Source organism: Paenibacillus naphthalenovorans (assembly GCF_900099895.1).
Taxonomy (GTDB): domain Bacteria; phylum Bacillota; class Bacilli; order Paenibacillales; family NBRC-103111; genus Paenibacillus_G; species Paenibacillus_G naphthalenovorans.
Map to the genome: position 1 here is coordinate 1 of NZ_FNDY01000024.1, position 57,671 is coordinate 57,671.

A 57,671-nucleotide genomic window follows, 5' to 3' on the forward strand; every position below is an offset into this window, starting at 1 on the left:
TTGAATTGTTTTGGCCAGAGCATTATTTAATGCTTCTTTGGGTTACACCCAGACCAGAACTTTACCAGGTCTTACCACGAACTGCATAGGTCATGTAACGACAAATTCCAAAAACCAGCATGGTAAAGATAAAAGACAGTTAAAGAAAAAAAGCTTAAAAATATCATATAAAGCACAACAAATTTGCGACTAAAGACAATTGGTAAAACAGAATTAATAAACTGCCTCCCAGCTCTTGTGAAGAGACCGAATATAATTGCTATTATAATCCAAAAACCTAATGCAAGTTCCCTGTTATTAAAAACTTCTTGAATTGTACCCACCTGGAACCTCCAATAGTCGAGCGAGGATTTGCAATCATAATATCGAACAAGTCATACAGCGAGTGCAGCGTAATAACCACGCTCAAATGCGGCTAAATGAATTGTTACTTGTATACATCCCCACCGGAGCATGGATGCAAGGAGCTTCCGCACGGTTGAGGTTCAGCCCAGCTTAACGAGCGACACACAGCACTCCACATGCGCGGTATGCGGGAACATATCCACCGGCTGCACCCACTCAAGGCGGTAGCCGCCGCTGAGCAGCACCTGGCAATCCTTGGCCAAGGTGGCAGGGTTGCACGATACGTACACCAGCCGCGCCGGCCGGGCTTGCAAAAGGGCTTGCAGCAGCGGGCGCTCGCAGCCGGTGCGCGGCGGGTCGACGACGACGACGTCGGGTCTGATGCCGCGCTTGACCCACTCGGGCAGCAGCTGCTCGGCGCGGCCCTCGAAGAAGCGCGCGTTCTCGATACCGCTCGCGCGCGCATTGTCCCGTGCGTCCTGCACCGCCTCGGGGATAATCTCGATGCCCCGAACCTCCCGGGCATAGGGGGCCAGCCACAGGCCGATCGTGCCTGTACCGCAGTAGGCATCGACGACCAGCTCCGAACCGCTGAGCGAGGCCGCCTCCTGCACGGCGTTATACAGCTTCACCGTCTGCTCCGGGTTGAGTTGGAAGAACGCGCGCGGGGATAAAGAGAAGCGGACGTCGCCGAGCGTTTCCTCGAGCCGTTCCTGTCCCCAAAGCACGACGGTCTTCTCCCCGAATACTAGCGGCGACTTGCCCTTATGGATATTCTGGGCAATCGTGGTGACCATGGGCAGCGTCTCGCGGATGCGCTGCACAAGCCGCCTGGAATCCGGCAGGCGGTCGGTGGCGGTAATCAGCGTCAGCTGTACATTCCCGGAGGCTTGACCGACCCGGGCGACAACGGTTCGGACCGCCCCCTCGCGAGTACGCTCATCGTAGATAGGGATCTGAAGCTCCGATAAGATCGCCTTCACCTGATCGATGACTTGATTAACCAAAGGGTGGTGTACAGCACACCCGCTGATATCGACCAAGCGGTGCGATCCTGCCGCATAAAGACCCGTAATCATCTTTTCACCTTCACGCCCTGTCTGCAATTGGGCTTTGTTGCGGTAGCCCCACGGGTCGCTCATCCCCAGAATCGGCCGCATCGGCAGCTCGTGAAGACCGGTATAGCGCTGGAACGATTCCCGCACCAGTTCTTCTTTCGCCCTCAGCTGCGCCTCATAGGTCATATGCTGCAGCTGGCAGCCTCCGCAGGTTTCATAAACGGGACAGGGCGGCTTCCGGCGGTCGGGGGACCGTTTCTCCAGTTCGATAATGTCCGCGTTCAGATAACCGGGCTCCACCTTGGTAATTTTCGCCTTGACGACTTCATCGGGCAGAGCTCCCTTGACAAATACGGCCTTGCGTCTGTAATAACCGACACCTTCACCGTTGATTCCAATCCGTTTGATCGTGACAATAATCCGGTCCCCCACTCGCACATCCTCCGCCGAGGAGGGTCCTCCAAATGAACCGGACGGCTTTTGCCCCTTGTTTCCCGGCCGATGGGCCGCTTGCGGTTTACTTCGTTGGGCAGGTTTAGTCTCCACCGTTGGGGCTGCCGTAGTGTAACGCTTGTCCGGCGCGCTGTTTGGCTTACGCTTTCGCTGCTGCGGCTTATTCACATCCTGCATCATGCTGTGTTCGCTCCGTTTCCGCTTTTGTTTCTTCCACTATACCACAGAGGCATCCTTTTCCCAACGGACAACCGGTCGCGATATGCGCAGAAAAAAATGGCACTCCGGAACATGATCATGAAGTTCCAGACTGCCGCGCCGGATTGGACGATCGTTGAACCTGTCTATCTTTATCTTCGCCCGGCTTATGATCCTGCAAAATGAAAGACCTGCGGCGGCAGGTCCGAAGGCAGGCCCTATCAGAATCATTAATAACCAACTTCAACAGAGGCGATAACCACATAGACAAGGTCGTTTTTATCTTCTTTATCTGCAAGAACAACACCGCTGGATGTAAGCATGCCTCCATCGGTCACTTCGAAGGTTACCTCGCCGTAAGGCAGTTCTGCTCTAACGACATCCAGGTTCAGCTTCTCCTTGTCCGCAGGAACAGCCAGTCTTACATTTACCTTCATGTTGTGGATGTCGTGATCCGGAAGCACAGACCGAAGACCGGGCATGGAGTTATGATGGATGGCATTTTGAACGGCCCTGACGGCTGCCTTGGTCACGTTTTGCCCATGCAGATCAATCCCCATACCGATTTCAATAAACATGACTTTATCCATTTCCCTATACACTCCTTTTTACTATGCGGAACTATGCGGCTCGATGCGAAGCCCAAAGCCCGGGTTCGAACCGCATGAAACATGACGCTGCGGTATTCAATTATTATTATACCTCACTGCATGTGGGCTGTCCTAAAGTTTCCGTCATACACGGCAATTGGACCTTGGACAAAAAAACAGAGGTTTACATGCGCATGCCGCTGGACACACGCATCTAAACCTCATCCTGCCAGGAGGCTCCCAAGACTTCAGCCGCCTTCCTTGGATCCCGAGCCTCGCCTTTCACATTTGTTGCAGCAATTTCTCCAGATGCCTCACCGTGGGAGTCAAATTCGCCAAAAAGTAAGCCTCACGCAGTCTTCTGGAGGGGTCGCTGGCCTGTAAGTACGCCGATCCTCCTTGATGCAGCATGTCGGCCTGAACAGCTCTCAAGGTCAAGGAGACCACCTCTAATCGTAATTGCAATAATGGCTTCCATTGTTCCGCTACATTCGGGGATGTGCAGATGCGGTGCAATCGCTCCTTCAATCGATTCAGCTCATCCCTGATTTCTATCGATTGAATGGGCAAATACCGGTTGCAGCCCCCCTGTCTGTCCGCCGCTTTTTCTATAGATTCCGCCGCCGCGGCCGTGACTCCAAATCCTAACGGAATTTGGTAGAGCACAAAGACAGGCCGAATTTGGCTTACATAGTCGTCCGCCTGTTCGGATATTATCCATTCGTCAGGAATGAATACATCATGGAAGGAGCAGGAATAGGTGGCGCTCCCATTCAGGGCCAAATAACCGATTTTCTCTTTCATCGCCAGATTCTCGTTTTGGCAGGGCACAAACGCCATAATCCGCTGACTTTCCCCCACAGAGGCGATGATTGCGAACCAATGGTCCGTCCCCAGGTTCGATACCATCGGCAATTGCCCCGAAACCGAATATCCTCCCGGCACCCGCCTTGCTTTCAAATGCAATTTTTCGAGACCCGCGTAATATTTCATCGGATTCGACAACCCGGTTCCCCCGCGCAAACGGCCATCCTCAAGCAGGGGAAGTACGCTTTCCCTGAGATACGGGTTGCCGCTTCGGCGTAAATAAGTGGCAGCCGCCAGGTGGCACCATAGATTAAACCCGGTTGTCATGCAAGTTTTTGACGTTGCCTCTATGAGACCGGTATCCCGCAATAAGGTTTCGGACTGCGGAAGGCGTGATTGAAATACGCCCGCGTTGCCCAATGCCTTAATAAATTCCAGCGGGTAGAAAGCCTCCGAATCGATCTTTCTTACGACCGGCTTTAGTTTCTCTTGGATGCAGCTTTCAATAACATGTTTCCTTTCCGTCGTCCCCATTCGAGTCAACTTCCTTCCAGGCATGTTCTAATCTTTGGCTTTGGGCAGAATTTCCGTAATACTGTCAACAGGAGCTTTCACGGCCTCTCTTGCCCTCTTTACGGCGTCTTCATCCGGAGCATCATAGAAGCAGAGGCATTTGGTCATATCCTCGCAAACATAAGTTCTGGAAAAAGATACTTCCGGCACTTCCGCATAATGAACCGAGTTGTTTTTCTTACGCTCCAAATACTGATCCATCGTGATTCCTTCGGGAAGATTCCACTCGACCAAATAATTGATGGCATCCGATTTCCGCTTAACGCTCTCCACTTCCTGCCCTACCAGGCGAACGGGCTTGATTAACGTAACGGGGAATCCGAGCTCGCGCAATCCTTCGTTCACTTCTTGCCGGCTCCCGCTTTCAAAAATGAGAAAGGCTCTGGAAAAGTCCCGGGAGACCTGAACTTCAATAAGCCCAATGTTTTTTGGATCCAAGTGCTGCTGAATACCCGTAATCGTTTGCTCAAATTGCTCCTGATCTTTGACCGTTCCATTCAATACCGATTCTACCAAATACAATGCCATATCCATCTTCTCTCCTCAATCTGTGATTTTGCATAGGAATCCATACCCAAGAGGCATTCCAATACCTGATGATATAGATTATAATATTAACTTAGTATCCTTTATTAACCTAGTGAAAACCGTTGAAAAAACGTCTTCCGGAGGAATTGAACCATGAAAGAACGCTACGATTTACCGTGCAATATTGCGCAAACCCTGAATATCATCGGCGACCGCTGGACTCTTCTGATCATTCATGACATCTTGGTGGGACGAACGACATTTAACGAAATCAAGAAGTCGCTGTCCGGCATTTCCTCGAAAATGTTGTCCGAGCGGTTGAAATATCTGGAGGATACCGGGCTTATCGTCTCCAGCCTTTATTCGGATCACCCGCCCCGGTACAAGTACACGCTAACCGATAGCGGAAAGGACTTGGAGCACGTATTTAATTCGTTGATCCTTTGGGGCCGGCAGCACCTTGTGAAATGCTACAAAAAGTTGGTCCATCGAGCCTGCAGCCATGAAATCGAACCGGCCTATTACTGTCCTCATTGTCAAAAGAACGTGGAAGATATCGATGTGGTGGAAATTTAGCGCATCAGGATTCTCTGATGATCCCCCATTGCTTGTCCATCCACCTTTCCAGCAAACGAATGATTCGATCCAGGAGAAGGCCGCAAAGACCTATAAAAATAATTCCCGCTAATACGAAGTCCAGCCGCAGCTGATTTCTGGCGTCCACAATCATGAAACCCAAGCCGGACTGGGCCCCGACCATCTCTCCTGATACCAGAAATATCCACGATGTGCCTACTGCGATATGCAGGCCATTGGCGATAAACGGAAAAATAGCGGGCAATATAATTTTACTGAACAGATGGTACCGGCCGATCTCCAAATTTTGAGCCACTTTCAAATACGTCACATCCATTTTCCTTACGGCTGTCACCGTAGAAAGCAGTACCGGGAAAAAAGCCGCCAGGAAGATGATAACAATAGCCGGTGCGTTCCCGATCCCAAACCAAAGCACGATAAACGGAGACCATGCGATCGGGGAAACCGGTCTGATCACTTGCACGATAGGGTCGACAAACCCCCACAGAACAGGCAGCCTGCCCAGCAGAAGCCCCAGCACGATGGCCGTAATGGAGGCGGAAAAATAACCCGCCGCGAATCGGAGCAAGCTCACTTGCAAATGGGTCCATAACGTTCCATCCAAAAGCAGCTTCAACACCGCTTTTCCTACGGATAAAGGAGCAGGCAGCAGGGAGTCGTTATAGCCTCCAATTAGAACGATAGCCTGCCATATCACGATAAGAAGGACCATGCTGACCAAAACGTTTGTAAGAGTCCTGAAGCTTTTCATACTATCCCTTCACCTGGTCGATGAATGAATTATCTACGAAATCTTGAAAGGATGGCGGGTTATTGGATAGGCCCATTTCGATCATGTATTGTCTTAACTGTTCATAGGCTTCCTCCGTAAGTTTTAGATCCCCGTAGGAAATCCACTGCAGAGACAAATCTAATACGTCTTTTTCTATATTCATGTATTTGCGCAAAATCTGTTTGGCCTCTTCATCCTTAAGCTCCGCTTTCTCCCCCGCTTTCAAATATTCGGTGATAAATTCCCGCGACGCTTCTTTGTGGTTATTAAGAATTTCGCCCCGCATCACCAGAGCGCAGTCCACGGAATCTTTCCAGATTTCTTCAGATTGGAATAAAGCCTTGCCTTTTTTGATCACGACCGACTTCGCGCCGAACGGTTCGGCGACAACGTAACCGGAAATTCTGCCTTCCGCCAGCGCAGCCGGCATTTCCGCCGGGGCCAATTCAACGACATCGACATCACTGTACTGGAGACCGGCTTTTTTCAGCATTTCATAGAGCAAAACATGATGTGTCGAGAATTTGTGGGGAATCGCAAACTTCTTCCCTTTGAGGTCGGCCACTTGATGGATATCGTTGGAGGCCACAATCACATTGCCGTCTTTATGCCCCAACGCAACGGCCTTCAAGTCAATGCCCTGCTCCTTCGCTTTCATGGCCAGTTCAACCAATACGGAAGCGCCGTCGATTCTGCCCGTATTCAAAGCATCCATCAAATCAGGCCAGGACCCGAATTTCACCAGCTCCAATTTAAAATGCTTGAAATGTTGTTTGCCGAGTTCCTCTTCAATGTACAGGGGAGCCGCATGGGTGATAGGCAAATATCCGATTTTAATCGTCTTCAGATCCGAATCTGCGGACGAATGGCCGGAATCCCCCTCCGTTTTCCCGCAAGCTGCAAGATGGATGAGCATGACCACAAGTAAAATTAAAATGACGGCTTTATTGCGGATGTTCATGAATATGCCTCCTGTTTTAAATACTATATTCTTCATTCGCCTGCGGGCCCGTCAATCGGAATTCGTCCAAAATCAACTTCCGGTAGTGCTGAAAATCCGAATGCCCCCTATCCCTCGGCCGGCTGGAATGAATGGGTATTTCCTTGCGAATTTGTCCGGGGCCGGCACTCATAATCAATATCCGGTCCGACAAAAATACCGCTTCATCAATGTCGTGAGTGACTAAAAGGATGGTCGTTTTTTCATTGGCATGAATATTCAAAAGCTCATTTTGCAAGTAATATCTGGTAAAGGTATCCAACGCTGCGAAGGGCTCGTCCATTAAAATAATTTGCGGCCGGATCGCCAATGCGCGCGCCAATGCAGCTCTTTGCTGCATCCCCCCCGACAATTGATGCGGGAAGTGATCGGCCCGGTCCTCCAACCCTACGAGCTTAAGATAAGCAAGCGCTCTGCTCCTTCTTTCGGCTTCCGTTAAATCCAGCAATCCCAGCTCGACATTCTTCAAAACCGACCGCCACGGCAATAAACCATAATTTTGAAAAAGCATCACACAACGCTTAGCAGGTTCTTTCACTTCGATACCCGCGGTATAGATCGTTCCTCTATCGGGCGTGTCAAAACCGGCTATCAGATTGAGAAGCGTGCTTTTCCCGCAGCCGCTTTGGCCAAGAATAGAGATGATTTCCCCTTCTTTAACCTGAAGCGAGATGCCGCTCAATATTTGTTCGTTTTTACCTGCGGCCTTATATGCTTTACTCACCTCGGATACCTCTACCAAAACCCCGGCTCCCAATTTTGGTTTCACCTCCTTGCCTAACCATTGCCTATAATTCCAATTAATATAGTTGGTATTCGTGTAAGGTTATTTTAGTATACTTTGTTTATTTTTACAACCTGCTTTTTAGATAAAACCAAAATGAATAAATCTCATTCCGGCAGTTTACTAATACATGCAGGATAGGCCGGCCGATCAACAATCTATTTACTATTGACAGAATGAAAAATGAAATGATAGAATGCCTAGTAAATATATTGGAATACTGTTCTACCGGACCGCCGGAGACACTCTGTCATTGACCATCATTGACAAGGGTGTCTTTTTTTATGTCCATTGGCAATGAAGGAAGATGGAGGCCAAGAGAATGACGACAACCAGGGGAAAGCATTTCATTCAAAGTTTAAAAGATGGGCGGAGCGTTTGGCTGAATGGTGAGAAAATTGAAGATATAACGACTCATCCCGCATTTACCGGAACGTTACGGACGCTTGAAAAGCTGTTTAATATGCTCGACGAACCCGGTATGCGGGAGAAAATCGGATTTCGCAGTCCCAAGACCGGCGAATATGTGCATAATGCCTTCCTGATTCCAACGGCGCCGGAGCATTTAAAGCAGCGAAAAGAAGCTTTCAAGATATGGGCGGATGCCACCTTTGGCGTGATGAGCAGATTGTCTGAATTCGGACGCACTCTGATTACCAGCTGGCATGCCACAAGCGAGATGTTTCGCCAGTACGACGAGCGGTATCCGGAGAAAATTCGCCGGTTTTACGAGATAGCAAGAGATGAGGATCGCTTCGTAATTCAAGCGTTCGGCAATCCGCAAATCGACCGTTCGAAGGATGCCGCAGGGGCAAGCGATCCTGACGCTCATCTCAGAATTGTGCGCGAGACCAGTGAAGGCATCTATATCAAGGGCGCAAAAACCGTTGCCACTGGCGCGCCTTACGCCCACGATTTGATCATTGCCCCGAACTATCGGGTAAAGGATACGCATCCTGAATATGCTCATGCGCTGATTGTCCCGTTAAATGCTCAGGGCATTCATATCATATGCCGGGAATCGTACGCATCAACCGACATAGATGAACACCCCCTAAGCGCCCAATTCGACGAAATGGACGCCGTCATCGTTTTCGATAATGTATTCATTCCATGGGACAGGGTTTTGCTGCACGGCAATCCGGAGGCCGTTTGGAAGTTCTATAATACGCTGAAAAGCAACGCGCTGACCTTCCATCAAACCGTCGTCCGCCTGGTGTCCAAACTGGAGTTTATTACCGGTCTCGGCATCGCTTTGGCCGAATCGATCGGCGTCGATTCCTTTTTGAACGTGCAGGAAAAATTGGGAGAATTAATTGTCCAGGTCGAAAGCATCAAGGGGCTGCTGCACGCATCGGAAATTGTAACGCAAAAAGATCAATTCGGCATGCTGACCCCCTCTCCCATTCCATTGCAAACCGCGCGAAACCTTGGGATGAGATACTATCCGAGAGCGATTGAAATATTGCAGCAAATCGGAGCCGGAGGCTATACGCAAACCCCTTCGACAACGGTTGAAAACAGCGGGGAGATTAGAGCATATTTGGAAACCTATTATCGGGGAGCCGCCGTTTCCGCATCCCAAAAAATAAAGCTCTTCAAAGTAGCGTGGGATATTGTGGGCAGCCCGCTCGGCTCCCGCCACGAACTGTACGAAAGATTGTATGCCGGGGAAGCTTCGCGAATGTATGCCTTACAATACCTTGCATCCGATAAAACCGCTTTGGAGAAACGGCTGGAGCGGTTTTGGACCATTACGGAAGAAAGGAGAAATGAACCATGAGCTTGGGCAAACAGTATATGGAACGTATAAATGACGGCCGCAAGGTATGGCTGGGAAACCAGGCGGTCGGCAATGTGGCGCATCATCCTGCATTCGCGGCAACCGTGCATAACATCGCCTTACTGCTGGATAAGCAGAATGAACCCGATACGCGCGATCAATTGACTTATCGCGGGGACAAATCCCGTGCCAATATAGCCTTTCTGGTGCCGAGATCGAAAGAAGATCTGCTCCGTCGGCACAGTGCCCTCAAGTTTTATGCGGATGCGACCTTCGGTATGATGGACGGACTTTCACAGTATGCCCGATCCTTGCTTACCGGGCATTACGCCAATCGTCATTATTCCGGCATCGGCCATGCCTATGCGAATAAAATCGAGTCGTATTACAAGTTTATCAAAGAGAATGATCTATTGTGTACCGGAGCTGCGCACGATCCGCTAAGGAACGATTCGCAACCCCCGTCCAGGTTCGATGAAGCTTCCGATCCGGGTTTGCGAATCGTTCGCGAGACGGAGGATGGCATCATCGTCAGCGGAGCAAGAATGGCAGCGGCGAACGCTCCTTATGTCGATGAAATCCTGGTTTCGTTTTATGACCCGCGCTCCCGGGAAGACAAGCGGCATGGTTATATGTTTGCCGTTGCAGCCAATACACCCGGGGTGAATATCGTTTGCCGGGAATCCTTCGCGGCTGATGAACCGGATGATCATCCCGTGAGTGCCCGGTTTGAGGATATGGACACCGTTATTATTTTTGACGATGTGCTGGTCCCTTGGGAGCGCGTGTTCATAAAGAATAATCCGGAGGCTTTGCTGAAAATTCAACGCGACCCCGCAGCCGCAGCTTTAGGACAGCATCAAACCGTTGTCCGGCTGCTCAGCAATCTCGAATTTATCGCTGCCGTGGGCCACGCTCTTACATCCGCGAGCGATAGAAAAGCTTTTTTGCACGTTCAGGAAATCATGGGCGAGCTTATTATTCAGGTGGAAACCATTAAAGGCCTGCTTATCGCCGCAGAGCATCGCTCCTCTCCGGGCAACGACAATATTTGGCTGCCCGAAGAACTGCCTCTGCAGATGGCTCGCAATCTGGGTACCCGTTTTTACCCTCGCGCGATCGAAATCCTGCGGCAAATCGGCGGTGACGCGCTTTTACAGAGTCCCGCAAAGCTGGCGGATTTTGACGGGCCTATCGGTCATTTACTGCGCCAGTATTATCAAGGCACGGATCGCAGCGCCATAGAACGGACGAAACTGATCAAGCTGGCGTGGGACTTGGTCGGCAGCCCGCCGGCAGTGCGACGGGTGCTTTATGAGCAATTCTTTTGGGGCGATCCCGTTCAAGCCTATGCCAATCAATACAAGGATTACCCCAAAAAAACGCTGACGGATCCGGTTTGGAATTTAGTGGATACTCATTCAAAGCAGTATAAGGGGCCAAGTTAAATTAGGAGGAATGACTTGATGGCAGCAACAGATCTAAACTCAGACCCCGGAATACAGCGCCCTGCACCCGAACCGCCAAAACCTGAGGCGAAGATCACTGTCCGCAACGTCGCCAAGGTGTTTGCTTCCGGCAACCGGTTGACGAGCGCTCTCACGGAGACGAACCTTACGGTGCGCGACGGTGAATTCGTAGTGATCGTCGGTCCCAGCGGGTGCGGCAAAACGACATTGCTGCGTATATTAGCCGGACTGGAGTCCCCAAGTTCCGGTGAAGTCAAGATCGCAGCGTCCGATCAGAACCGCCCCTTGCATTCGATGGTCTTTCAGGAACGTTCGATCTTTCCCTGGATGAGTGTCATCGACAACGTGGCCTACGGATTGAAAATACGCGGGGTGGATCGGCGCACCGCATTAGCCAAGGCGGAGGAATTCATCGGCAAGGTTGGACTCGCCAAGTTTGCCCGGGCCTACCCCCATGAACTATCCGGCGGCATGAAGCAGCGCGTAAGCATCGCCCGGGCATTCGCCAATGATCCGGAAGTGCTGTTGATGGATGAGCCGTTCGCCGCTTTGGATGAACAGACCAAACTCCTGATGCAGGAAGAACTGCTGCGCATTTGGGACGAGAATAAAAAAACCGTGGTTTACGTTACACACAGCCTTCAGGAAGCCGTATTGCTCGGTGATCGGATCATCGTCTTCTCTGCGCATCCGGGCCGGATCAAGGCGGAGGTTACCGTTGACTTTCCGCGTCCCAGATCTCACAAATTGGCCACTACCCCGGAATTCAGCAAATTAACCTCCGACCTGTGGGAACTGCTTAAGGACGAGGTGATCAAGGCCAGCCGGATCGAGAGTTGAACGAAAAACAACGTAGGAGAAAAGAGAGATTAGCATGAGTTTGGACAATGTGAACCATGACGAAGCTGTCCGTTTCGGTAACGAAGTGCTGCGGGCGAACCGCAGACGCAAGATTCTGTACCGCATCCTCTCCATCACGATGCCCTTTATCTTGCTGCTGTTCTGGGAGCTGCTTGCGCGTTTGGGATGGATAGACACCCGTTTTTTTGCCATGCCTACGCAAATTGCCATAGTATTTTGGAAGCTTATTGAAAACGGGCAGCTCCTTAATGACGTGACCATAAGCTTATCGCGGCTTCTGATCGGTTTCGCCTTGGGCGGAATCCCCGGGCTTATCGTTGGAATCCTGCTAGGCCAGTCTTCGGTGATTCGCGCCTTGCTCTACCCGATCATCGCGGCCATTTACCCTATTCCCAAAATTGCGGTACTGCCGCTGCTCCTGTTTATTTTTGGACTGGGCGAAGCCTCCAAATACGCGATCATCGCCATAGGCGTTTTCTTTATTCTGGCCGTCAACACGATGACCGGAGCGATGAACGTCCCCGCCATCTATCTGGAAGTAGGGAAGGAATTCGGCGCCAGCCGGCTGACCATATTTCGAACGGTCGTGATTCCGGCCGCACTGCCGGTCATTTTTGCCGGCATTAAGCTGGCTTGGGGAAGCGCCCTTCTATTGATCGTGTCGGCCGAATTTGTTGGCGCCAAATCCGGAATCGGCCATTTGATCTGGAGCTCGTGGCAAGTGTTCTCCGTGGAGCAGATGTACGTCGGATTGATCGTCATTGCCATTCTCGGATTTATCACGCTGCTTCTTCTGGATGAACTGGAAGCGAAATTACTGCCTTGGCGAAAACATGTATAAGAAGGAGCGATCAGTATGAGCAGCAAAGTGCTATACGAGAAGCGAAAGGACGGTGTCGCGTTTGTCACCCTCAACCGGCCGGATTCGCTCAATGCATTGGACGTTGAAGCCAAGCTTCGGCTGGGCGAGATTTGGGATGAGGCGGCGGCAGACCCGGAAGTCCGGGTCATCCTGCTATCCGGGGCGGGGTCGCGCGCTTTTTGCGCCGGGTCCGATATCAAAGAAATGTCGAAGACGGGAAAAACGATATCCACCGAAGACCTTCAACGGGCACTGCCAGGTTTTGTTACACCGCTCAAGAAGCCCGTTATTGCCGCCCTGCAGGGCTTTTGTATCGGTATGGGGTTGACGCTGGCCTGCCACTGCGATATCCGGATTGCCGCAGACCATGCGGTGCTTGGTTTTCCGGAGGTAAAGCACGGCATGCTTTCCGGCATTAGCGCCGTTCGGCTGCCGTTCATCATTCCTGCGGGGTATGCGATGGAACTGCTGCTTACAGGCGAAACGATATCCGCCGCCGAAGCTTTGCGCTACGGGCTGGTCAACCGGATCACAGCCGGTGACGTACTGCAGGAAGCGGAAAAAGTCGCGGTCAAGATAGCCGCCATGCCGACACCGGGAATACAGGCTACCACCCATTTGGCCCGCCTGGCGATTAATGAAGCCGTCAAGGCGCACATTGCCGAGATTGATGCAGCGCGTTTGGGCATCGAAGCTTCCGCCGGATTTGCGGATCGCGCGCGTGCCTTCGCAGAAAGACGCAGCAACTAAGACCACTAAACTTCAATGGATAAAGGAGACTTTACAACGATGAGAAAAAAATGGGGCAAAAAAATACTGTTGGGAGTATCGTTCGCCGGTTTGCTGCTGGCATCAGCCTGCGGATCGGCAACCACAACGACAAATCATAGCAGCAATCCGCCTGAACAAGAAGCTAAACCACCGGTGAAAAGCGAATCGGCCGAGCCTGCCAAGGTGAGAGTCGGAACTTTAAAAGCATTGGCGGACGCCCCCATCTACATTGCTTTGGAGAAAGGTTACTTTAAACAGCAAAACCTCGATGTGGAGGATGTTGCCTTTGAGACCGGAGCCGATATGATCGCTCCTCTCACCGCAGGCCAGCTGGAAGTAGGCGGCGGCGGGGTCAGTGCCGGATTTTATAACGCCCTCAGCCGCGGTTTTGACATTCAGATTGTTGCCGACAAGGGGCATGTCGGAAGCGACAGCAACTACGTGAACTTTTTAGTCCGTAAGGAGCTGATCGATTCCGGCCAAATCAAAACGTTTGAAGACCTGCGCGGCAAGAAAGTCGCCGTCGTTTCAAAGACAGGCTCGAATGCCGTCCATCTTTCCGCCGCTCTGAAGAAAGGCGGGCTCACCCTCAATGACGTCGAGCTGCTGGAAATGACGTTTCCGAACATGGGGACCGCCTTTGGCAACGGCTCCCTGGACGTAGGCATCATTCCGGAACCGTTCGTTTCTCGTTATGTAGCCAACGGTCTGGCGGTCAACTGGAAAGGTGTGCATGATGCCATCCCTAATGCGCAAACCGGCGTACTCTTTTATTCCTCCAAGTTTGCCAAGGATAACCCTGACGTAGCCAATCGCTTTATGACGGCCTATCTGAAAGGTGTCCGGGATTATAACGACGCCTTCTTCAAACAAAAGGGCTACGATGAAGTGGTAAGCATCTTAACGAAACATACGACGGTAAAAGATGCCGCACTGTATAAGCAAATGGCTCCCGCCGGAATCGACCCTTACGGAAAGCTCAATCAGGAATCGCTTCAGTTAGACTATGATTGGTATAAAGCACAAGGTTTAATCAAAACCGATGTTGATCTCAATCAAGTGATCAACACTTCCTTCCTGGAGGCTGCCCAAAAGGAGCTTGGCAACTACTGATTGACAGAAAAAGAAACAGCCTTGGTTCGGAACCTGAACGGTGACCTTCTTGCGGGTCACAGTCCAGCCCTTCCGGACTAAGGCTGTTTTTCTTATGTTTCAACGTTTATTTCATAGCAGTATGTCGCCTTTGACACTTGCGTTTTCGGCAACCAGCAGATGTTTTAGAACTTTGCCGTAATGGGATTTGGGCAGGCTTTCCACCACTTCAATGATTTTAGGCTTCATAAAACTGGCCAGACGTTGACGGCAGTGATCGGCGATCTCTTGATAAGTGACACGAAGGCCCGGCCGAAGGACGATAAAAGCTTTCACGCACTCTCCCCATTCCCGGTCGGGCACCCCGACGACGGCCGCCTCCCGGATGGCGGGATGATTCATCAGCACATGCTCGACCTCTTGAGGCAGGATCGAGCTTCCGCCGCTGCGTATAACCTCTTTCTTTCTCCCTACCACATACAGGTAACCTTCATCATCCAATTGTCCTAAATCACCCGTATGGAACTCACCATTGTACAGAACCGACCGGGTAAGATCCGGGCGATTCCAATATCCCTGCATCACATTCGCGCCCTGAATCACGATCTCGCCGGTCGTATGCGGAGGCAGAACCTGACCGTCTTCATCCTGGATCGTCACGCGATAACCCATCATCTCCCGGCCGGCGCTCCGGATTAAACGATCGGAACGTTCATTGTTCACGACAAATTCTTTAGGTGACAAATAGCACGTCCAGGACGCCTCCGTCAGCCCATACAGCACGCCTAGTTTGGGACCGTAAAGCTCCAGGAACGAGCGGAAGACATCGGGTTGGACGGCGCCCGCACCGATATCGATCGTATGCAGTGAAGCCAGCTCGGTCGGAGCAATGCCTCCATCCAGAAGCCTAACCAGCTGTGTTGGAACCAGGGAGGTGGCATTGGCCCGATGCATGCCGACCAGACGGCCGAAGGTTTCCGCCTCAAAGCGACCTCCCAGCACAATGAGTGCGCCGCCTAATAGATGGAACAATACGTTGATGGCTGCAATAGGCCAGAGCGGACGCACATTAAGGAACACGTCGCCGGCTGCAACGGGCCTGCCCAGAAGTGCGTTGGAAATAATATGATACAGGTTGGCGTGAGTCAGCATCACCGCTTTTGGTTGTCCCGTCGTCCCGCCTGTATAATTAAGACTGGCCAGCGCATCAGGGTTCAGCCGCTCCGGCATGGAGGGGCTTGCCAGGCTGAGAACTTCCTCGTAGTCCAGAACCTCGCCTGCTTTACCGCCGGTAGACAAGATGAGACAATGGTCAAGCTCCCGTTTAACCTCTACCGCCATCTCCGTATGCCGGGAACTGACTATGATGGCCCGGGCGCCGGCGTCCCTCAGTTGGGATACCATTTGCTCTTTGCTCAAACGGGGGTCCAGCGGTACCCGGACATACCCTCCCGCCATCACTCCGTAATCCACTTCGAGATACTGCCGGCTGTCTTCGTGCAATAGACCCACACGGTCGCCTGGGATTAGCCCCAATCCTTTGAGCGCATTACCCACCCGATTGATTCTTGCCACCAGCTGCTCTCTTGTCCAAGTTACGCCATGCTGATCAATAAGTGCCGGTTTTGTAGATGCCTGACGGGCAAACCGGTTTAACATATAGGATAAATGAAGCATACTCACCATCCTTTCATAACAATCCGGCCTGAGACGCTGCGCTGCTCCAATATCGCATGTGCTTCGGCGGCGGATGTAAAGGGAACGATTCGATCAATGATAGGCCTTACCTGCCCCGTATCCAGCAAATGAAGTGAACGCCGGACATCCTGCAGCGTCGGGTTTCCAGACCCTTCTATTCTTAACCGGCGGCCAATGATCAGTCCCGGATCGATTTCGATCTTTCTCATTTCAGTATTGCCCAATACGACGGCGATTCCGTTGGGGGCCAAGCACCGGAGGGATTCCCCGAACGTAGCGCTCACCACGTTTTCAAGAACCGCTTGGACCCCCTGCTTTGCGGTAAGACTCCAAACGTCTCCGGCAAATTTCAGATCGGGACTTACAATCACTTCATCAGCCCCTACCGATCTGATGATGTTCTCTTTGGCGGAGGATGAGGTGATTGCGATGACGTTCGCTCCCCTGCTTTTGGCCACCTGAATTTGATGCAGTCCCAGACCTCCGCTGGCTCCAGTCACCAGCACGGTATCTCCCGGACGAACATCCGCCACAGAGATGACGGCTCTGACACTGGTACCGATCGGACAAACCGCCAAGGCTGCCGCCTCCGGCGAAAGGCCTTGCGGAAGGGGAATGGCATTCCAGCTCGGTACACAGACATACTCGGCGTATCCTCCCGGCCGGTTGGAGCCAAGAATGCCGCCCATTTTGCATAGATCCTGACGTCCTCCAAGACAATACCGGCAGTGTCCGCAAAACATGCGGTGGAAAAGGACGACCTGTTGTCCGATTTGAAGACCCTTCGCTTGTTTGCCCAGCTCAACCACTTCTCCGGACACCTCATGTCCCAAAATGTTCCCGGCCTTCGGGCCATGCAGTTTACCCGATCTGTCCAGCAGATCATGATAACAAATTCCCGCCGCATGCACCTTAATTAAAGCTTCGTCCGGCTTGGGCTCAGGCATCGGCGCCTCCCGCACTTCCAGGCAATCGGCCCCGCCAATATCCTTCATGATTACGCATTTCATCATTTGCTTACTCCTTCTGCATCATGCTGTATCTCCATTCCAAACCATGCCCCGGAGCTGTACCGGACAAAAAATAAAAGCTCTTAAAAATCCCGATGTAAACCAGGGAATTTTAAGAGCTGCCAGTGATCCGGTAAGCCTATTTGAAATGTAATCATATGATTTTAACCTATGAAACAGCGGTTTTGAATAAAAAAAATATATCATTATATCCATCAATCGTCAATGTATGATGCGTTTGCCTGACAATCGTTTCATCAGGCATATGGCGAAAGATTTATATTTATTTCCATGGTAAACATTTTCGTTCCAAAAAGTCCAGGGTGCGGTTAAAAATCAGCCCGATCACGGAAAGCAATACGACGCCAACCATGAGCTTGGTTGTAATCATCAAGTTGCCGTAGTGCAGTATCATCGCTCCGATGCCTTCCTTGGCCGCAATCATCTCCGCCGCTACAAGCAGCAGCAGCGACGTTCCTGCGGCCAGCTTCAATCCGGCAAAAATCACCGGAAGCGAACCCGGCAGGATGACCTTGCGTACGACGTTCAAATGATTCGAGCCAAACGTGACGGCCGCCTTAATCAGGGTCGAATCGACATTCTTGACCCCGGAATACGTATTGATCACCACCGGGAAAAATACGCCTAAAGCAATCATCGTCACTTTGGGCAATTCTCCGATGCCGAGCCATAGAATGATCAGCGGCAAAAGGGCGATTTTCGGAATCGGGTAAAAAGAGAACAAGATGGGAGTCCCCACCGATTCCGCCCATTTGGAAAATCCGAGCAGCAGCCCGACGATGATGCCAATACTGCCTCCCAGAAGATAACCCAGGATAATGCGGTATAGACTGGCCAAAATATTCGGATGAAGCTCTCCCTTCACGATCATTTCCCATGCTGCGGATAGAATACTGGTAGGAGACGGAAGAAACAAGGGAGAAATCAAGCCCGATCGGCCTATGATTTCCCATACCGCTACGATGAAGGTTATGCCTAAAACCGGAGCATATACAGGAACCCTTTGCTCGAGAAAGGCGACTTTGTTGGTTATATATTTTCTTATCGTTTCCGCCACTGCCTTATCCCTCCTTCAGCGCTTCTGCTGCGTCATGGCGGATCAGCTGCCAAATTTGATCGGCATACTCATCGAATTGAAGCCGAAACTGCTCCTGATTCCGGCCTATCTTGGGCATATCGATATGGATGATGCTTTTGATCTGTCCGGGATGACGCGACAATACAATGACCCGGTCAGCCAAATATACCGCTTCGTCTATGTTGTGGGTGACATACAGCGTGCTCAGCCGCGTCTGGTTCCAAATCGTCAGCAGCTCCTCCTGCATCAGCGTGCGTGTCTGCGCATCCAAAGCGGAGAACGGTTCATCCATCAGCAGCAAATCAGGCTGAATGGCAAGAGCGCGGGCGATCCCCGCTCTCTGCCTCATCCCTCCGGAAAGCTGCTTCGGATAGGCCGATTCGAATCCGCTCAGACCGACCATATCAATATAATGCTTCGCTATTTCGCGCTGCTCCTTCTTGCTCACGCCTCTTTCTTCCAAGCCGTATACGACATTTTGATAAACGGTCCGCCATGGAAAAAGTGCGATTTCCTGAAACACAATCCCTAAATTCGGTGTCTTGTCCTCTTTTAAGCCTTCAAAATATACGCTGCCCTCAGTTGGAGAGAGCAGCCCTCCTACAATATTTAACAGGGTAGATTTACCGCAGCCGCTGGGTCCGACCAGCACGACAAACTCCTGCTGTTCAATGACGAAATTGATATTGGTTAATGCGGTAACTTCCTTCCCCTTTGTGTCTTTAAACCTTTTTTCCACGCCGTCGATTACAATTCTCATAGGTGTGTCACTTCCCTAACCTCTTAATGCCCTCTTCAAGCAGCTCCGTATTCACAATCGTTTTGTAGTCGATCGATTTTTCAATCATCTTGTTTTTGAAATACCAGTCAATTTGGGTTTTGATGTCTTCGGCCAGCAGTCTGCCGTCGCGATCCATGTAGGGAAGGCCTTGTTTAACCAGCTCCGCAGGCTGATCCGTGTACTTGGCTATGATGTCGATCACTTCGTCATAGTTTGCGCCCGGTACCGGTTGTCCGTCTTTTTTCACCAGCACGGCGTCATAATAATAACGGGCTGCCTTGGCGTATGCGGTCATAAAGCGCACGGCGGCATCTTTGTCGTCGGCAAACTTCTGCGAGAAGAAAATAGCCGAGATTTGATAATCGATTTCGTCTCCGACATTGGCGATCACTTTCCCGTACCCTTCGTTCAAAATATAGCTGATATTCGGTTCGGCCGTAAGAATCGCATCCACTTGTTTGCTCTTTAACGTGTCGTTCATCGCGTTCAGCTTGCCCAGCGGAGTGATTTCGACGTCCGATAAGCTGAGTCCGTGCTTTTCCAATAAACGTCCCGCCATATAATGGAAGGTGGAGCCTGTCTGGGTCACGCCGATCTTTTTGCCTTTGAGATCTTTAATGCTTTGAATCTGCGAATCTTTGTGAACCAGCAAGGAGGAGGAGGAATACCCTTTTTGTTCCCTTCCTTTGTCTGCTACGATAAGCAATTTTTGTCCGCCTGCAATCATGTTGTATAAGCTTGCCGTAATGCCTGTCGCCCCTACTTCCACACTGCCGGAGGCTGTCGCTACGGCAATCGGCTGGGCCGCCTCAAACCATTGCGGAGTCACTTCAATATTCTCTTCTTTGAAATATCCTTTTTCCATGGCGATAAAAATCGGAGCGGAACTGGTTAATTTCAGCAGCCCGATCTGCAGCTTAACCGGTTTGGCCTGCTCGGCCGGCTTGCCGCCGGCATTATTCTCCGGCGGTGTGCCTTGTGTTTGCTGCCCGGAGCCCCCGGTATTCCCGCATCCTGCCAGAACCGCAGTAACGCAAAGCAGTGCAACCATCACCATAACCCATGCTTTTTTCATTTTGATCGATCCTCCCTCTTTATTTACCTAGATCATTTTATAGTAAAAAAATCTAGATCATCTGTTAGCGCTTACACTTTACCGTTGATACCCGACATTATACGGATCGGAACCGGCATCAAGAGCCTTGATCCGGTTCGATACAGTAAAGGAAGCTTCTTTCCATAGGTTGAACGTCTATGAATGAAACGCAACTTGAAATTGATCGGGTTGAATACGATGAACAAACGACTGTTTATCAAAATGTTGGCTTTGATCTGGAAAATCGCTTCTTACAAAGCTGCCTCTGCTTTCTTCCCGGGCCTGGCTGGAAGCAATAAACGCCTGGGCAATGGATACAGCATGCTTTAACTCGCTATACCGCAATCGATCTTTATAAGGAATGGCGTTTAACGGGTAATGTTCCAAGCTTTTTTGGAGTGACTCTACTTCCATTTGGGCACGACGCAATTTTTCTTTATTTTTGGTTACGAGGATCCGGTCCATGGAGGCATGCAATTGTCTAAACCCTTTATCACAGGTCAATTCAGGCGTTCGATTCACATCTTCGCTCATCACGACCCAATGCTTGGTTCCAGGTTGTCCAATCGCTTCAGCAGCTGCCCGCCCTGCCCGGCTGCCGAATACTAAGGCGTCCATCACTCCGGTTCCCATCATACGCTGAGCCCCTTGGAACCCTCCGGCACATTCCCCGCAGGCAAATAATCCGGCTACCCCGGTTTCACCCTGCGGATTAATAGCTATTCCCCCCAGCGCCTGATGGCATCCGGAACTTATGATCGCAGGCTGCGACGTTAAATCCAGATTACGGGCCTTTAACATCTCCAAACTACGAGGAATGCGATGCTTCATCACATCGATAAGGTGTGTTCCATACCAATAAACCCCGCCGTCCGAAGTAGTTTTGCCCATTTCCTGCTGTTTTTCAATCCACTTGCAAATCTCAAAGGTGATATTTCCTTGAGTAACCGTATCCGGCTCTTGACTGCTATGATCCCATCCCGAGGAAAACGGTTCTTTGGCCGTATTCAAGATTTTCCCTTGAGACAATAGCGCACTGATCATGTAGAATCCGCGAATCGGGCTTACGAATAAGGGAAGAATGTGCATGAATTCCAGGTTCGTTAATGCAGCCCCCAAATCCAGACCTATGGCCATTCCGCTGGCGTTGCCTTGAGGGTTCGTCGCGTAGGAAAAAAGATTTCCAAACCCTCCTGTTGCTATAATAACACTGGAAAAACGGATTTGAACCGGCTGGGTACATTTTTGCGTTTTGTGAATGCCTAATGCCCATCTGGGATGCCCGGAGGAATCTTTGATAATCTCATAAATTCCGGTATGAGCCAGAAATTGCACTCCTTTTTCTTCGCAAGCTTTGACTAATCTCGTTAATATTTCGGTACCGAAATCACTCATGCCCTTAACCACTCTAGGCCTGGAATGACTTGGAATCTGCATCCAGACGTACTCGTTTCCTTGGCGTTCAAATTCTACACCGATCGATTCCAAAAATCGTAATTCTTTTTCACTATTGTCGGTGAAGGTTCTAACGAGTTCTCTTGAATTTACTTTCATCCCAAAATCATATAACTCTTTGTAATAAAGATCGGAATCTTCTTTGTTAAGAGCCACAGCAAGCCCGGTTACCTCAATCAACTTATCTAAATATGAAGTAGCCCCGCCATATGTTTTACCGCCACGATTTACAACCAGCACTCGTGCCCCTGTTTCCCTTGCGGCCAAAGCGGCACGCAGCCCGGCGCTTCCCCCACCGACGATCAAAACATCCGTCTCCCATTTTTCGAATTCCTCTTTCAGCAAACCGGTACCCTGCCCTTCTGGTTACATAAATTGAATGTCCTTGAAGTTAGAGTACAGCACGCCACTTATTAATACAATCGATATTTTCGATTCAAGATATGAATGAAATTCATAAATGGGTAGGGATGACTTTGATTTGAGCAGGCCGAAACGGGCTGACCTATTTGGCGTTTTGTTTGATCCACTGCATGGTGAAGTCCCGAAAAGCGGCATGAACCGTAGGGATGTCAGGGCCCCGAGGTATGGCGAGGGCGGTCGTTCTTTTGATTTCTTTTTTAAGACGCACGATGGCGATTCCGGGACGTCGAATAAATTTGACTACCCGCGATGTTAACAATGCTACGCCAAGCCCTTCCGCCACCAACCCGCAAATGGTTTCCACCTGACTGCTTTCATACATAATATTAGGCACGAAACCGGCTTCCTGACACGCTTGTTCGCATAAGCTTCTCATCCCATAGCCTGGTTTTATAGATAAAAATTTCTCTTTGGAGGCCTCCGCTAAATCAATGATTTTCTTATGGGCCAAGGGGTGGGCGGCATGAGTAATTAATACGACTTGATCGCTCATTAATGGATAGAAATCGATTGTTTTTTCATAATTTTCATTATGCAAGTGAGTAAGAAGGGCGGCATCGATCTCCGATACCTGCAGCCATTTAATCAGCTCATCACTGTTTCCGTCACGAATCTCGATATGGATGCCGGGGTATGCCTTTTGGAAGGAAGCGATTAACGCCGTAAGTCCTAAATAACTGATGTTGGGAATGGCGCCGATGACCATATGTCCCCGTTCCAAATTGTTATATTCCAGCATGACCTGCCGGGCCCGCTTGATCTCTCCCAATATGCGTTTGGCATAAATCAGGAAATGCGCCCCTGCCGGCGTCGGCTGGACAGAGCGTGTCGTACGTTCAAATATTCTGACGCCCAATTCTTCCTCCAGCTTTCTTATCGAATGGGAAAGCGCAGATTGAGACAGGCAGACTTCATCAGCCGCCAGACTAAAGCTTTTGTATTTTTCAACGGCTAATATATACTCCAGTTGGTGGATTTCCACTCGCCATACCTCCCTGATGCTGCTGTTTTCCGCGTGCGTTACCGTCTACCTGGATTTCAGTCTTGCTGCACACCATTATTCTATCAGTCCGTCTTGCCATAGGAAATAGCCTAGTGAATCGACTTTTATTCATTTCATACCCATTCATGCCTGGCCCACGCTTCTCCCGGATGCCATCGCCGTAAATCAAGAAAGACGCAGCTTTTACATTAGCTGCGCCTGGTGTTATAACTTATCAGGTCTCTGTTAACGTTCCTAAAGAACGTTCCGGTACCCTGGTACCCCTGGTACTCTGACCATGGGCAAGGGCAAAAGGGGATACCTCCTCTGGTCAGGAAAGCCGTTTAACGGCCAGCAGATCGTCCAGAGGCATCGACAGCGCCCGGTCACAGAGCTCCTTTTTCAAATCGTCTAGCCTTTCCTCATCCGCTTCCGTCCGTGTGCCCGCTCTTCCCTTCTCCAGCAAATCATAAAATTCCAGAGGCAGGAAGCCTTCCTTTAACGATACTTCTACGGACCGGCCGTCGGTCAGTGAAAAGACAAATGCGTACGACTGGGCCCGATGCGGGTCATACTGGGCAACCGGATAATTGACGTCAACCGTCAGCGCCCCGCGGGACGCCGCACGGGTGACATATTCGAACGCATCGCGGAACCCCGGACCGCCGTGACCGGACAGAATCGAGATGTCTTTGCGCTCTGGCGCTTCGTCTCCGCACAAGGCCTTGATCCCCGCGTAGACGCTTAGAAAGCCGACCGCGACGGCCATCAAATATTGCCCGCTATGGTATTTCTCGACATCCTCAAACCGAATCGCTTTTAAAAATTCGCCTTTGCGGCCGTCACGAATATAAATGACATACATCATGAATCCTCCTAATTGTTGTTGGAATTCAAGCTCTTTTTTTGATCAATAACCAGCATAAGAGCACGGCCGCCACTGCCCCTGCCGCCGCAGGAATGACCGGAAAGCCTGCGCCTTCACCGGCCGGAACGCAGTCGGAATCGCCTTCCTGACACATATGATGCGCATGGGCTTGACCTTTCTCATCGCTGTTGGCCTCCTGCGGGCTCGAAGCCGCCCCCGCCGGCTTGACAAACGAAATCAGCTGCAGTTGCTGTCCGCCTTCACGCTTGTTCATTACCCACGATTCCCGGATGCTTTTTCCTTTCCACAGGCCGGGGTCGACAGGAGCATACAGGATTCTCGGGTGTTCGCTTAACTCGAGCGTGACGCCCTGAATCGTGACGGCATACGTCCTGACGGTCTTGCCGTCAGCGCCTTGGCTCTCCTTCATGGCGACGGCTTCGACCGTCCCGGACGGACCAGGCGAATAGCCCGCCTGCTCGAACAGCGTTTGTCCGTTGACCTTTGTCGTCAAATAAGCCGCCATGAGCGAAGCGAACTGCTCTCTTGTCAGCTCCTCCGACCCGTTCAACTCCGCCCGCCCTTGAAAGTAAGCTTGATTGACATCGCGCACCGTCGCATTCCCATCCAGGCTAGGAACGCCGCCCTCCGCCAAGACCGCCTGCCGAACGGCCTGCGGGTCCGATTGCTGCGCCCCCAAGCCGCGAAACGAACCGGCCCAATAAGTGAGATCCGAACGCGACAGCTTGTCCTTCGGCTTGAACAAGGGCGCGCCGTGCTCGTACGGGATGACGCCGAGCCCGCTCAAATAAACGATGTTTTCCCGCGCTTCGGAAAACGCGATATCGTCGTATAGATTGCTTTCATTGACGATGTGCGCCTGTGCTGCTGCCGGCAGCAGCATCAGCACGAATATCATTACCGCAATACGTTTCATTTCATCCTCCGAGAGTTTTGTTCTACTCGTTCGTTCTCAGCAGCAGCGCCCCGTTCGCCTGCTGCCAGTAATACGGAGCCGGACTTCCCGCCGCAGCCTCCAGCCCGGCGGTTCCGACGGCAAAGCCGCGAAGCTCTTCGAGCAGCGTATCAGGCATCAGAAAACCGTTGAAAAAACCGGCCTCGAACTGCAGATCGGCCGTACCGTTTTCCTTGTTCAGCAGCTGACCGATCAGCATCACATGAAGGTCCGGCTTTTCATAGACGGCGTAAATATGGTCTGCGCGGAAGAAATACGCAAGCTCCGACCGATCGTTCAGCCACTGCTCTTCCAGCTTATAGAGAGCGCCTGCGGCTGTGCCCGGGACTGCCCACTGCGGCAGCTGTTTTTCCGCAAGCTCCCGGTCCGAAGCCAGACTTTGCAATAACGGCTCCTCCACTTCCGACATCCAGTCAATGTCCAAATAATTGGCCAGTTGGTCTATGGCCGCATCGGAATTGTCGGCCATAAACCGGGCCCGCGCCTGGAGCTGCCGCTCCATGCCCCTAAGCAGACGCTGATGGCCCTCCAGCGACTCCTTTGCGGTCTTCACCTGCATATACTCGGCATAAAGCCGGTCCAGCTCCTGCATATACCGGTCCAGGCTTCGCGCCATCAACCATTGGCCACCTATAATATCGACCGGGTCCTGCGCCTGCAGCATGAGACTCAGCCAGGCCTCCATGCCGAAATCGTCGTAAAACTGCAGCTGGGCGGCTGCGCTATTCCGCCTGGCGGAGAACACCTGCTCCTTTTGCCTGACCTGAGGCGTCATGGCTTCAATGTCGTTCTTCGTGCGCTGCATTTCCAGCTTCAGCTTGGCGATCGTCTCTTCGTCATGCACGGAAACAAGAAAATCGGCAAAAGCGCCGGTCAGGTGGGCGTACGCGCCGGTTGCCGCAAACAGGAAGAACAGTACAAGAACGACAACCGTCCTACGCATACTTCATCAGCTTCCCGGTCGACACATAGCTGGCGCACAGGCCGATCGCCGTGCCCGCCGCCACGATGCCGAGCATCATCGTATAAAAATCAGCCGGAGCCACATGGAATATCGTGTTATAGGGATGCTCCAAAGACGCCATGGTATAGCGGTACAGCCCGTCCAGGACGGTCGCCGCCAGCAAACTTCCGGCCAAGCCGATCACCCCGCCTTCGAATACGAATTGCCCCCGCACATGGGCCGGCTTCGCCCCGAGCAGCAGCTTCACCCGAATCTCTTTTTGCCGCTGATACAAAGCGAGATTCACAGCCAAAAACACCGTCAAAAACGAGACGCCTGCAAAAAACAAAAGCAGCAGCAAGCCCCAGCGGTTGATCCGGTCGGAGGCGTGCAGCACCGTTTCCGCCAACTGCTGCGGATAAATGACCTGAGCGATGCCGCGTATCGAGCGCAATTCTTCCGCAATGAGCGAAATGTGCCGCGTATCGGTCAGCTCCAGACGTACCGCATCCGGCAGGTCGCTTTCCTTGAAGCTCTCCAGCAGTTGCTCCCGGCCCTGGAAAAACACGTTCATCCGCTCGACCAACTGATCTTTGGTCTCGATGCGCACCGATTTGACGTAGCTTTTTTGCTCCAGCACGCGCGCAACCTCCGACGTCTCGAAAGCCGGGTCCACATACACCTTCATACTGAGCTGCGCGTCCAAATACTGCATCAGGTCATGGACCCCGAGACGGAGCATAAACAAGGCGCCCGAAATCGTCATTGCGATAAAAATCATGGCGGCCGCCGCCGCAGCCGCTCCCGCATTGCGCCGAATGCCTTCCCGCGCATCGCGGACAATAAACTTAACCATTGCCAATCTCATATATTTTCCCTTGTTCCATGTGTAATGTCCGCGCGGGAACTGCTTCCACGAACCGGTCGGCATGCGTTACGACAAGCATCGTCATGCCGTATTCCCGCTGCAGTTCCCGGAGCAAATGAAACATCTCCGCCGCCGTTTCCTTATCCAGATTGCCCGTTGGCTCGTCCGCAAGCAAGATCGCCGGCCGGACCAGCAGCGCCCGGGCAATGGCCACCCGCTGCTGCTCCCCGCCGGACAACTGGGCGGGAAACAGCCGCTCCTTGCCGCTCAGCCCCGTCCGCTTCAGCAAGTGAAGCGCCTGGGCCCGGGTGTCTTTTTCGCTTCTTCCCAGCACCTCGCCGGCCAGTTCGACGTTCTCCAGCACCGTTTTACGCTCCAGCAGCTCGAACGACTGAAAAATCACGCCGATTTTGCGGCGCAGCTCGTATTTCGGCATGCTCCCGACCGGTTGGCCGTCAATGGCAATGTCGCCGGTGAAATCGTCGATCTCCCGGTACAGCAGCTTGAGCAGCGTGCTTTTCCCCGAACCGGACCGGCCGCGCAGGAAAGCGAACTCCCCGGCATGAAGATGCAGATTCACGCCGTCCAATACGGTGCGTTCCCCATACCTTTTTGTCACATTCCGAATATGGATCATTACCAGGTTCCTTCGGCAAGCCAGGGCAGGAAGCCGTCCAAAAACCGCTCCGTCGCCGGCATGAAATACGAGCCAAAATGATAATCGGGGTCCAGCGTCGTTACGATCCATGTTCCGGCCGTACTGACCTTGTCGATATACAGGATCGCGCCGTTGTCCTCCAGGGCAATCAGGACGTCCGAGCCCTCCGGGGGCCAAAACACGCCGTGGTAATGCCAGGTAGAATCTTCCAGCGTGATCGCTTGAAACAGGCTGTGCCCGGGGTTGGCCTGAACGAGACCGCTCCGTGCATCCTTGTCCAGCCACCACCAGAAGTTGGTCGGCCTGAATTCCCAGTGATGTCCGGGGATCCACGGCCGCGACTGCGGACCGAACGCCACTACGGTCCCTCCCCGCTCCGCGACCGCCCGGATTTTGGCCGCCGATTTTTCCACCATGCCCTGATGAAGCTGAGACGGACAGAGCAAGACGTCGTACTTGTCCAAAGAAGCGGTCTCCAGATCGGGAAGGTAAATGAGCTCATCGAAAAATCGGCGGTACTTCGGCTCGTTGAGCGTCCGGTGATGCTGCGAGCACCCCCCGTATAATGCGGCTATTTTTCTCATATCGCCACACCTTTCTCCTGCAGCTGCCGGTGCTCGTCCCGGATCCACCGGAGCAGCTGCGGCCCGATGCGGCCCGACGTGTTGTCATTGCTGTGATAGCCAAGCAAATCGTTGCCGGAATGAACCAGTATCGTCCCCCGGGTGCTGTTACGGTCGATATACACGATCGGCTCTCCTCCCGGCAGCGTCAGCAGCACCTCCGCTCCTTCGGGAACCGGATGGTGCCCTCTGGCAAAAAAACCGGCTACCCCCTGCTTGTAGGTCATATCCTCCGGGAGCACGCCTTCGAATATCGGATGCGGCCGATGGATCGATACGTGATAATCGCGGTGGCTGCGGATCGTTTTGGGCACGAAGTTCGAGCCCCCGGGAAGCCAGGGACGGAACAGGTGCCCGCTGAATACAAGCACTTTGCCGCTGTCCAGAAACCGCCGGATGCATTCTTTCTCCTTAGTCAGAAATTCCTGGTCGATGAGGCCGGGAATGACCATCCCGACATAAGGCTCCAGATCGGCATCCGGCAGCTCATAGACATCCAAAAAAGCAAGATCGTTCTTATAGCACAAATCGTTCATTCGTGCATCCACAAAATGGCTGCCGGAATGCAGCATGAGTATATCGTTCATGTTATCCGCAATGGATCCCCTTTCTACTGTTATCCATATACCGGGCCGGGCATGTCAAACGCCGGTCAGCTCCAGCAGCGCCCCGATCAGGCGCTTCGTAAACGGATGCTGCGGGTCGTCGATGACCGCATCGGTGCTTCCGCTTTCGACGATGACGCCCTGCTCCAGCACAAGCATCCGGTCGCAGAAGTGCCGCGTCAGCGCGATATCGTGGGTGATAAACAAATACGACAGCCCATGGCGCTGGCGCAAACGCTTCATGACGTCCAGCAAATCGAGACGCAGGGACGGATCGAGCATCGAGGTCGGCTCATCGGCCACGATCAGCCGGGGGCGGACGATGAACGCCCGCGCCAGGCCGACCCGCTGCCGCTCCCCGCCGGACAATTCATGCGGGTACCGGTCCATGTACCGGTCCGGCGATAACGATACCTCCGCCAGCGCTTCCCGCACCAGCTCTCTTCGGGCGCGCTTGTCGCCGGAGTATAGTCTCTGAATGACGAGCGGCTCGCATACCAGCTGCTCGATCGTCATACGCGGAGACAACGATTCATAGGGGTCCTGAAAGATCATTTGAATGGGCCGCAGCGCCTGTCTTCTGGCTTTCCCCTTCAAAGCCAGGATGTCCTGCCCCATTACCTTTATCGTGCCGCTGTCCGGCTGCTCCAGACCTGCGATCATCCGGCCGATGGTGCTTTTACCCGCACCGCTGGCGCCGACCAGGCCGACCGTTTCGCCTTCCGCAATGGAAAAGCTGACGCCCTTGACGACCGCCTCCTGCCGAAAGGCGGCGCCCGGAGCCGTATAGGCTTTGTGCAAATCGCTTACGTGCAGCAGGTCGTCTCTGCGCACCTCCGCGCTGCCAGTGTCTTGTATCGTCATCGCTTCAGCCTCCGTTAAGAAGAAGATGGCACGACTTGTGGAACACTCCGCTTCGTGCGCAACCGGGGGATGGCGTCGATGAGACGCCTCGTGTACGGGTGGGACGGCGCAGCCGCAATGGCGTCTGCCGGCCCCTGATCCACGATGTGCCCCTGCTTCATGATCAGAATGCGGTCCGCCAGCTTCAGCACAACGGGCAAATCATGTGAAATGATGAGCATGGACAAGCCCAGCCGCTGCTGCAAATCGGCGAGCAGCCTGATGATGTCGACCTGTACCTTGACATCCAGCCCCGTGGTAGGCTCGTCGGCGATAATCAGCTCGGGCTCGTTCATCAGCGCCATCGCAATGACGACCCGTTGGCGCATCCCCCCGCTGAGCTCGTGCGGATAAGCTCTTCCCCAGGCAGGCGTCAGTCCGACCTGCTCCAGCACCTGATCCACCCGTTCGTGCAGCCTCTGCTTATCCATCGCATGATGAGCGGTGACCGCCTCGGCCAGCTGGCTCCGGACGTTCATGACCGGATTCAGGGCGTTCATCGCCGCCTGCGGAATGAGCGCAATGCGCTTTCCCCGAAGCGTACGCATTTCCCCTGGCGACAAAGAGGTCAAGTCGATGCCGTCAAAACGGATCGAGCCGTTCCGCAGCGCAGGCTCCTGCAGCAATTGCATGATGGAAGACGCCACCGTCGTCTTCCCGCTGCCCGACTCGCCGACAAGCCCCACCACTTCACCCCGGTTTATGGCAAAGCTCACCGTGTCGATCGCATGGACTACGCCTTTTTCTTGCGGGTAGGAGACCGACAGCCGGTCCACCTCCAGCAGCGAAGCTGCGGCATGTGTCCGGGTGCCGGCTGGCGCCGGAGACTTTGGTCCGTCCCCCAAGCCGGAAAACACTCCCCGCCGAAGCGAACGCAAGCGGGGGCTGTTCTTCTCCTCCATCACATAACCGATAAAGGAGAATGCAAGCACCGTAACGACGATGCACAGTCCGGGAGGAAGCACCCACCATATCCAGGCATCGGTCAAAAACGCGCTTCTCGCATTGGCGTAGAACAGGATGCTGCCCCAGCTTTTCGACAGCGGATCGCCAAGCCCCAGAAAGCTTAAGGAAGATTCCAGCAGAATCGAAGTATTGACTGCCCTGACGAATTGGGGAATGAGCAGCGGAACGATCCCGGGAAAAATGTGCCTGCGCAGCACATAAGCATGTCCGGCGCCCATGGTTTTGGTAGCCAGCACCGGCCCTCTGCCTCGCAGCGACAGCACCTGCGCACGAATTTCACGGGCCTTGCCCGCCCACATGACGAGCGTGATGACCAAAATTTGTGTGATTACGCTCGGTCCCATATACACGCCGATCACGATCATCAGCGGCAAATACGGAAGCGTCAGGCTGACGTCCACCGTTCTCATCAGCAGCGCATCCGGCCAGCCGGAACCGTATCCGGCGATAAGTCCGGCGATCGCGCCGATCAGCACGGCCAGCAGCGCCGATACGATGCCTACCGTGAGCGAGACCCGCGCGCCCTCCGCAAGCTCCGCCATAATATCCTGGCCCATGTCGTTGGTGCCGAGCAGATGCTGCCGGCTGGGCGGCTGGAGCGGCGAACCGCTTTGCTCGTCCGCGCTGTAAGGCGTAAGTAGAGGCCCAAAAACAGCAAGCGCGACAATAAGTGCCAACAGGATGAAGCCTGCCACGCCGATCTTTCCTGATAATGTTCTGTTCATGCCGTTCCCTCCCCAGGCTTGAAGTAACGGGCTCTGGGATCGATGAACGGGTACGTCAAATCGGCGAGCAAATTAGCTGCAATGACACCGACGGTGATCAGCAGGAACACTCCCTGCATCATCGGAAAATCCCGGGCGATCACACTTTCGTACAGCAGACGTCCGATCCCCGGATAGGAGAAAACCGTCTCCACCACCACCGCGCCGCTAACCAAGGTGCCCAGACCCAGCGTCACATGCGTATAGACCGGCAGCAGCGCGTTGCGCAGCGCATGCCGGTAAATCAGGTTTCGCCGGCCGACCCCTTTGGCTTCCGCCATAAACATATAATCCTGCCCCAGCGTATCGAGCATGGAGGAGCGGGTCAGCAGGAAGTTGGCGCCTACCGTTGCCAGCGTAATCGTAGTTACAGGTAAAATAAGACGCCGGATGACTTCAATGACATAATCGGCGCCGCCGTTATGGACCAGCGGTACGGCCCCGTATGAGGGCAGCCAGCCGAGATTCACCGCAAATACGGCGATCAGCAGCATGCCGAGCCAGAAGCCAGGCAGCGATTCAAGAGCAAGCATCGACGTCAGCAGCGCGACATCCCGCCGTTTGCCGCGGTTCCAGGCCGCATACGCTCCGCAAGCCATGCCGATCAGCGCGCTGAGTACAAACGCCGGCAAAACCAGAAGAAGAGTCCACGGCAATCGTTCCATCAAAACGTCCTTCACCGGCTTGCCGAATTTCGTGGAGCTGCCCAGCTCCAGGCTTACCGCCCCGACCATAAAATCGGTATACTGCTCCCAAAGCGTCCGGTCCAGTCCAAGCTCTTGATTCATCCGCTGCCGCTGGTCGGCCGTCAATGTGTTGACTTCCTGCCCCATGAAATAAATGAGCGGGTCTCCCGGCGCCAGACGGGGCAGCGCAAAATTGATGGTTAACGCAATAAACAAAACCAGTATATACTGTACGTATTTCCGTCCGAACCGGCGGGAGTGGGATGTCCCGATTGCTCTCCCTGAGGAGGTATCGTTTCCCATAAGACCACTCATCCTTAGTTGGTCACCCCTGCCGCTTTCCGGGCTTCTTCCGGCAGTAGAGAATATTTATGAATGATGCCGAAGCCGGGGGATTCCACCCAGCGGTCAAACTTGTCCGCGCGGTAAGCGTAATTTTCCGTCGGGTAATACAGAACGAGGCTGGTAGGCTGGCGGTTGAACAGAGCCTGCATCTCAAACGATATTTCTTTGCGTTTGTCGATATTGGCTTCGGCCATCCATTTTTTCGTCAGCTCGTCCATTTCAGGGTATGCCAGTCCTTTGGACCATAGATAGCCCGAGCGATGCGACATGACGAACTGGTCCGGGTCCGCCACGCCGTGCGGTCCGATGCTGCCTACATACATGTCGAATTTGCGCGATTGTCCGAGCGTTCCGATCGTTGCCGAGTCGAGCACCTCAACGGTGGTTTTGATGCCCACATTGGCGAACTGCTGCTTCAGCAGCTCGGCCGAACGAATCCAGCCCGGTTCCGTCGACGAGACTTTGATCGAAAAATCAAGCGCCTGACCCGCAGGCGTTTCCCGAACGCCGTCTCCATTGCGGTCCACATAGTTCAACTGATCCAACACCGCTTTGGCTTTGTCCGCATCAAACGGTGTGCTCAGGGTCGGGCTTGTCCATGGCGAGTCCGGATGCGGATACCCCTGCAGACCCGGCCTTCCTTCTCCGAGCAGGACCGTGTCCGTAATCGCCTTGCGGTCAACGGCCAGCGATAACGCTTCTCTGAATTTCGGCTCGTTAAACGGCTCTTTTTCGAAGTTGATGCGAACCTCGGTCAGCGACAGCTCCTTCGTGCCTGCGACCTTCATATTCGGCAATTTTTTGAACGATTCCAGCAGCTCCGGCGGCACACCCCGGGAAGCGGCGTCTACTTCACCGGCACGCAGCGCGTTGAACATCGCCGTCGGATCTTTGATGATCGGCATGACCAGCGAGTCAACGAGCGGACGGCCCTTGAAATAATCCGGATTCGCCTCCAATTTATAATATTGATCCGGCTTGTACTCCGTCAGCTTGTACGGGCCCGTACCGACGGGCAGCTCCGTAAATTTGCGCGGATTCTCGACTTTTTCCCAAATATGCTTGGGGAGGATCGGCAAATCGGCCATCGTGATGCTTGCCAGCGACGGGCATGCGTAGGCGCAGGTGAAACGCACGGTGGAGGCATCCTCCGCTTCGATCTTTTCCACGCGGGGAACCTCGCTGACATGATGAGTGTAGCGGTTGGACGGACCGTCCCGGTAATACTCAAACGTGAACTTAACATCTTCGGCCGTAAAAGGCTGACCGTCATGCCACTTGATGCCGGAACGCAGCTTCACGACCCAGTTGAGGTCGTCCACCTGTGTGGCCGATTCGGCCAGCCACGGCTGCGGTTCCTTGACGAACGGCGAAGGCGCGAACAGCTTGTCATACACCAGCTCCAGCAAACTCTCATTGCCTGAGCTCAAATACAAATTGAGCGGACCGACATCGCCCGGTACGGCGATTTTCAATTCGGGAATGCTCTGCTCGACGGGCTTGGCCTCAGCCCCCTTCGGATCAACAGATTCAGCCGTCTTGGATTGGCATCCGGCCATAAGCACGGACAGCGCAACAAGACCGGCCATGACCGGACGTATGAAGTGACGACGAGATAACATGCAGCGAACCCTCCTGTATTTTTATAAATAATGATGTATGGGCGATAACAAAATCATCATAGTTCAAGTGATAATGAATATCAATATCAACTAAAAAGGGGTTGAATCGAATTATCACGTCGTTTATGGTCCTCAGCCACTCGTATTATTTTTTTCAATACATCGATTAAAAAAACGAATCAGATCGACGGCAGAAAGCGGCGGGGCTTCAAAGAAAAGTGTGTCGAACAACCAAGGGGCATCTAGCTCATCAATGATTCCAAAACGGAGCCCCAGGCGCGCGTATCGGCGCTGCGGGGCGGTCGCTCGAACCCCAAGGCTTCATTACAATCCGACGATGACAAATTTCCTAAACGACAAGAAAACCTGACCGCCGGCCAAGCCTTTGTCCAAACTCACACCTTGTGCACCAAGAGCAAAAGATACGGATTCCGACCGCTCTTAAGCTTGTATTTCCATAAATGTATGAAGCCGTAATGGCACGGCCTCAAAGGCGGCCCGTAAACGTTCCGCCTTCCTTCTCTATCGCCTATGATTGGGTCACTCTACCGCCCCTCTGCTGCTCTAACAGACCACGCTAGGCCCGGTTCTCTCTCCGGTCATGAGCGGCGGTTCCCGCTTTAACGATAGCGTCGGCTCCGGACGAATCGTACCCGAATGTTTATTCGATCCGGAGCGCGCGTCTCTTTTACTGAACGCCGAAATATCGCTTGACCTCATGACAAAACGTAAATTCCGTTTCGGTAAGGGGGGTCTGTTTGCGGATCACAATGCCGTTATTCCGCCTAATCGGCAGGGAGGCAACGCTTTTGAACGCAAGCTCGCCCTTGGCCACTTCGGCTTCAACGGCTTTAAACGGCAGAAAAGCAAGGCCCAGATGCGATTTGACGGCCTGCTTGATCATGTCAAAATTGCTCATTTGCAAAAATCGCACCTTGACCCGCTGCCGTTCAAGCTCGGTAATAATATATTCCTGGAGATAATGACTTCGCGGCAGCAGCAGCGTCTCGTTGCGCAGATCCCGGGAGTATACGACCTTTCTGCCTGTTAACGGATGATTGGGAGGGACAACCAGAGGAAACTCATCATGAAACAATACGTGCACGTCAAAATTGGCATGAATGTAATCATCTTCCGGGTAGACGGGCATCAATGCAAAATTCGTCCGCCCCTGTTGCAGCGCGCTTCTCAGCTCCGTATAGCAGTGGGTATGCACCTCCAGCGCCTGCTTCGGGTATTCCTGGTGAAAGCTGCTCAAAATGTCCGAAAAAAAATACGCCCCGATATAACTGCTGACGTAGATGGCTAATATATCTTGTCTTTCCGCATCCTTCATTTTGACCGCTGCTTCTTCGACCAACTGCGTGATCTGCTTGGCATACTGCAGGAAAATTTCTCCCTGCCTCGTTAATTGGACGTTTTTTCCCGATCGGTGGAACAGCTTGCACTGGAACTGCTCTTCCAACTGCTGGATATGGTTGCTGATGGTCGGCTGCGAGCAATAAAGGCGCTTGGCCGTCTCCATAAACGACCGGCATTGCGCAAGCACAAGGAAGGTTTCTATTTTTTCCAATGTTTTCAAAACAAACCACCTCGATTATCAAAGAACACAGCTTATATTGATAAAGATTATCATTATCATTTAATAAAGTCAATCGGACTTGCATCATTATCCCTTCTTTTCATCTCTTTTCATTCCTAAACCGACTCGCATCGCAGTGAAAGGCCTTCTTTATCCGGGCTGCGTTCGCACCGCAAGCAGAGTGGCGGCTCGGATTCGTTAAGCATCGAATTTTAACTCGCATTTTGCAGGTCGTTGATAAATGGACGTTATGCCATCTGGTCTTTCCCCATTCGCCAAATGGATTCCGTCTGTACGTATCGTTCCGTCAGCTAACCATACCGATCTTTGCAGAGCCAAACTATAAAGAATATCACTTCTTTGACAAGGGAATACTGAGATTGGTTTTAACAAATATTAGGAGATGACTATGGATGGACAAAGATGAAATCATTACTAAACTTTCTGGAGAAATCATCGGTGCTGTTTTAGAACATAACGCAAAAATAAAACAAACCAACGAGATATCCGACAGAATCCGAAATTACATTAATGAACTGGGTGACAATATAAAAACATACATTCTTGAACATTCGTTAAATCAATATCAAGGTAAAATTGACTGGTACCACGAAGAGTACTCTCAAATCATCATTAAACATCTGGAAGGTATCGACGCAGCGGATGTAACCGGCAGAAAATTAAACGAGTTGATCAACAAAATCGGTGAAGTGACAAGAGAAATCGAACAAGTTTTTGAAGAAAACATGGACTTTTATACAGACCATGTACATCCTGTAATGGTCGCTGCAGTGACGCTGCAGATAGCCGTTTATTCCGAATTAAGCAAAAGATGCGGGGACTATACCGGTCAATTATTCATTTTAAGATCAATGGTATACTTTCTGGAGAAAACCAAAAAATTTTATGAGCACAAATATGCCAAAAGCCTAGATCGGAACAACAACTATATGGATCATAGTTTACATCCCGATTTTGAAACTTACAAAAAGCTTGTTAACCACAGAAAGGAACTCGAACATCAGCGATATGTGCAATGGATTAATTTAAACGGCGATTTTAAATTTAAGGCAACGGATGAAGCTCCTGCATACGGGAACTTTACTTTTGACAGATGCCCTAATTATGCAATAAAAGAAGTTGAAAATAAGGTTAATGCGCTGGCTGTAAACAACAAGGATGGGAGACTTGATAATCCAAGCATTATCAAAGATGTGCATGATATTCCGGCAAGGTCCTCAAGTACGTTTACAGTGACGATGAAATCAACGATTCCCAATCGCACCTTGCAGCTCGCCATTCATGAATTAACTCAGGGGGAGTATGTCAATGGCGCGGCCGAAAACAAGGTTGCCGGTGAAGATTGGTCGGAACATTCAATAAAATATGAAAAACAAAGGGATGATACGTTCCTGAGATTTGAAATATACTGGTTTGACAAAGCGGAAGACGATCTGTTAATACGTCATACTTACGTGGATTTCACTCAAGTTGAACCGCTTGTTCCCGATATAAAGTATGCTGAAATATTGCCGTTTCCCGATTATTGCTCGCTGAGGCACAGATCAACCCATAAAGCCGTGTATTTTCATGCGGATCCCCATTACGCTTCAAGCTTGTACTGCGCGGCTAATGATGCGGAAAAGACATTTGCCAGTCCGAGTGTATATTTCGACCTGGTGATGATGTGGGCCAGCGATTGGGCCAGATTAGACGTAACATTTGAAGCTTATCTGAAAACCCGCAAAGACATCGGCCGCGAAATCCACTTATGCATTCATGAACTGCATCCGCTGGGAGAGGGAAATTACGATATCAAAAATAGCGTATGGTCTCCAGCATTCAGGCTGACAAATGATTGGAAACGATATCATTTAACTTGCATTAGACAGCATCACACGCATATCCGGTGCGAAATCTATTGGAGTGATCATGACGAGGTCGATATGATGCTGCGGGATGCTCGGGTTCATTTTACCGTTAAATGAATAAATAAGCCGAGGAAAAACAGGGCGTGATGCCTGCGTTTCACTCGGCCGGTAAGCAAGCTGATTAAGCTTTAGGCGACGTTTTTGCATTCCTCATTCGAATCATGGAGAAATTTACGGTTGATTCAAGAACAGCGTTTTGCAGCGGGATTAACGACGGCGTAATCCGAAGCTCGATATCGCAGCGAAAAAGTCAGCGCAAAAGATCCCCCTTGGGCAATACCGGAACACCGCCTGCCGCAAGGATGGCTTCAATCGCGGCGACAGCGTCTGCATAGGGTATGGGCATATTTTTTCACTTGCTCCCAAGTGATTTGATAGCCTTCCCGGACCAATCGCTCCACCATGCTTCTCGACGCTTCGTGCCTTGGTTCGACGGTCGGTTGGCAAAGTCCGGTCAAGGCGGGATGATCGGGTTCCACATAGTATCCCAGAATGTGCGCCCTTTTACCGCGATTGCGATCCGCCGCAGAAATCTCAATCGTTTGGGATTTCAAATGTTCCAGCCCCGTATCCATGTCTTTCCTTTTGATCTAGCGTTATCTTTCTGCCGCGAAGTATGGAAATTTCTTTATGATCCTCATTAATAAAATCCGGCAACTTTTTGTTGGTTATATTCATTTTATTGTAAAAGGACCCGTCTTATTATGGGATTCGTTTAATAAAAGCATAAAGTCAACCGTCAATAATTTCGTTTCTCCATGTTGAACATAATTTACCATTGATTTTTCCTGATCAAACGATTTCGTTTTCCCAGTGTTCGGATCATTTGTCCCAACCTATGCGGCTATACAAAATGTCTTACGATGGACAGCAGGAGCAGAAAGGCGATGCCAAAGCAGAGGCGCATCAGCCATTTATCCTGACGATCAAACACATTCACGGCGACTCCCCCTTCACATATCGGGCATTGAACAAAAACAGCCTAAGCAGCAGAACGAGCGACGGGACAAGCAGGACAAAACCGGCAGCAAATGCCACGACCAGCGCGCGCCCCATGGCCGGGTTCGTCACGCCGCCATACAGCGTCAAATAAGGGTAGAGCAAATAAGGAAGATGGGAAATGCCGTAACCGAAAAAAGCGAAGGCGAACTGCAGCATGACCATCACAAAAGCGACGCCATAGTATCTTCTTTGCCAAATCAGCCAAACCGCAATCGCAAAGCTGATGAGCGAGAGCCCGAACAGCCACCACACGTCCAGCGTGCGCTGAAAATGCTCCAGGTTATGATTCCGAAGGGCAATAAAGACAAACAGGCTGGAAATGATCGTCGGAATGCCGCCCCACAAGGCAAACCGGCGCATCTGTTCGAGCGCTCCCGCATCTTCCGCGCGAGCCGCGTAATAGGTCAAAAACGTCGAACTGATGAACAACACGCTTGACATGGCGAGCAGCACAACCGCCCAGGAGTACGCACTGTAAAACAGCTCCTCCAGCAGCAAGGTGACATGGTTTCCCTGAACGGTCAAAAAGCCTCCCTCCGAGATGGTGAACACCGTGGATAAAGAGGCGGGTATGAGCAGCCCTGTGGCTCCGTAAGCGAGCAGGTAGAAGGAATTTTTCTTTGCGCCATAATTCGCAAATGCGTAGAACGACCCCCGAATGGCGAGCAAAATGAGCGCAATGCTGCCGGGAATGAGCAACGCCGTCCCATAATAAAATGCGGTTTCCGGAAAGAAGCCGACGATACCGACGAAAAAAAACACAAAAAAAACGTTGGTCACTTCCCAGACCGGGGACAAGTACCTGGAAATCACGGGCCCGATGACCGATTCCACACCGCTCACCCGGCTGTAATAAGCGTAGAATCCCGCCCCAAAATCAATGGAACCCACAATCAGGTAGCCATACAGAAAGCTCCAGAGAATGGTGATGCCAAGCTGTTCGATCGACATGTCTGTGACCTCCTCACAAGATGATGCGGCGTGTTTCCAGTTCCATCTCGGCCGGTTTGTTGCGGAACAACCGGGCCAGCACGAACAGGCACACGATACCCAGCACGGCATACAAGCCGGCAAATAGCCAAAATGCAACGCTAACGTGAGCGTTCGTGGTCGCCGCATCGGATACGCGCATATATCCCCGCATGATCCATGGCTGTCTTCCAACCTCCGCATAAAACCATCCGAGTTCGATGGCAAGCAAGGATAGCGGACCTCCAGCTAAAATGCCGACCAATATCCAGCGATTGTAAGCATTCCTCCGTTTCAGCCATAACAGCGCAAGAAAAAGGACGGGAACGGCCAGCAAATAAAATCCGATACCGACCATGGCATCAAACAAATAATGGACATAGAGCGGAGGCCATTCGTCTTTTGGAAATTCATTTAAACCGACAACCAGGCCGTCAGGATGGTGGGTTGCGAGCAGACTGAGCGCCCAAGGGATTTCAATGGCCCCGGTCACCTCTTGCGTTGCCGGGTTCAATCGGCCTCCGATGATCAGGGGAGCTCTGCTGCCGCTCTCAAAATGCCACTCGGCAGCAGCGAGCTTCTCCGGCTGCTCCGCGGCCAGAAACCGGGCGGAGATGTCCCCGATTCCAATCGTTACGACGGCCAGGATAAGGCCGGCAGTCATATTCAGGCGAATCGATTTGCGGTAATAATCGTCCTTTCGTCCCCTGAGCATGGCGAAGGCGGCAATCATGGCCAAAAGAAAAGCGGCGGTTAGGTAAGCGGATGACAATACGTGCGCCACCTTTGACGGAGCGGCTGGATTGAACATGGCTGCCAGCGGATCGATGTTCGTCAACTTCCCGTTTTCAAAGGTGAATCCTTGCGGCGTATTCATAAACGCATTGACGGTCGTAATAAACAGCGCGGAACCGGATGAACCGATGATGATCGGAAGGGTGAGCAGCCAGTGTATATAAGGATTGGAGAATCGGTCCCAGGTGTAGAGATAGATGCCGAGAAATATCGCCTCGAAGAAAAACGCGAACGTCTCCATAAACAACGGCAAACCAATCACATTGCCTGCCAATCTCATAAATTCCGGCCACAGCAAACTGAGCTGAAGACCAATGCATGTCCCGGTGACGACACCGACGGCCACCGTGATCACAAAGCCCCGGGCCCATCTTCGGGCCATGAGCGAATAATGTACGTCCTTCTTCCGAATACCTATCCATTCGGCCATGGAAATGAAAACCGGAACGCCCACCCCGACCGTCGCAAACAAAATATGAAAAGCCAGCGTCATTTCCGTTAAGCCGCGGCTCCAATCGACCGTTCCCACGTTGTATCCCCCCCAAGACTAAAGGCAATTGGGCAAACTGAACCCGTACTCTGCTCATTTCATAATGGTTACTATACCCAAGGAAATCATTTGTATGCGGCGGAATCCGGTACAGAAAGGAACCTCATCCTCCACACAGCCCCTTGTTTTTTTCCCGCAGATCTGGTTATATCTATATTAGACCGGACGGTCAGTTTAATATCTGAGGTGAACGATATGCCGAGATCCACGGATCACGGAGAACAAACGAAGCGGAAAATCGCAAGCAGGGCCAAGGTCCTGTTCGAGCAGAAAGGATACGCCGCCACGACGATGGAAGAGATCCGGCATGTGTCGGAAACCAGCAAGGGCAGCATCTATTACCACTTCAAGAGCAAGGAGGCGTTGTTCCTTTATATTCTTGAACTGTCGATTCAGGAATGGCTCGACAAGTGGCGGGAGCTGGAGGCGCCGCTCGCGACGGCCACAGAGAAACTGTACCGATTGGCCGAGCATTACGCCGACGATTTCCAAAATCCGCTGCTGAAGGCTGCCGAGGAATTCTCGGGCAGCGAAGGCGGAGACCCGGAGATCAAAGCGAAGCTGATCGAGATTACGCGAATGCATTATCCGGTATTCCAACAGCTGCTGGAAGAGGGGATCCGGAGTGGGGAATTCAAGCCGGCTCCGCTGGAAGACCTGACGTTTATCCTGTTCGGCCTGCTTGGCGGAATCAGCGTCGCTTATTACGAATATGAGCCCGAACGGCTTTGCGCGTTATACCGGACTGCGGTTGACGTCCTGCTGAAGGGAATAGAGAACCGCTAATTTTTTTTACCCTTTCATTAGACCGGACGGTCAGTTTAATCTGTTCAGGCAAGGGAGAGATAAAAATGACAACTTTATTTCAGAACCGCGTGTTCCGCATCGTCGCGCTTGCCGATCTGATGCAGCAGCTTGCGATCTGGGTGCGCAATATCGCACTGCTCTTCTATGTCATGGAACAAACGAACAATGATCCCGTGGCGGTATCGCTGCTTACGGTATTCGAGTATGCGCCGATCTTCCTGTTCTCGTTCATCGGGGGCGCCTTCGCCGACCGGTGGAATCCGAAGCGAACCATGATCGCCGGCGATCTGCTAAGCGCACTATCGGTAGCGGCCATTTTATTGTTCGTGCTCGCGGGCTCCTGGCAGGCCGTATTCGCGGCAACGATCGTGTCGGCCATCGTCAGCCAATTCTCCCAACCCTCTTCGGCCATCATGTTCAAACGGCATGTGCCGGAGGAACTGGTGGGGGCGGCGATCGGCATTACCCAAAGTCTCATGTCGCTGTTCATCATCGTCGGGCCGATCATCGGCACGCTCCTCTATTCGCTGCTGGGCATCACGAATTCGCTTGTCATACTGATCGGTCTGTTCCTCGCGGCCGCCGCGATCCAGCTCGCGCTTCCGCCTTCCCCGCGCAATCCGGAGCGCCGGACCGTACCGATCCTGGAGGACATCAAGGAGGGGATCCGCTATGTCCGCGGCAGCCACAATCTGGTCGTCATTGCACTGATGTTTGCCTGCATCGGGCTCGGCTCAGGCATTATCCAGCCGCTGGACATCTACATCGTAACGGAACGGCTGGGACTGGATAAAGAGAACATCCAGTGGTTCTATGCACTATCCGGCGCGGGAATGCTGATCGGCGGCGCGGCTGCGGCGGTCGGCGGCACGAAGCTGAACCCGCGGGGCGTTGCATTTACCGGGATCGCGTTTCTGTCGCTGTCGATCGTGATCGAAGCCTTATCCGTGTGGGTGCCGCTCACCGCAGCGATGCGCTTCCTGGTCGGCGTCATGATGGCGTTCATGCAAACTGTTCTCGGTGCGCTCATGATAAAAATGGTGGAGGAAGCCTACATCGGACGCGTGAACGGAGCGATTACGCCGCTGCTCATGGCAGGCATAGTGGCCGGTTCGGCGATGGCAGGATTCCTGATGAAGACTTATACCCTCGTCCCTGTATACTGCCTGTCCGCGGGTATCATCTTGATCGCGGCATTCGTCAGTCTGGGGCTGCGGTTCGAGACTGCAGCAAACTCAGCGGAACACCCCCCGGCATGATGGGAGATAAAAGTTCAAACAGAGAAAAGAGACCGCGGAGACAAGCGGAGTCAAGCTGCCCGCGGTCTTTGTCAGATGAAGGAAATAGGATCGGATATAGATGAATTGGCGGGATTCAGTGCGATGCCCGTCACCCCCGCTCAGCGAGTGTCCGGCTGCGTGCGCTACACAATGCCCAGTCGCATCCGGTAACAGAATAAAACCGGCCGTTCTTCGTCGGCAAACGCCTGCGCCACCAGCTCGCGGAATGCGGCAACCTCCGCATGCAGCTCGTCCGCGCCCAGCTTTAAAGCGGTTTGCAGGCCGCCCAGGCTAAAGGCGATATTCGCGTAGCGGGCGGCATCGCACATTTCCCAATGATGAAAGACGATTTCCCTGGAATATCGGAATAAGCCCGACTCGCGAATGCGCTGCAGATGCTCATTTTTGTTCCATTTGCGCGCTTGCTGCTCATCCGGCGCCAACTCCGCCATACGTGCATCGCCCAGGGCAGCGAGCCTCAAGTACTGCTCTTCGATCTTCCAGTCGAACGCCGGGGGCCAGTCGCAATCGTAAGCGGCGAACACACCGCCCGGACGGAGCACGCGGGCGAACTCGCGGAGTGTGCTTTGCGGTTCCATCCAATGAAACGATTGCGAGCAGGTGACGATGTCGGCGGATGCTGAAGGCAATGCCAATTGATGGGAAAATCCCTTGACAAATTGCAGCTTGTCCGGTTTTCCAATCGCTTCCCATTTGGCCAAAGCTACCGCTCGCATATCGTCGCTCGGTTCAACGCCGATGACGCGCTCCGCCTCATTCAACCATAAAAAAGTAGAAAGGCCTGTGCCGCAGCCCACGTCCACTACCGTTTGCGGCTTGCGGCGCAAGTACGTGGTCACCAGCTTGACGACCTCTTGGGGGGCCGTGGGCCGATTCTCATCGTAGAGCGTGCCGTATCCGGTAAAACGCTGCACATTATTCATGCGTATGTGCTCAATCATAGCGTCCATTCACTCCTTTTTCTGTATGTCCGAACGGCAAACGCCGCAGCTCTGACGATGCATTTCTCGGGGGAAACGCGGGGGTTGGCGGGACTATGTTTTCTATCATTATATGATTTCATCAACGGTATATCCAATGAGCTGCTCTTGTACGTTTATCGAGTGCCGGATTGTTATTGTCCTTTACTACTTAGTCCGTTAAATAAGCTAACGGACTGGCCCTATAAATAAAGAGCCTCCAGTGTGGAGGCTCAAAATGTCCGTTTTTGTATGGGATTGCCCTAAGCCCTGCTGGGGAGCGCGGCTTAAGCGCTTGTTTCGTAAATTTCTTTCAACCGGCTCCAGGTGAGCTGCTCGGTGGAGGCGACCACCGTATCCGCAATAGCCAGCGTCTCGGGATGGCCGACGCCGACGGATACCATATTCGCCGCATTCACAGCTTCAAGGCCCGAGAAGGCGTCCTCGATGCCGATGCAGTTCTTCGGCCGCGCCCCGAGCGCCTCGGCGGCTTTCAGGAATACTTCGGGATCAGGCTTGCCGCGTTCCAATGCCCCGGCATCGACGATGTGGTCGAAATAATCCGTGATGGCCAGAGCTTGCAGGATGGTCTGCGCGTTCCGGCTTGCCGAAGCGACCGCCATCTTGATCCCGTTGCTCTTCAATTCCGCAAGCAGCCGGGGGATGCCCGGCAGCAGGTGCTCCGGCCGGATCGTGCGGATGAGCTCCTGGTACCGGCTGTTTTTGCGGGCCATGAACTGTTCCTTCTCCGTCTCGGAGAACGTGCGGTTCGCTTGCTGCAGGATCAGCTCGAGCGACGCTTTCCGGTCGACGCCCTTCAGCTTCTCGTTATACGTCCGGTCGAACGGAATGCCAAGCTCGTCGGCGAGCTCTTTCCAGGCTTGGTAGTGGAACTCCGCCGTATCGGTCAGCACACCGTCTAGATCGAAAATAACGGCTTCCAGCTGCCGGTTAGGCAAGGAAACCTTCCGATCCACACGCACCGATTTCCCCAAGTGGCGGATCGTCAGAGGGACGCCATCGACCAGCTCGTAGGTCGTTTGGTCTTTCCGGACGCTAATGGCCAGCACGCTTCCGCGGTACACCATGCGAAACGTGTAGCTTGGCCAATTCGGCGGAATGACCGGTTCAAAATACAGCTCTCCGTCATATTGTCTCATGCCGGCAAAACCGTTGACGATCATTAACCAGCTTCCGGCCATCGAAGCGGTATGAATACCGTCCTTCGCGTTCAAGTGGTAATCGTCCAGATCGACCCGCGCCGTCTGCATGAAGTAATCGTACGCTTCGTCCACATACCCGAGCTCAGCGCCCACAATGCCGTGAATGCAAGCGGACAGCGACGAATCGTGTGTCGTTAACGGCTCGTAGTACTTGTAATTCCGCTGCTTCTCCCAAGTCGTGAACCGGTTCCCCTGGAGGAACAAGGCCATCACCAGGTCGGCCTGCTTCAGCACCTGGTGCCGGTTGATCACGAGCGCATGATAATGCAGCATTAATGGATAGTTTTCTTTCGGCGTGCCTGCGAAATCCCATTTCGCTTTGGTCAGGAAGGTATCGTCCTGCCCGATCAGCCCCTTGTCCCGGTGCACGTACATATGCTCGGCGGCCTTGGCCCAGCCTTCCACTTCTTCTTCCGTGAGCCCCATCGCCTGCTGTAGTTGGGTCCAGCGTTCCGGCTGCTGCGCACGCAGTTCCGCCGCTACCTTCACGGCATATTCCAGTTGGTCCTTCACCATAACATTGGTGTACGTGTTATTGTCAATGACGGTCGTGTATTCATCCGGGCCGGTTACGCCGTTGATGCAGAAGCCGCGTCCTTCGATCCAATCGCCCGCATCCGCAAAGAAGCGCGACGTTTCGAACAGCATTTCGGCCCCTTCGTGATATAAAAATTCCAAGTCGCCGGTCGCTTCCACATACTTCTTGAGCGCATAGGCGATGTCCGCATTAATATGATACTGGGCGGTGCTTGCCGCATAGTAGGCCGATGTCTCCTCGCCGTCGATGGTGCGCCAAGCGTAAAGCGCTCCGGCCTGGGACATTTCCGCGGCGCGATCTTTGGCCTTCGGCAATATATGATGCCGGTAGCGCAGCAGCTGCTTGGCGATGTCCGGCTTCGTGTACAGGAAGAACGGCAGGATATACGTCTCGGTATCCCAGAAGTAATGGCCGTCATAGCCTTCGCCGGTGATCCCCTTCGCGCCGATATTCGTCCTGCCGTCGCGGCCTACCGACTGCAGCAGGTGGAAAGCGTTGAAGCGAAGCGCCTGCTGCAGCGCCTCGTCGCCTTCTACGAGGATATCGGCCGTTTTCCAGAACGCATCCAAAACCTCGCGGTGCGCTTGGGCGATCGCGTCGAATTTGGCCTTCTTGGCATCCTCCAGTTCCCGGGTCGCCTTCTCCAGCAGCTCCGCTTCCGGGTAATCCTTGGAGGAATAGTACGTGATATACTTTTCCAGCACGACCGTCTCGTTGGCCTCCGCCGCCACGCGGAACCGCTTCTCCAGCCGCTGCCCTTCCAGCCGGGTATCCAGCCGGTACGGATGGCTCAATTGATGCTCAACACCGCAAACAAGCGAGAACCTCGTCATCTGCGTCTGCTGCAGCAGAGCCGCGAACGTATGGTTCTCATACGATTCCTTCGTCTGCAGCACTTGTCCGCCGAAGGCCGAGCCGGCACGCGGGTCCCCGGAGGCTATCTGGTTCGTCACCTCCCCGTTGATCGCCGAAACGAGCAGAAGCTCCCCGGAAAAATTAAGCGGCGTCACTTCATAGCGGATCACCGCGAGATGCTTATTCGTGAAGGAAGCGAACCGTTCCGTCCGAATCCGGACTCGTTTGCCGGCGGCGGTTTCCCATACGACCGTACGGGTCATCGTGCCCTTGCGCATATCCAGTTTACGTTCATACTGCTCATGCTTGCCTGTAAACAGGCTGAATTTTTGTCCGTCCACATAAAGCTCGATGATTTTGCCGTCCGTCACGTTCAGCATGGTCTGATGGTATTTCGCAAAGCCGTACTGGCGCCCCTTGCTGTAAGCGATCGGGGAGGAATCATAAAATCCGTTCAAGTAGGTGCCGTGAAGCGAGGTCCCCTTCGGACCGTCGTAGCCCTCCTCGAAGTTGCCTCTCATGCCGATATATCCGTTACCGACGGCAAACACCGTCTCGTCCCGTTGATTCGTCTCCGTATCGAAAGAGCTTTCCGTGATCGTCCACGGCTCGTAAGGATAAATGATATGACCTGTTCGCATCGGTTTCTCGCTGTCTCCTCTATGTTCTTCTTTAGTCTAACAGGACTCCGTCCTGGCGAAGCTGCTGCTGCAGATCCTTCACATTCAATTCATGCGGACTGACGCCCCGCTTCACCGCCATACCGGCTGCGGTTCCGGCCGCCTGCCCCGTGGCCATGCAGCTTGGGGAAAGACGCGTCGTCGCCAGCGCTTCGTGCGAAGTGGAGATGCAGCGGCCTCCCGCAAGCAAATTCGAAACCCCTTTGGCCAGCAGACAGCGGTAAGGAATATCATAAGCGCCGTCGCCAGCGATCCAGGCCGCGGTGACGCCTTTGTTCTTCGGATCGTGGATATCGATCGGATAGCCGCTGCGGGCAATGCAGTCCTCGAACCGGCGGCCTTCCGTCACATCCGAGATTTGCAGGCTGTACACGCCGTCCAGACGCCGCGTCTCGCGAATCCCGATCTGCGCGCCGACCTGCGAGATCGATGCTTTCTCAAACCCCGGAAGATGCTTTACCATAAAATCGGCTACCATCAGCACTTGCTTGCGGCCGAGCTCCTCCGCTTCCGTCAAATCCTCCACGCGGGTTCCGTCCAGCCCCTGCACACGCGTCGTATTGACCAGCACCTCGTCTTCGCCCGGGCCGGTAAAGAAGAGAACCTGATCCCGGTTGATCGGCAGCGCCGCTTCCTTCCAGTGCTTGTAGAAGCCTTGAACTGCCGTCAGCGGCAGCTGATCCAGCTCATCGATCGGCGTTTTCTTGTAAAACTCCTCCGGATGCTCAATCATGTATTGCTTTACCTTGGCCAAATCGACGCCGCGCATACGGAACTTCATCGTCATCGGCTGGGTGAGCTGATCTTCATCCCGGCCTTTCAGAATCGGCGCGCCGGCCAGATAAGCGACATCCGCGTCCCCGCTCGTGTCAATGAACATTTTCGCTTTCACATCGATCTTGCCGGACTTTGTGGTCAGCCGAACCGATTCGATCCGATCATTCTTCACCGTCACGTCGTCCACAAAGCTGTGAAGCAGCACCTTCACGCCGGCCTCGCGAAGCATATCCAGTACAAGCACCTTATAGATTTCCGGATCATACGGGGTAATCGTGCTGACGAACCCGCACGTATCCCGAACGTGCCCCGGAGAGGCGTTCAGTGCCATCAACCGGTCGACGATTTCCTGGGCGATCCCGGCGATGACCTGCTTTCCGTCCATTGTATGATAGGTCATCCAGGGATACACGAGCGCGATCGTCGACATCCCTCCCAAAAATCCGTATCTCTCGATGATCATCGTCCGCACTCCGCTGCGTCCGGCTGCAATGGCCGCGTTGATTCCTGCCGGCCCTCCGCCGACGACGACAATATCCGTTTCGATCGTTTGCATTGAAAAACAGCTCCTTTTCGTATGCCTTATCCTTTAATTCCCGTGCTGGCGATCCCTTCGATAAACCATTTCTGAAAAATCGACACAATGGCGATCAGCGGCAACAGCGCGGAAACAGAGGCAGCCATAATTAAGGTATAGTTCGTACTGTTCTCGTCCACGTAGTTCGTGAGCGCGAGCGGGATCGTGTACAGGTGGTTGTCCCTAAGAAAAATAAGCGGATTCTCGTACTCGTTCCAGTGCCAAGTGAACGTAAGGATCAGCAGGGTCACCAGAGCGGGTTTGGTCAGCGGCAGCGAAATTTGCCAGAACATACGCCAGTAGCCGGCGCCGTCCACCTTCGCAGCCTCCAGCAATTCATTGGGCAGCGTGCTGAAAAATTGGCGCATGATGAATGTGCCCAGTACCGTGAACATGCCCGGCAGAATCAGCGACATGTGCGTATTGAGCATGCCCAGCTTATCGAACAGGATAAACCGCGGCACCAACAAAATCTGGCTGGGAATAATCATCGTAGCCAGGTAAAGGACGAACAACAAATCACGTCCTTTAAATCTCAGCTTGGCGAAGGCAAACCCGGCGAGCGCGCTTGTAATAAGGCATCCCCCTACCGTGAGCGCGGTAATTTTGATGGAGTTCCAATAGTAGAGCAGGAACGGGTATTTGCCGAACCAAACCTCCTTATAGTTGTCGAGCACGAATCGTTCCGGAATCCAATCGATCGGGTACTTAAACATATCGGCCGGCAGCTTGAAGGAAGATGAGATCATCCACAGAAAAGGCGTGATCATGATCACGGCCAGCGCCGTGAAGATCACCGTCATGACCAGCTTCAGGCCGACCTCTCTCATTTTTAATGTCGTATTCATGGGATGTGCGCTCCTTTACCGGTTAATGGAAGTGGTTAGAACTGATCTTGCCATTTTTTCTGTTCCCGCCATTGCAATATGGTGATCACGAAGATAATCAGGAACAAGACCCAGGACATGGCGGCGGCGTAGCCCATTTCGTAATACTGGAAGGCCTGGATGTAAATATAATAGGCGAGCACCATCGTCGAATTCAGCGGCCCCCCCTTGGTCATCACGGCCACGGCGGCGAATACCTGGAAGGTAGAGATAATCAGCGTCACGGCGATCAGGAAGCTCGTAGGCTTCAGCATCGGAACCGTGATTTTGAAGAAGCTTTTCATGCCCGTAGCCCCGTCGATCGAAGCCGCTTCGTACAAATCCTTGGGCACTCCTTGAAGGCCGGCCATGTAGAGCACCATCGTATAGCCCGTGTACGTCCATACGACCATGATGATGATCGCCGGCAGCGCCCAATCGGGACTGGCGAGCCAGCCGGGCAAGTTCTCGATGCCTAGCGAACGAAGCGTTCCGTTAATCGGCCCGTTCGTCGGATTGTACATCACGCTCCAGACGATCGAGATCGCTACGATACTGCTGACATAAGGAAGGAAGAACAAAACGCGGAGGAAATTTTTCAAATAGACGAATTTGTTCAGAATGACCGCAATCACAAGACCGATGGCCATCGCCGAAGGTACCGTCACCGCAGTAAAGATGAAGTTATTTTTCAGGGACTGCAGGAAATACTCGTCGGTCATCAGCTTTTTGAAGTGAGCCAAGCCGACCCATTCGATCCCCGAGAAGCCCATCATGTAATCCCAATCAATAAAGACCATGACCAGACTGAACAAAAGCGGAAACACGACAAATAAAAAGACCCCTAGAAAATTGGGCAAGATGAACAGATAGCCCGCCAAATTCTCCTTGAGTTTTTGTTGGTTAAATCTACTTTTCACATGAAGTCACCCTCTTTTCTTGATGCTCTCATTGTAAGTGACCCCGCCGCCGGACAGAATGGCGAAAGCTTTGCACTTTAAGGGTGATTCTTGGTTCACATCATGACAAAAAACGCCCCTATCCTAAGATAGAGGCGTTCATCGGCGCGCCCACGGGGCGCAGCCTTATTTTTTCTCCGATTGAATGGCCTTGTCGGCGCGGGTTTTCAGGGCTTCCATCGTTTTGTTAATGTCCTGCACATTCATGAAGTACTTTTCGGATTCCTCGCGGAGAATCGTGTTCAGCTGCGGGAATGCAACCGAGTTGAACCGCGTAGCAAAGGTCAGGTCGCCCTTGATCAGTGCCGTCAACGATTCTTTATCAATAATTTTCTCATCCTGTCCGATAATCAGCTCAGTGATTTTGTTAAAATCCGCTTTCTTGTTGGTCGGAATGCGTCCGCCGGCAACCATATCCATATTGCCTTCCTGCAGGTACCAGGCCATGAACTTGAACGCTGCCTCCTTGTTGGCGCTGTTCTTGTTGATGGACATAAAATCGTTCACACCGCCGTTGTTGACATTCGTTCCCTTCTCAAACTGCGGAGTAGGCGCGAAGGCTACCGCGAAGTCGCGCGGATATTTGGCCGTGTCCTTGATCGTGCGGAGCATGTACGTGCCGCCGTAAACCATTGCGGCTTTGCCCGTCAGAAGCTCATTTGCCGGATCGAGCTTGTTCGCTACGCCTTCCGCCCAAGATACCATGGCTCCCTGGTCATACAACAGTTTCTGCAGCTCCAAGCCTTTTTTCACTGCCGGATGGTTGAAGTTGGACATACCGTCCGCCGTATAGAAAGCATCCTTCGGCTGTACCGTCGCAAGCGCAAATTTGCTGATAAACAGGTCGGAGCCCGGCGTGATGAAGCTGCCCTTCATTCCGTCCTTAGTCAGCTTTTGAGCCAGCGCTACGTACTCGTCCCAGGTCCACTCGACAGGGACCTTGACACCGGCTTCATCCAGAGCCTTCTTATTGATAACGATCATGTCGATAATTTTGTTAGCCGGCAAATAGTGGATTTGATCCTTAAATTTCTGGATGTTCTCCATGCCGATGATCTCTTCGACATTGAAGCCTTCTTTTTGGATCAGCTCGTCAAGCGGAGCTGTCATGCCCGCATTCAGACGGCGGTTCAGGTTGGCCTCCCCGTAGCTGATGAAAATGTCCGGTGCGTCGGATTGCGTCATCAACGCCGTATCCAGCTTCGTATTGCCGGAATCGTCATTGACGTAACGAACATATTCCATTTGAATATCCGGATGGCTTTGGTTCCACTTGTCAATAACGGCTTTCGGACCGTTCTCTTCCGGAACGGCGCCCCACATGCGCAGTTTCACTGCTTTCTTCTCGCTGTCTGCGCCGCTGTTTGCTTGCGTATCGGGTTGGCTTGCGCAACCGCTAACAATTAAGGACGCGGACATGACAACGGCAGCCGTACCCATAACCCATTTTTTCATAGCTTGATTACCCCTCCATGGTGTATGCTTTAGCTTTCGACCTCAGCTTAACAAAGATGGACCTGCGGCAGAAGGGGTGATTCCTGCTAAAAACCGTCTCATTCTTGGTTGCTGCTTATTTGCGGCCCAGCACCGTCTTGCGGTATTCCAGCGGATGAATGCCTTCCACTTTTTTAAACAGCTTGCTGAAATAGTTCGTATCGGTATACCCGACCTTCTCCGCAATTTCATATACTTTGTAGTGCTGGTTCTTCAGCAGCTCCCTCGCTTTATCCATCCGGATCCGGGTTATGAAGTCCATGATGGTTTCCCCGGTTTCCCGTTTAAACAGCACGCTTAAATAGTTTTCCGTAAACCCGATTTCCTTAGCCAGCTCCGATACCTTCAGCGGTTCGTTGTAATGCTCGCGAATTCGCCGGACGACGGTCGCAATCTCCGGTCTCCACTGCTGCGTAGCCAGTGTCTTGTAATATTGAAAATAACCGCCTATCCATCCGCAAAACCACGTGTACAGCTCCTCCAGCGTTTCAATCTGGCGAACGGCGTGCAGCGGGTACCGGTTCCGGTACGGAGGCACGGCGTACAAATCGCCTTTTAACGGACGCAATCCGTGACCGAAAATATGGACGAGCTCCACCCATTCCTCGCGCAGCATATCCGGACTCCGGAAAGGCCCTTCGCGCAGGCTGTCCGTCCAGCGGTCCAGCAGCGCAAGTACGCCGGCTTCGTCCTGCTTTTCAATCAGCTGAATCCATTGCGCCTGCGTCCATGGAACATGTGTCTCCAAGGGACTCGCATAGTGCAGCGAATCGAAGGCAATGATACCGCCCATCCCCCGGTAAAACCGGTGCTCCAGGGCTGTTTTGGCTTGGAGGTAACCGGTGTGCAGCTCATCGGTCGACATCAGCGAATCAGAGTAGCCCACACTTACCGAAAGCTTCAGAAACGTACGAACCGCCTCCTGCATTTCCAGCAGCATGTCGGCTTCCATATAATCGGTGATGACCGCAAACCGGCCTCCCTCGATTTCCACCAGCTCGCCTTCATCGTATTTGCGCAAAATTTCGGTCAAAATGTTGGCCACGGTATAAGACAGCAGCTTCTCGGACTGGAAATTATTTTCCTCCAGCACCTCTTCATACGCGTCCAGCTGAAGGTTAACAATACGGTAAGGGGGGGTGAACGGCGGAATGTGGAATTCCTCGAAGGTCGCCCGGATTTCTCCCGGCGTGCACTGTTTGGTCAGCAGATCCCTCATCCGTTTTTCCTTCACTTCCTTGCCGTACAAGTGTGCCTGCATCTCCAGCCGCGTCGCCGCCGAGGCCGACACCCGCTGCGCCTCAATCTCTTCCTTCAGCCGGATCAGCTTGGCCAAGAGCTCCTCGGGCTCCATGGCCAGCTTCAGGATATAATCGACAGCGCCCAGCCGCAGTGCCTTCTGGACGTATTCAAAATCGTTATGGCTGGAAAGAATTAAGCACTTGGCCGCGGGATACTTTTCCTTGATCCGTTCGATCAGCTCCAGCCCGTCACAACCGGGCATCCGAATGTCCGTCAGCACGATATCGCAAGGGGTCCGCTCCATTACGGCCAATGCTTCATTCCCGTCCGAGGCTTCCCCGACGAGCCGAAACCCGTTCTCTTCCCAGGGAATGATGGTTTTCAATCCGATCCGGACCAAAATTTCGTCGTCTGCAATCAATACGTTAATCATGCTGCGTCGCCTCCTTTGCAAGCGGAAGAGTCACCGTTACGGTTGTTCCTTCACCGGGTACACTGCTTAAGCGGAGCCCATATCCGGGTCCAAAATGCATCGCAATCCGCTCGTTCACATTCCGGATGCCGATGCCGGTCGATTTGGCATGGGACGGCGCTCCGTCGGTGAATACGCGTTCAAGCTGGTCAGGCTCCATCCCTTGTCCGTTATCGTAAATTGTCAGCACCAGCTTGTCCCCTTCCTCATGCGCGGTAATGGAAACCTCCAGCGGGCTGCGATTACCGTGAATGATACTGTTCTCCACAATCGGCTGCAGGGTAAATTGCAGAATTTCGCAAGACATGAGCCGCTCCGGCACCTCGACGTGAACGCGGATATTATCGTGGAAGCGCAGCTTTTGCAAATCCATATACATCTCCAAATGGCTCAGCTCTTCCTGCAGCGTCGTTCGCTCACGGCCTGCTCTCATCGAGATTTCAAGCAGTTTGCCGAGCTTTGTGATCATCTGGCTGACGTGCTGCGCCCCGGAAAGCATCGCTGACCACTTGATGGAATTCAGCGTATTGAACAGGAAATGAGGGTTGATCTGCGCCTGAAGCGCTTGAAATCTCGCTTCTTCCTTGCGCCGCTGCTCTTCGGAAAGCCTCAGGATCAGCTCTTCGAGCCGTCCGACCATCTCATTGAAGCGCAGGCCGAGCTGAGATACCTCGTCCGACCCGCGAACAGACACCCGGGAGGAGAAGTCCCCTTGTCCAACCCGGTCCATCGAATGCAGCAGCCTTCCGATCCGCTTGGCAAATTGCAGCATCACAAATGTAAATGCACACGTGAAAATCAAGAACCAGATAAGCAGCCAAAGCAGTGATTGATTTTTGATCTGACCCAGGCTCGATTGCAGCTCCTCCTCAGGGGCCAACTGCACCACGGTCCACCCCAAATGAGGCATGAACGCCCCATTCAGCGCAAAACGCTGTCCATCGGCTTGAACGCTCCGATACTCTTCCTGCGGGGAAAGCGCATTCGCCCGAAGGGCCAGATTCACGACCTCCTGCGGCAGCACAGGCCCCCGCTGATCGAGCAGCTGCCCATCCTTCTTGATCAGCAGCGTCACCCGGTCTGTCCCGGTCGTTTTCGCCGGAAGGGCGCTCGTCTCCATCGGGGATGGCAGCCCAATCAACAACAGACCCGCCGCTTTGCCGTTCGAGCTGTCTTTAATCAACCGGGACATGACGAACAGCGAGTTCTCTGCCCCAGCCTGCGGCGGAGGAAGCAGCGTTCCTTGATACGCAAGCTGCCAATAAGGCCAGCCTTCCAATCGAAGAGTCTCCTGAACCCAGGCTTCCTTTCGGAGCTGTTCGTACAACGCCGGCTCCTCGAAGCCGGCCGCCGTAGACAAAACATGTCCGCCAAAGTCCAGCAAAGCGACCACGGCATTACTGTCCAGCAGAATGTCGCGAATATTCATCAGCTTTTTGTGAACCGACGTAAATTGCTGGAAAGACGGATAATCGGTCATCCAGCCCTGACGGTGGCTCGTCTGCAAATAAGCCGCCACCTCGGGATCATTGACGATCAAATGAGAGGCGTTGAGCATCCGCTCGGCTGTCCCGTCGATGCTGCTTGCCGTATGGCGCACCGCTTCCTGACGGCTCTGATTGACTTCGCGGCGCACGACCTCTTGGCTGGAAACGTATACGTTATATATGATAATGGTGATGGGAATCAAGATGAGCAGGATAAAGGAAAGTATGATCTTTCCCCGAATTGAGGTCAGGGGCGACTTTATCCGCCGAAGCATGCAGGGTATCCTCCTCTTCGCGATAAGCGTTAACATGAATCGGGATCAACTTTGTAATATAGCATATCTCTCATGGGATGAAAATGAACATATCTTGGCGTTTCGGGGAAATTTCTTTCTGGAAAATGGATGAAAAACAATGCTCGGGGAAAGGGAAACTTCTGGCGCGGACGTCATCTTCGGAGGATAGTGATAATGATTATCATTTTTGGTTATCCTTTTAAAAAGGAGGCAGTTGCCTCTGCCCCCTTCAATCATTAAATCTTCGGTTCAAATGTTTTGCAATCCGTTTCTTCCGAATTGGACGCTTGTTTTCCTCTGTGGCTTACCACGTAAATAGCAGAGGCATTGCACTTGTTGCCATTGGCCCAATACTTACAGGAATTGACTTCGCATAGCACGTCTTTAGCCATATTTATCTCACCTCCTGAAATAAGTATGACCAGATTTACGTTTTTATAGCCATGAAGCATGGGTCAGTCCGCAGCGGGAAAAACGGAAATCAAGGCTTTCCCGCTGCGACTTTTCTCGGTCTCAATTTGTCTGTCACTTTCCAAAAGTCACGGATAATTTTTTATATCCATAAATCAATGGATTAAAACCATACCAAAGGAATGTAGGCGCTGTAGATTAGAACATCATGGTAGACCGGACTAAATAAGTACTTTAGTTCTTGGGGGTGTTTATGATGTTCGACATGCCTCCAGTATAATGCAGGTACGAGCTTGGGCAAATATCGGTGCACGACGTACTCCGCAAAGGCATAGACTAGGGCGCCAAAGAACAGCGCGAGGATGGTCACATAACCATCGAAATGCAGGCAAGTTAATAACTCATTACGGCAATGAATCGTATAACAGGACTGGTGTAAAACTCTCGGTAATGGGACATATGCCATTCCTCCCGTTATCATAATCCAAAACCAAATACACAAAAGACCCAAAAACTAAGCAAAGGAATGCGGCCTCCGACTAAAAAGCCTCACTCAGAAAAGCGGACAGCATTTCTTTTTCCTCTCAATATGATAAATCAGGGACTCGGTTTTGCCGCCAAGCTTTTTCAAATAACATTTTAAATGATCTTGATGAACGTCTGTGCAATAAGCAAACAAATCATTAGATTGATCAAATATTTTGCTGTTTTGGTACGGATTTTAGGTAAAATCATAATACCCATTTGAGAGCCGACAGTGGATCCAAGCGCCATGGCGATGGCGTATGGCCATTGAATAAATCCGGTTTGATAAAATACGATAAATCCTCCGGCACAGCTTCCGAAGATTAAAACTCTTGTCAACTGGGCCGCTTTTATATAGCTGCTATTATTTTTCATAAAATAAAGAATACTGAAAGTAGAAGAACCCGGACCAAAACCGCCATCATAAGCGGCAATCAATATAGGAAAATAAATATTTCTTTTATTTATCGAGTATTGCTGGGATTCCGGGTTAGAATTCCATTTTTTGTTTTTTAAATTAACGGCCAAAGCAGCACATAGTAAAAAGAACGCAAGTACGTTCATGGTCTTCTCCTGTAGATGAGCTGTCAATAAAGCCCCGCCAATGCCGCCTGAAAAGGCCAGTAAAAAGATACAGATTATGGACATGGCTTTCATTTGTTTATGGTGCAGAAGGTAGAATACGCTTGATGCCGCTGCAATGCCGGATGAAAATTTATTGGTTGCAATACTGGTTTGAATAGGAATACCGGTTAGCATCATGGCTGGCACAGTAATGAAGCCGGCCCCCCCTGCGAGTGTGCCAAGAAACGAGGCTCCTAAGCCGATTACAACCAAACTGATGGTGTTCACATCAATCATTCTATATAACCCCAATTCAAAGAAATTCCCGCTAATGCCATTATTTTCGACCCCTTTTAATCCCTCTTTCAAAATATGTTATATAATAGTAATTAATAAATCTAATATATATTTTTTGCCGATTCATAAATTAGAATTATGAAAGGGTTATACCAAATGAACCTCCATGCTTTACGTATATACTGTTCGGTAGCTTCTAAAAAGAGTGTAACGGAGGCGGCCAAAGCTTTATTAATCAGCCAGCCGGCCGTAACCATGCAAATACGCAATTTAGAGAAAGAAACAGGGTTAACTTTAATGGTTCCAAAAGGTAGAGGAATTGAATTGACAGAAGCAGGGGAATTCCTTTTTAAACAGGCCGAGAGGCTTTTTGATATGGAAGCAGATATTGAAAAAAAATTGGAACAATACAAAAAGGGGGAGCAAGAAGAACTTCGCCTATCCTCAACTTATTTGCCTGCCAATTTTTTATTGCCGGCATGGCTGGCTAAATTCAAGAATCAATTTCCACTTGTGCATGTAAATGTATACAGCGGGAATTCCGAACAGGCGATCGATAAGCTCCTTCATTACCAAACGGATGTTGCTTTTGTGGTGA

51 protein-coding genes (1 of these 51 running past the window's edge) are annotated in these 57,671 nt (G+C 52.3%); 11 read left to right on the forward strand and 40 right to left on the reverse strand.

The annotated features are described in order from the left end of the window. Positions 1-485: 485 nt before the first annotated feature. The 4 genes from rlmD to BLT35_RS18815 form a co-directional block, all read right to left on the reverse strand. Complete coding sequence (gene rlmD / locus BLT35_RS18800) at positions 486-2,036, reverse strand: 23S rRNA (uracil(1939)-C(5))-methyltransferase RlmD (RefSeq protein WP_083351344.1); 1,551 nt, start codon at positions 2,034-2,036, stop codon at positions 486-488. 248 nt (positions 2,037-2,284) lie between these two features. Continuing rightward, positions 2,285-2,644 carry a Lin0512 family protein gene (locus BLT35_RS18805; RefSeq protein ID WP_054818646.1) on the reverse strand — a complete coding sequence of 120 codons (360 nt, stop codon included), beginning with the start codon at positions 2,642-2,644 and terminating at the stop codon, positions 2,285-2,287. Between the two features lie 282 nt (positions 2,645-2,926). Continuing rightward, on the reverse strand, positions 2,927-3,985 hold the full coding sequence (locus BLT35_RS18810) for an acyl-CoA dehydrogenase family protein (RefSeq protein WP_074729432.1): 1,059 nt from the start codon (positions 3,983-3,985) through the stop codon (positions 2,927-2,929). Between the two features lie 27 nt (positions 3,986-4,012). Further along, positions 4,013-4,552 (reverse strand): DUF4242 domain-containing protein, encoded by a 540-nt coding sequence (locus tag BLT35_RS18815; RefSeq protein ID WP_074729434.1) that lies wholly within the window; start codon positions 4,550-4,552, stop codon positions 4,013-4,015. 153 nt (positions 4,553-4,705) lie between these two features. Here BLT35_RS18815 and BLT35_RS18820 point away from each other — a divergent pair, with 153 nt between their 5' ends. Next, positions 4,706-5,128: a winged helix-turn-helix transcriptional regulator gene (locus tag BLT35_RS18820; RefSeq protein WP_054818644.1), complete on the forward strand. Its 423-nt coding sequence runs from the start codon at positions 4,706-4,708 to the stop codon at positions 5,126-5,128. A gap of 4 nt (positions 5,129-5,132) precedes the next feature. Here the strand turns inward: BLT35_RS18820 and BLT35_RS18825 are convergent, their stop codons facing one another. Genes BLT35_RS18825 through BLT35_RS18835 form a run of 3 tightly spaced genes read right to left on the reverse strand, consistent with a single transcriptional unit; the run spans position 5,133 to position 7,678 of the window. Beyond that, the gene (locus BLT35_RS18825) at positions 5,133-5,900 is read right to left on the reverse strand and encodes an ABC transporter permease (RefSeq protein ID WP_062410467.1); all 768 of its coding nucleotides are present in this window, start codon (positions 5,898-5,900) and stop codon (positions 5,133-5,135) included. A 1-nt stretch (position 5,901) separates the two neighbouring features. Beyond that, a complete protein-coding gene (locus BLT35_RS18830; protein WP_074729436.1) occupies positions 5,902-6,882 on the reverse strand; it encodes an ABC transporter substrate-binding protein in 981 nt (326 codons plus the stop codon). Positions 6,883-6,898: 16 nt separating this feature from the next. Next, positions 6,899-7,678 carry an ABC transporter ATP-binding protein gene (locus BLT35_RS18835; protein WP_074729439.1) on the reverse strand — a complete coding sequence of 260 codons (780 nt, stop codon included), beginning with the start codon at positions 7,676-7,678 and terminating at the stop codon, positions 6,899-6,901. A 349-nt stretch (positions 7,679-8,027) separates the two neighbouring features. On the opposite strand from BLT35_RS18835, the gene BLT35_RS18840 reads away from it, so the two are divergent. Genes BLT35_RS18840 through BLT35_RS18865 form a run of 6 tightly spaced genes read left to right on the forward strand, consistent with a single transcriptional unit; the run spans position 8,028 to position 14,564 of the window. Next, a complete protein-coding gene (locus tag BLT35_RS18840) occupies positions 8,028-9,488 on the forward strand; it encodes a 4-hydroxyphenylacetate 3-hydroxylase family protein (RefSeq protein ID WP_074729441.1) in 1,461 nt (486 codons plus the stop codon). Further along, a complete protein-coding gene (locus BLT35_RS18845; protein WP_074729443.1) occupies positions 9,485-10,936 on the forward strand; it encodes a 4-hydroxyphenylacetate 3-hydroxylase N-terminal domain-containing protein in 1,452 nt (483 codons plus the stop codon). Before BLT35_RS18840 ends, BLT35_RS18845 begins: the two co-directional genes overlap by 4 nt. An 18-nt stretch (positions 10,937-10,954) precedes the next feature. Beyond that, positions 10,955-11,797 (forward strand): ABC transporter ATP-binding protein, encoded by an 843-nt coding sequence (locus tag BLT35_RS18850; RefSeq protein ID WP_082660924.1) that lies wholly within the window; start codon positions 10,955-10,957, stop codon positions 11,795-11,797. Between the two features lie 34 nt (positions 11,798-11,831). Then, positions 11,832-12,659, forward strand: a complete 828-nt coding sequence (locus BLT35_RS18855) for an ABC transporter permease (RefSeq protein ID WP_062410462.1) — start codon at positions 11,832-11,834, stop codon at positions 12,657-12,659. 15 nt (positions 12,660-12,674) lie between these two features. Further along, complete coding sequence (locus tag BLT35_RS18860) at positions 12,675-13,430, forward strand: enoyl-CoA hydratase/isomerase family protein (RefSeq protein WP_074729445.1); 756 nt, start codon at positions 12,675-12,677, stop codon at positions 13,428-13,430. A 39-nt stretch (positions 13,431-13,469) separates the two neighbouring features. Beyond that, positions 13,470-14,564, forward strand: a complete 1,095-nt coding sequence (locus BLT35_RS18865) for an ABC transporter substrate-binding protein (RefSeq protein WP_062410460.1) — start codon at positions 13,470-13,472, stop codon at positions 14,562-14,564. A gap of 111 nt (positions 14,565-14,675) precedes the next feature. Here BLT35_RS18865 and BLT35_RS18870 read toward each other — a convergent pair whose 3' ends face one another. From BLT35_RS18870 to BLT35_RS18960, 19 genes are all read right to left on the reverse strand, one after another. Then, positions 14,676-16,220: a class I adenylate-forming enzyme family protein gene (locus BLT35_RS18870; protein WP_175472016.1), complete on the reverse strand. Its 1,545-nt coding sequence runs from the start codon at positions 16,218-16,220 to the stop codon at positions 14,676-14,678. 2 nt (positions 16,221-16,222) lie between these two features. Next, a complete protein-coding gene (locus BLT35_RS18875; RefSeq protein ID WP_217634726.1) occupies positions 16,223-17,254 on the reverse strand; it encodes an alcohol dehydrogenase catalytic domain-containing protein in 1,032 nt (343 codons plus the stop codon). 280 nt (positions 17,255-17,534) lie between these two features. Next, positions 17,535-18,329, reverse strand: a complete 795-nt coding sequence (locus BLT35_RS18880; RefSeq protein WP_054818633.1) for an ABC transporter permease — start codon at positions 18,327-18,329, stop codon at positions 17,535-17,537. Positions 18,330-18,333: 4 nt separating this feature from the next. Then, positions 18,334-19,110, reverse strand: a complete 777-nt coding sequence (locus tag BLT35_RS18885; protein ID WP_074729450.1) for an ABC transporter ATP-binding protein — start codon at positions 19,108-19,110, stop codon at positions 18,334-18,336. Positions 19,111-19,117: 7 nt separating this feature from the next. Then, positions 19,118-20,206, reverse strand: coding sequence for an ABC transporter substrate-binding protein (locus BLT35_RS18890; protein ID WP_074729452.1), 1,089 nt, complete (start codon positions 20,204-20,206; stop codon positions 19,118-19,120). 177 nt (positions 20,207-20,383) lie between these two features. Beyond that, positions 20,384-22,027: an FAD-dependent oxidoreductase gene (locus BLT35_RS18895; RefSeq protein WP_074729453.1), complete on the reverse strand. Its 1,644-nt coding sequence runs from the start codon at positions 22,025-22,027 to the stop codon at positions 20,384-20,386. Between the two features lie 160 nt (positions 22,028-22,187). Continuing rightward, positions 22,188-23,087 carry a LysR family transcriptional regulator gene (locus BLT35_RS18900; protein ID WP_062410455.1) on the reverse strand — a complete coding sequence of 300 codons (900 nt, stop codon included), beginning with the start codon at positions 23,085-23,087 and terminating at the stop codon, positions 22,188-22,190. 331 nt (positions 23,088-23,418) lie between these two features. Then, positions 23,419-23,955, reverse strand: coding sequence for a hypothetical protein (locus BLT35_RS18905; protein ID WP_235594201.1), 537 nt, complete (start codon positions 23,953-23,955; stop codon positions 23,419-23,421). A 25-nt stretch (positions 23,956-23,980) separates the two neighbouring features. Next, on the reverse strand, positions 23,981-24,892 hold the full coding sequence (locus tag BLT35_RS18910) for a hypothetical protein (protein WP_074729454.1): 912 nt from the start codon (positions 24,890-24,892) through the stop codon (positions 23,981-23,983). Positions 24,893-24,914: 22 nt separating this feature from the next. Beyond that, positions 24,915-25,874, reverse strand: a complete 960-nt coding sequence (locus BLT35_RS18915) for a hypothetical protein (RefSeq protein ID WP_074729455.1) — start codon at positions 25,872-25,874, stop codon at positions 24,915-24,917. Further along, entirely contained in the window at positions 25,867-26,730 is an 864-nt protein-coding gene (locus BLT35_RS18920; RefSeq protein WP_235594200.1) for a cell division protein FtsX, read from the reverse strand. Before BLT35_RS18920 ends, BLT35_RS18915 begins: the two co-directional genes overlap by 8 nt. After that, positions 26,723-27,361, reverse strand: a complete 639-nt coding sequence (locus BLT35_RS18925; RefSeq protein ID WP_254777617.1) for a cell division ATP-binding protein FtsE — start codon at positions 27,359-27,361, stop codon at positions 26,723-26,725. The genes BLT35_RS18920 and BLT35_RS18925 overlap by 8 nt, the downstream gene beginning before the upstream one ends. 17 nt (positions 27,362-27,378) lie before the next feature. Continuing rightward, positions 27,379-27,984 carry a hypothetical protein gene (locus BLT35_RS18930; RefSeq protein WP_074729456.1) on the reverse strand — a complete coding sequence of 202 codons (606 nt, stop codon included), beginning with the start codon at positions 27,982-27,984 and terminating at the stop codon, positions 27,379-27,381. Then, a complete protein-coding gene (locus BLT35_RS18935) occupies positions 27,981-28,610 on the reverse strand; it encodes a hypothetical protein (RefSeq protein ID WP_062410449.1) in 630 nt (209 codons plus the stop codon). The genes BLT35_RS18930 and BLT35_RS18935 overlap by 4 nt, the downstream gene beginning before the upstream one ends. Positions 28,611-28,664: 54 nt before the next feature. Continuing rightward, positions 28,665-29,492: an ABC transporter ATP-binding protein gene (locus BLT35_RS18940; RefSeq protein WP_062410448.1), complete on the reverse strand. Its 828-nt coding sequence runs from the start codon at positions 29,490-29,492 to the stop codon at positions 28,665-28,667. A 14-nt stretch (positions 29,493-29,506) separates the two neighbouring features. Further along, positions 29,507-31,222, reverse strand: a complete 1,716-nt coding sequence (locus BLT35_RS18945; protein ID WP_074729457.1) for a dipeptide/oligopeptide/nickel ABC transporter permease/ATP-binding protein — start codon at positions 31,220-31,222, stop codon at positions 29,507-29,509. Continuing rightward, positions 31,219-32,250 carry an ABC transporter permease gene (locus BLT35_RS18950; protein WP_074729458.1) on the reverse strand — a complete coding sequence of 344 codons (1,032 nt, stop codon included), beginning with the start codon at positions 32,248-32,250 and terminating at the stop codon, positions 31,219-31,221. The genes BLT35_RS18945 and BLT35_RS18950 overlap by 4 nt, the downstream gene beginning before the upstream one ends. Positions 32,251-32,264: 14 nt before the next feature. Next, entirely contained in the window at positions 32,265-33,914 is a 1,650-nt protein-coding gene (locus BLT35_RS18955) for an ABC transporter substrate-binding protein (RefSeq protein WP_062410446.1), read from the reverse strand. Positions 33,915-34,602: 688 nt separating this feature from the next. Then, positions 34,603-35,496 (reverse strand): LysR family transcriptional regulator, encoded by an 894-nt coding sequence (locus BLT35_RS18960; protein WP_062410445.1) that lies wholly within the window; start codon positions 35,494-35,496, stop codon positions 34,603-34,605. 413 nt (positions 35,497-35,909) lie between these two features. Here BLT35_RS18960 and BLT35_RS18965 point away from each other — a divergent pair, with 413 nt between their 5' ends. Beyond that, on the forward strand, positions 35,910-37,484 hold the full coding sequence (locus BLT35_RS18965) for a hypothetical protein (protein WP_062410444.1): 1,575 nt from the start codon (positions 35,910-35,912) through the stop codon (positions 37,482-37,484). Between the two features lie 64 nt (positions 37,485-37,548). On the opposite strand, the gene BLT35_RS27940 is transcribed toward BLT35_RS18965, so the two are convergent. The 4 genes from BLT35_RS27940 to BLT35_RS18980 all read right to left on the reverse strand — a co-directional run bounded on the left by BLT35_RS27940 (position 37,549) and on the right by BLT35_RS18980 (position 40,722). Next, on the reverse strand, positions 37,549-37,662 hold the full coding sequence (locus tag BLT35_RS27940) for a DUF6886 family protein (protein WP_335338491.1): 114 nt from the start codon (positions 37,660-37,662) through the stop codon (positions 37,549-37,551). Positions 37,663-37,735: 73 nt separating this feature from the next. Next, entirely contained in the window at positions 37,736-38,002 is a 267-nt protein-coding gene (locus BLT35_RS18970) for a hypothetical protein (RefSeq protein ID WP_054818620.1), read from the reverse strand. A 361-nt stretch (positions 38,003-38,363) separates the two neighbouring features. Next, entirely contained in the window at positions 38,364-39,380 is a 1,017-nt protein-coding gene (locus BLT35_RS18975; protein ID WP_062410443.1) for a cytochrome d ubiquinol oxidase subunit II, read from the reverse strand. 13 nt (positions 39,381-39,393) lie between these two features. Continuing rightward, positions 39,394-40,722 (reverse strand): cytochrome ubiquinol oxidase subunit I, encoded by a 1,329-nt coding sequence (locus BLT35_RS18980; protein WP_074729459.1) that lies wholly within the window; start codon positions 40,720-40,722, stop codon positions 39,394-39,396. Positions 40,723-40,938: 216 nt separating this feature from the next. Here BLT35_RS18980 and BLT35_RS18985 point away from each other — a divergent pair, with 216 nt between their 5' ends. After that, entirely contained in the window at positions 40,939-41,529 is a 591-nt protein-coding gene (locus BLT35_RS18985) for a TetR/AcrR family transcriptional regulator (RefSeq protein ID WP_054818650.1), read from the forward strand. 65 nt (positions 41,530-41,594) lie between these two features. Further along, a complete protein-coding gene (locus tag BLT35_RS18990) occupies positions 41,595-42,809 on the forward strand; it encodes an MFS transporter (protein ID WP_074729460.1) in 1,215 nt (404 codons plus the stop codon). A gap of 164 nt (positions 42,810-42,973) precedes the next feature. On the opposite strand, the gene BLT35_RS18995 is transcribed toward BLT35_RS18990, so the two are convergent. The 10 genes from BLT35_RS18995 to BLT35_RS19040 all read right to left on the reverse strand — a co-directional run bounded on the left by BLT35_RS18995 (position 42,974) and on the right by BLT35_RS19040 (position 57,145). Next, positions 42,974-43,792 (reverse strand): class I SAM-dependent methyltransferase, encoded by an 819-nt coding sequence (locus tag BLT35_RS18995; RefSeq protein ID WP_082660921.1) that lies wholly within the window; start codon positions 43,790-43,792, stop codon positions 42,974-42,976. A gap of 305 nt (positions 43,793-44,097) precedes the next feature. Continuing rightward, entirely contained in the window at positions 44,098-47,067 is a 2,970-nt protein-coding gene (gene pgmB, locus BLT35_RS19000) for a beta-phosphoglucomutase (protein WP_074729461.1), read from the reverse strand. Between the two features lie 31 nt (positions 47,068-47,098). Continuing rightward, positions 47,099-48,439, reverse strand: a complete 1,341-nt coding sequence (locus tag BLT35_RS19005; protein WP_054818618.1) for an FAD-dependent oxidoreductase — start codon at positions 48,437-48,439, stop codon at positions 47,099-47,101. Between the two features lie 26 nt (positions 48,440-48,465). Further along, positions 48,466-49,308 carry a carbohydrate ABC transporter permease gene (locus BLT35_RS19010; protein ID WP_082660920.1) on the reverse strand — a complete coding sequence of 281 codons (843 nt, stop codon included), beginning with the start codon at positions 49,306-49,308 and terminating at the stop codon, positions 48,466-48,468. 35 nt (positions 49,309-49,343) lie between these two features. Next, positions 49,344-50,246, reverse strand: a complete 903-nt coding sequence (locus tag BLT35_RS19015) for a carbohydrate ABC transporter permease (protein ID WP_054818617.1) — start codon at positions 50,244-50,246, stop codon at positions 49,344-49,346. Between the two features lie 165 nt (positions 50,247-50,411). Then, entirely contained in the window at positions 50,412-51,740 is a 1,329-nt protein-coding gene (locus BLT35_RS19020; RefSeq protein WP_062410436.1) for an ABC transporter substrate-binding protein, read from the reverse strand. Positions 51,741-51,855: 115 nt separating this feature from the next. Beyond that, on the reverse strand, positions 51,856-53,454 hold the full coding sequence (locus BLT35_RS19025) for a response regulator transcription factor (protein WP_054818615.1): 1,599 nt from the start codon (positions 53,452-53,454) through the stop codon (positions 51,856-51,858). After that, positions 53,447-55,255: a sensor histidine kinase gene (locus tag BLT35_RS19030; protein WP_074729462.1), complete on the reverse strand. Its 1,809-nt coding sequence runs from the start codon at positions 55,253-55,255 to the stop codon at positions 53,447-53,449. The genes BLT35_RS19025 and BLT35_RS19030 overlap by 8 nt, the downstream gene beginning before the upstream one ends. Before the next feature lie 257 nt (positions 55,256-55,512). Next, the gene (locus BLT35_RS19035) at positions 55,513-55,668 is read right to left on the reverse strand and encodes a DUF1540 domain-containing protein (RefSeq protein ID WP_074729463.1); all 156 of its coding nucleotides are present in this window, start codon (positions 55,666-55,668) and stop codon (positions 55,513-55,515) included. A gap of 658 nt (positions 55,669-56,326) precedes the next feature. Next, the gene (locus tag BLT35_RS19040) at positions 56,327-57,145 is read right to left on the reverse strand and encodes a sulfite exporter TauE/SafE family protein (RefSeq protein WP_254777618.1); all 819 of its coding nucleotides are present in this window, start codon (positions 57,143-57,145) and stop codon (positions 56,327-56,329) included. A gap of 66 nt (positions 57,146-57,211) precedes the next feature. Here BLT35_RS19040 and BLT35_RS19045 point away from each other — a divergent pair, with 66 nt between their 5' ends. Further along, positions 57,212-57,671 carry the 5' portion of a LysR family transcriptional regulator gene (locus BLT35_RS19045; RefSeq protein WP_254777619.1) on the forward strand. 449 nt of this gene lie beyond the right edge of the window, so only the first 460 of its 909 coding nucleotides appear in the window; it begins with the start codon at positions 57,212-57,214; the stop codon falls past the right edge of the window.

Bases quoted from the DNA above. Each gene is read 5' to 3' on its own strand.
- BLT35_RS18905 (WP_235594201.1), bottom strand. From the start codon at position 23,955: ATGATGTATGTCATTTATATTCGTGACGGCCGCAAAGGCGAATTTTTA.
- BLT35_RS18930 (WP_074729456.1), bottom strand. From the start codon at position 27,984: ATGAGAAAAATAGCCGCATTATACGGGGGGTGCTCGCAGCATCACCGG.
- BLT35_RS18990 (WP_074729460.1), top strand. From the start codon at position 41,595: ATGACAACTTTATTTCAGAACCGCGTGTTCCGCATCGTCGCGCTTGCC.
- BLT35_RS18875 (WP_217634726.1), bottom strand. From the start codon at position 17,254: ATGATGAAATGCGTAATCATGAAGGATATTGGCGGGGCCGATTGCCTG.
- BLT35_RS18920 (WP_235594200.1), bottom strand. From the start codon at position 26,730: ATGGTTAAGTTTATTGTCCGCGATGCGCGGGAAGGCATTCGGCGCAAT.
- BLT35_RS18815 (WP_074729434.1), bottom strand. From the start codon at position 4,552: ATGGCATTGTATTTGGTAGAATCGGTATTGAATGGAACGGTCAAAGAT.
- BLT35_RS18970 (WP_054818620.1), bottom strand. From the start codon at position 38,002: ATGGATACGGGGCTGGAACATTTGAAATCCCAAACGATTGAGATTTCT.
- BLT35_RS18850 (WP_082660924.1), top strand. From the start codon at position 10,955: ATGGCAGCAACAGATCTAAACTCAGACCCCGGAATACAGCGCCCTGCA.
- BLT35_RS18915 (WP_074729455.1), bottom strand. From the start codon at position 25,874: ATGCGTAGGACGGTTGTCGTTCTTGTACTGTTCTTCCTGTTTGCGGCA.
- BLT35_RS18865 (WP_062410460.1), top strand. From the start codon at position 13,470: ATGAGAAAAAAATGGGGCAAAAAAATACTGTTGGGAGTATCGTTCGCC.
- BLT35_RS19005 (WP_054818618.1), bottom strand. From the start codon at position 48,439: ATGCAAACGATCGAAACGGATATTGTCGTCGTCGGCGGAGGGCCGGCA.
- BLT35_RS18820 (WP_054818644.1), top strand. From the start codon at position 4,706: ATGAAAGAACGCTACGATTTACCGTGCAATATTGCGCAAACCCTGAAT.
- BLT35_RS18965 (WP_062410444.1), top strand. From the start codon at position 35,910: ATGGACAAAGATGAAATCATTACTAAACTTTCTGGAGAAATCATCGGT.
- BLT35_RS18840 (WP_074729441.1), top strand. From the start codon at position 8,028: ATGACGACAACCAGGGGAAAGCATTTCATTCAAAGTTTAAAAGATGGG.
- BLT35_RS18975 (WP_062410443.1), bottom strand. From the start codon at position 39,380: ATGTCGATCGAACAGCTTGGCATCACCATTCTCTGGAGCTTTCTGTAT.
- BLT35_RS18810 (WP_074729432.1), bottom strand. From the start codon at position 3,985: ATGGGGACGACGGAAAGGAAACATGTTATTGAAAGCTGCATCCAAGAG.
- BLT35_RS18805 (WP_054818646.1), bottom strand. From the start codon at position 2,644: ATGGATAAAGTCATGTTTATTGAAATCGGTATGGGGATTGATCTGCAT.
- BLT35_RS18935 (WP_062410449.1), bottom strand. From the start codon at position 28,610: ATGAACGATATACTCATGCTGCATTCCGGCAGCCATTTTGTGGATGCA.
- BLT35_RS18950 (WP_074729458.1), bottom strand. From the start codon at position 32,250: ATGGGAAACGATACCTCCTCAGGGAGAGCAATCGGGACATCCCACTCC.
- BLT35_RS18845 (WP_074729443.1), top strand. From the start codon at position 9,485: ATGAGCTTGGGCAAACAGTATATGGAACGTATAAATGACGGCCGCAAG.
- BLT35_RS18995 (WP_082660921.1), bottom strand. From the start codon at position 43,792: ATGATTGAGCACATACGCATGAATAATGTGCAGCGTTTTACCGGATAC.
- BLT35_RS19020 (WP_062410436.1), bottom strand. From the start codon at position 51,740: ATGAAAAAATGGGTTATGGGTACGGCTGCCGTTGTCATGTCCGCGTCC.
- BLT35_RS18890 (WP_074729452.1), bottom strand. From the start codon at position 20,206: ATGAAAAAAGCATGGGTTATGGTGATGGTTGCACTGCTTTGCGTTACT.
- BLT35_RS18910 (WP_074729454.1), bottom strand. From the start codon at position 24,892: ATGAAACGTATTGCGGTAATGATATTCGTGCTGATGCTGCTGCCGGCA.
- BLT35_RS18870 (WP_175472016.1), bottom strand. From the start codon at position 16,220: ATGCTTCATTTATCCTATATGTTAAACCGGTTTGCCCGTCAGGCATCT.
- BLT35_RS18825 (WP_062410467.1), bottom strand. From the start codon at position 5,900: ATGAAAAGCTTCAGGACTCTTACAAACGTTTTGGTCAGCATGGTCCTT.
- BLT35_RS19035 (WP_074729463.1), bottom strand. From the start codon at position 55,668: ATGGCTAAAGACGTGCTATGCGAAGTCAATTCCTGTAAGTATTGGGCC.
- BLT35_RS19030 (WP_074729462.1), bottom strand. From the start codon at position 55,255: ATGCTTCGGCGGATAAAGTCGCCCCTGACCTCAATTCGGGGAAAGATC.
- BLT35_RS19010 (WP_082660920.1), bottom strand. From the start codon at position 49,308: ATGAATACGACATTAAAAATGAGAGAGGTCGGCCTGAAGCTGGTCATG.
- BLT35_RS18855 (WP_062410462.1), top strand. From the start codon at position 11,832: ATGAGTTTGGACAATGTGAACCATGACGAAGCTGTCCGTTTCGGTAAC.
- BLT35_RS18985 (WP_054818650.1), top strand. From the start codon at position 40,939: ATGCCGAGATCCACGGATCACGGAGAACAAACGAAGCGGAAAATCGCA.
- BLT35_RS18940 (WP_062410448.1), bottom strand. From the start codon at position 29,492: ATGACGATACAAGACACTGGCAGCGCGGAGGTGCGCAGAGACGACCTG.
- BLT35_RS18885 (WP_074729450.1), bottom strand. From the start codon at position 19,110: ATGAGAATTGTAATCGACGGCGTGGAAAAAAGGTTTAAAGACACAAAG.
- BLT35_RS19025 (WP_054818615.1), bottom strand. From the start codon at position 53,454: ATGATTAACGTATTGATTGCAGACGACGAAATTTTGGTCCGGATCGGA.
- pgmB (WP_074729461.1), bottom strand. From the start codon at position 47,067: ATGCGAACAGGTCATATCATTTATCCTTACGAGCCGTGGACGATCACG.
- BLT35_RS18955 (WP_062410446.1), bottom strand. From the start codon at position 33,914: ATGTTATCTCGTCGTCACTTCATACGTCCGGTCATGGCCGGTCTTGTT.
- rlmD (WP_083351344.1), bottom strand. From the start codon at position 2,036: ATGATGCAGGATGTGAATAAGCCGCAGCAGCGAAAGCGTAAGCCAAAC.
- BLT35_RS18830 (WP_074729436.1), bottom strand. From the start codon at position 6,882: ATGAACATCCGCAATAAAGCCGTCATTTTAATTTTACTTGTGGTCATG.
- BLT35_RS18860 (WP_074729445.1), top strand. From the start codon at position 12,675: ATGAGCAGCAAAGTGCTATACGAGAAGCGAAAGGACGGTGTCGCGTTT.
- BLT35_RS18945 (WP_074729457.1), bottom strand. From the start codon at position 31,222: ATGAACAGAACATTATCAGGAAAGATCGGCGTGGCAGGCTTCATCCTG.